The organism is Streptomyces sp. NPDC087787 (assembly GCF_044743035.1).
GTDB lineage: Bacteria > Actinomycetota > Actinomycetes > Streptomycetales > Streptomycetaceae > Streptomyces.
Map to the genome: position 1 here is coordinate 1 of NZ_JBIUVQ010000030.1, position 53,413 is coordinate 53,413.

Sequence of the window (53,413 nt, forward strand, 5' to 3'; positions counted from 1 at the left end):
GCCTGCTGCGGTTGCTCTTGCTTCCCACCTGGCACTACTTCCTCTGGAACCTCGCGTCCCAGTCTCCAGGTGTCCACGATCAAGGGGAAGGTTCACTGCCGCCTGAGGATGAGATCTACTTCGCGTGCACTGATCCCTCCGGTGCGGGTCCACGCCTGCTCTTCCAGCGAGTTCCCGAAGGCAAGGTCGTCAAGAACCGGGTGCATCTCTGTGTGCGGGCCGGCGCCGGGCTCGTGGGTGACGAGCGCCTGGCCACACTCGAGGCCGAATGCGCACGGCTGATGGCTCTCGGCGCGAAACACGTGCTGACGCAGCGCGCCGATGGCGTCAACGAGTCGTGCATCACGATGCAGGACATCGAGGGCAACGAGTTCTGCCTCGCCTGAATCTCCTCCAAGACTGCGAGGTGGGGAGCCGTCTCCCGTGGACCTCTCAGGTCCCGCATGCGGCAGGAGCCATCCCGTGAGAGCAAGGTTGTGCAGGCGGGCGATGCCGAGCATGGCGTGGTGAACGCCGTCGCCGCGCAGGCGGCAGTCGCGGAGGATCTTCCACCGCTTCATGCGGGCGAAGCAGTGCTCGACGCGGGCGCGGACTTGCTTGTGCGATTTGTTGTGGGCCTGCTTCCAGTCGGGCAGCTCCTCGCCCGGGCGGCGGCGGTGCGGCATCACCAGGCCGGTGCCCGGGTAGCCGCCGTCGGCGATCGTGGTGGTGTTGCCGACGGCGGCTTTGGTGCCGGACTCGGCCCCCATGGGGAGCCGTAGGCGCCGCCGGACTCGCTGTGGACCTCGCGGATCCTCGCCGCCAGGAGCCGGTCCTCGCGTAGTCGTGCCGCCCTCGCGTGTCTTCCGGCGAGCCACTTGTAGTAGCTGGACCGGTTCAGGTCCAGGACCTCGCAGAGCCGCTTCATCTCATAGGTGTCCCGGTGGTCGTCAACGAACTGGAAGCGGCTCGCTAGCCGAAGCCTCCTGCCCGGCCCCGGCCACCGCCTTTCCGGCGGCCGGCGGGGCGGCGGGGTCGACGCCGCGGCGCCGACGGTCGCGCAGCACCCAGTTGCGCAGGGTGTTCCTGTTGATGCCCAGGTCAGTGGCGATGCTCTTGCATGTCGCCCCGGGTGTGGACTCGTACAGGGCCACGGCATCGGCCTTGAACTCGTCCGAGTAGTCCTTCATCGCCATCGGCGGCGTTCTCGCTTCCTCCGGATCAAGCAGATCCAGTATCAGCGTGTTCACCACTCAGGGGGAAGGTCCGTGACCTCCGGCTACCCGACCGCACGCATTCACGTGAGAATCGTCTGGTGACTGTGTCTATCGACCGTGGTCGTTCCCTTGAGGAGCTTGAACGTGATCGCTGGCAGGCGCCGTCGCCCGACGCCACCTATCTCATTGCGACGGCGCATGCCCTGCGGAGTCGGCCGGTCGGGACTCTGACCGTTGAGGACCTGCGCCTGCTGATCGGGCAGGACATTGGGCTGCCGGTGCTTCTTCCGCTCGCGGTGGAGGTGCTTCGTGACAACCCGCTGGCCGAAGGCGACATGTACCAGGGCGACCTGCTGCGCGCGGTCCTGACCAGGGCCCCAGCTGTCTGGAGCACCTATCCGGAGCTTGCAAGGCAACTGACCTTCATCGTCGGCGGCCTCTCCGGCATCTCGTCGGATCTGCGGAGCAAGGTCGAGCGGTTCGTTGGCGCCGTCCAGAATTCCTGACGCGTTGCAGCTGCCTGTCATCTACCACGGGCCCGCCCACCGAAGGCGCCGTGGTCCTGGCCGTTTGGCCGGACAACTTCGGGTGAGCCGACGGACCATGATGGCGATCATCGCCCACCGGATCATGGTCTCGGACCGGGCGGGATCGGTCTCGTAGTCACGGGCAAGCCGCCGGTGCGCGGTCATCCAGGCGAACGTCCGCTCCTGGATGCTCGCGGCAGCAACGTGTACCGCCAGCAGGAGGCCTAGCGTGTCGTGACGATGAACCGCTTGCGGCCTTTGGCCTTCTACCCTGCGCCAAACCCTCTGGTGGAAACGGGGACGGTGTCGGCCGTGCGCACGGGCTGCGAGTCGATGAGCCCCGCGCTAGGAGCGTGTCTCAGTAACCGGCGTCCCGCGCAACGTTTCGAGAATTCGGTGCGTTGTCACACGTCATTCCCGGTGAGAGCCAGACGGACGCCGAGGCCGACCATCACCGCCCCGGACGCTGCGCCAATCGCGGACAGGCGGCGGGGCGACCCGCGGAGCCAGTCACGCGCGGTCCCGGCGAGGAGCCCCCAGGCCGAGTCGGAAACCAGAGCGACAGCGGCGCAGACGACGCCGAGGATCAGGAGCTGCAGAGTCACGTGGCCCGCCGAGCGGTCGACGAACTGGGGCAGCACCGCGGAGAAGATCAGGAAGCCCTTCGGATTGCTCACCCCGACAACGAAGCCCTGCCGGAGGACGCGTCGCACGTTCGCGGGCGGCCGCTGCCGCGCGTCCGTGACGGCCAGTTCCCCGCGATGCCGCCACGTCTGGATGCCGAGGTAGATCAGATACAGGGCCCCGGCGAACTTGAGCACCGAGAACACCACGATCGATCGCGAGACCAAGGCTCCCAACCCGAAAGCCACCAAAACGGCTTGGACCAGCACCCCGCCGTTGTTGCCCATCGCGGTCGCCAGCGCCGCCCGGCGCCCGAGAGCCACCCCCCGCCCGACCACGAACACCACGCTCGGCCCCGGAACGGCGATCAGCGCAGCGACCACGGCAAGAAAAGCCCAGAAGTGTCCGTTACCCAACACACCGTCAGACTAGGAGAATGGGTCAGTGACCGGCAATGTGCGCCGGGGCACGGGCCTCATTTCCGGCGGCCAGTTGGTGAGGCTGGCGGCATGCTGCTCTCCCCGGTGCTGATGGCCCTGTCCCCGCTCGCCCGCCTGGGACCGTCGCTTCCGGCCTCGCGCCGAACCCGAGCCGACCACGTAGGCTCTCGCGAACGGACCTTGAGCAGATTGCGAGCCGCGCAGTGATACGAGACCTCGGGATGACTTCCGAACCGGACGGCACCGCGTCGTCGGCGACCGGTGTCAGAACCCGTCGGGGACTCCGCAAGAGCAGTTGTCGCCTTGGTCGTCTTCGTCTTCGTCTTCGTCAGCGCGAGCGCTGAGTCAGCTGAAAAAGCGCGGCTCGGGGCAGATTTCCAGGGCATCGTCCGGCCGATCCGCCCATTTCCACCAGGCGTGCCCATCGGCACATCTCCACAGCGACCGGCACGCCCGTCCATCGCCGTCCCGCCCGACCAGGACCAACCCGCCCGACTTCAGTGGCTGAGTGCACCTGGGACAGGGCATCGTCCGTGGCCGCAGCGGTTGCTGTACCTCGCTGCTGGCCATGTTTAGCAAATCTCATCCAGGATCAACATCGAACGGCCGTCGTCCGACTCGAACTCGTACGCGTTGTACACCGGCTCGATCGGCCAATCCGGGCCTTTGATGGCCCCTCCCGGACCCTCGTAGCGCTGCTCTGCGCGCGCCCAGGTATCGGCGCGCTGGTCAACGGGGACGTCTTGGAGCCTCGTACTTGCCCCGGGCCTGACGACCATCGATGATGCTGAGGCGGCCAATCGCCGGGCTACCCGAACGTCCAGAGGACCACGCTTCAACTGCCACCGGGCTCCGGCGTGCTGGTCGATCACGCCAGGCTCGACCACGGGTATCCACTGTTCGTGCGGATCAGCTGGTTCCATCGCTGCGAGGAACTGCTGAAACGACTCGCTACGACGAGGCTTGCGGGGCATGGTCCCATTCTGATTGCTCAGCCGACGGCGAGCCAGCCTACCCCGCGTGCTGTCGGCTACCGGTGCCGGCTACCAGGAGAACCAGCCTGGGGTGGCGGTGTAGACGTCTGGTGTGTAGTCGCATTGGTCTGCGGGAACTGACGCGTAAGCCCGCACCGCTTCTGCCGCGACCCGTTCCCCATGGACATCCACCCTGTCGGCCGCTGTCAGAAGAGCACTGACGATCAGCAGACAGGCGACGGGGAGCACGCGGCGGGGACGCCTGGTCCGCGCCACCAGGACTGCCCCGAACGATGACGCCAAGCACGCGCCGCCGATCAGGAAGAGAGCGGTGCTCGTGAACGGATCCAGGGCCGGCACGGGATGGCACAGCCCGTACTGGCGGCCATGCCCGATCAGCGGCACTCGCTCAACGAGAGAGGCCAGCGCCAGCAGCCACCCGAGCCCGAAAACAAAGAGCGGATGCACGCTGAAGCCGGACTTCACCTCGTTGCTCTGGTCGATCATCGTGCTTCCCCCAAGATTGGCCGCAGTTGAGGCGCACCCTATCGAGCGGTCGATGCAGTGGCTGGGCAGGGGGAAGAGCCGTCGTCGACTGTCGTCATCTGTCATCGTTGAGCACCCCCGGACGGCCCAGAGACGGCCCGACCGGGGGTTGTCGCGGTGCGCCCCCGCCGCGCTGAGACCGCTCGGAGACGGGCCAGGAATCGAGCGCTGCCACCCTGCCGCAGGGCGATTGGGGCTCCGTCGCCGGCAGTGCTCGCATTCGTCTCCTGATGCGAACCTTCGGAATCGCCCAACAGGCTGTGCGATGATCGTCATGCGATCGGGGGGCCGCTAATTCTGCACGAAACCGTCTCTTCGAGCCGCACATCGCAGCCGATCGACGAAAGGCCATCCGTGCGCAGCCTCGTCTACTACATCGCCACCACGCTCGACGGTTTCATCGCCGGGCCGGACGGCGCCGATCCCACCGGCCCGAACGGCTTCTGGCCAATTCCTGACGACTACCTCCAGCACATCGTGACCGAGTACCCGGAGACGCTGCCCGCTCCCGCCCGGGCGGCACTGTCCGTCACGGCCGAGGGAACGCGCTTCGACACCGTCCTCGAAGGGCGACGCAGCTACGAGATCGGCCTCGCGGCCGGGATCACCGATGCCTATCCCCACCTGCGGCATCTCGTCTTCTCACGCACGCTGGCTGAGAGCCCGGACCCTGCGGTCGAGCTGGTAGCCGGTGATCCAGTGGCGAAGGTGCGAGAGCTGAAGCAGGAGGACGGCAAGGACATCTGGTTGATCGGTGGCGCGGAGCTGGCCAATGCCCTGTACGGCGAGATCGATCAGCTGATCCTCAAGGTGGGATCGCTGACCATCGGTGCCGGGATACCGCTCTTCTCTCATAAGTCCACCTTCGAACCGCGCCGCTGGGAGCTCACAGACCACGCCCTCCTGAAAAGCGGAGCGCTATTCCTCACCTATACGCGGGTCACCGACTAGGCCTGATCCTGCCCATGAGGTCGGCGGATTTCTAATGGCCTGGACTAGCAGTAGCCGTCCCCCATGGTGCTGGCTGGAGCGAGGTTGGGCCAGGGATGCCCTGCTCTGTCGGAGGCAGCGGACCGTAGGAGGTCAAGAAGAGTGCACCCCGGATAGCCCCGAAAACTTGCGTAGGCGCCCCGGTAGTAGCAGCTCCAGTAGCTCACGACCCGCCGTTGAGTGCGTGCGAAGAAGGCCGCGTTGTCAACGATGAACTGCCCGTAAGCAAGGTGGCCGCAGGTGCCGGGCGTGGCGAGATCACGGAGCTCGTCGCAGATGACGAGCAGGATCTCCAAGACGTACTCGCCAACCAGCTGCACGACGAACGGGACGACCCATGGGTCCGTGGAACCAACGATCTTCTCCAGGTGTCCACGATCAAGGGGAAGGTTCAGTCTGACCACCCCGTCGCAGTGCCTTGAGTACAGGCAGTGCAGAAGTTGCCGTTGGCGCGGCGAAAGCGACGCCACCGCGTCAGTTGGCGGCTCGTCGTTGTACAGGCGCTCGGGGATTGAAACCTGCTGGCCCTCTACGACGACCGAAAACGAGGCATGCGGCTGGAGCCGAGAACCAGGCATCACCGCCAGGACTGCCTCGGCATCGTTTGCAAGCTCGGCTGCGAACGCCGTGATCAACGGATTGCTGCTGTCGGAAAGCGGCTGCACGAGCCGAGCATAGGCGGATGCCTCGGCCACGTAGCTGGGATTGATGGCCCCACACCCGCTCAACCCGGCGAAGGTATGCGGTCAGAGCACTAGGTGGTCGCGCAGGAAACCACAGTGCGGCAGCACTCAGCCCTGATTCACGATCACCCTGCCTGCGTCCGTGAGAAGTTGTGGACCGCCAGCGTCGGCCCGTTGTGGAGGGGGCCAGTCCGTCCGAGCCGGGCCAGCTGGGCTGACATTCGCTTTGCGTGGCCAAGTGGTGGGGGAGCCAACCTGGTGTGGGACGAGGCGTTCTACCGCGTTCAACGTGACGGCTACGCAATCTGCTTCGTGCCCGATGCCGGGGTACCACTCGACGAGATCGACGACGTCGACATGTGGGTGATCTTCGACAGCGGGGAACGCTGGTCGGGGACGATCTAGACCCTGGACAATGTCCGCCGCACCATGGACCGTTGGCGACAGACCGGCGAGTGCCTTGGTGGGAGGTACTACTACGTCCGGGATGGGCTGATCGTCCGCGACCGAGGCATCCCCGGGATGGTTGACGTTGTCGACGACCTTGTTCAGAGCGGTGACTACAGAAGTGTTTTCCGCGACGTCGGTCCAGAAGACACGGATGACTGACCTCTTCATCCCGAAGCAACTTGAGCGCGGGCTCGACCCTGGCCGACTGTGCCTCTCACGTGCGGTGGTGGTCCGCAGGCGTCCGAGCTTGTCCGCCGATGCACGCCGGCGTTGTCACGCAGTCAGACACGCACTGCTCTCGCCCGCGCCCCCGCACCGGTGCGGTGACAGCCTGTCCAGTCTCTGACTTACGCGACTTATGAGTCGATGTCTTCTCGAGCAAGCGAGTCAATGATGAGCGTCCTTTCGGAAGGCGGCGTGAGTGGCGAAAGGTCTTGAGGACCGCGTCCAGTCCGTCCGTGCCTGGCGTGTGGGTGCGTGCCTTGTCGGGCTGGGGGCCTGCGTGGTCGTTCCGGTCGGGCCGGGGGTGCCGGTGCGGATGGCCCTCGTCGGCCTCGGAGTCGTGCTGCTGGTCGCCTGGGCCGGGGTTCTGCGGTCGGCGGCGGCGGTCCGGGCGGCGGTGTTCGTCGGGCCGCTCTCCGGCTGCCTCGCGGTGGGGATGCTCTCCGGCTGGCCGCCCGCGGTCACCACGGTCCTGGTGTGCGCCCTGCCTTTGGGATGCCTCGTGCTCGCCGGCCGTCGCGCTGCCCTCAGCCCGGCCGCGCCATGGCTGACGCCTGGTTCGCTGACGATCGGGACCCTCTGGCTGAGCCTTGTCACTGTCGTGCTCAGCGCCGTGGCGCTCACGGCTTGGGCGCTCACGGTGCGGCCCCAGCCGGCTGAGTATCTACGGGAGTTGCAACGGCTCCCACTCGGGCTCGCGATCCTGGGCATCGTCGCGTTCGCCCTGGTCAACGCGGTGTGGGAGGAAGCGCTTTTCCGGGGAGTGCTGCTGACCGAACTCGCCTCGGTCTGGGGCTCCAGGACCGCCGTGGTGATCCAGGCCCTGCTGTTCGGGGCCGCGCATTTCGGGGGCTTCCCGTCCGGCTTCACCGGCGTGGCCATGGCGGGGGCCTGGGGGTTCGCCCTGGGGGTCCTCCGCCTGCGCAGTGGTGGCATCCTGGTCCCCTACGGGGTGCACGTGGCCGCCGACGCCGTCATCGGGACACTCGCGGTGCTGATTCTGCGGTGAGGTGCGGAGGAGAGGGCGCGCCGGTGGAGTGCCGGCGCGCCCGGGGTGTGGGCGTCAGCTCGCGGTGCAGCTGATCGAGCCGACCGGATAGTTGTTGCCCGTGGATGTGGCGGTGAATCCGAAGAAGACACTGGCGTTTGGCGGTACGGTCCTGTTGTAGTCGGCGTTCTTGACCGTGATCGTGCCGTCCCCGGCCGTGGTCAGGTTGCCGTTCCAGGCACTGCTGATCTTGGTTCCGGTGCCGGGCTTCCAGGTCACCGTCCAGCCGTTCAGCGGCGCCGTGCCGTGGTTCATCACCTCCACGGAGCCCTGGAAGCCGCCGCCCCAGGCGTTCTCCACGTTGTACACGGCCATGCAGGAGCCGGTCTGCGGGCCGGACGGCGTCGAGGTCGGAGTCGAAGTGACCGTCGGCGTCGCGGACGGAGTCCCCGAGCCGGAGTTGCGGATGCCCGTCACCTCGCCGTGGCCGCCGTCGAAGGCGATGTCCGAGCAGGAGAAGAAGTTCTCCTGGCTGTCGGAGCGCACCCACTGGATGAAGAGCAGCGCGTTGCCCGAACGGCCGGACGGCAGCGGGAGGTTCCAGTAGTAGTGGCCGCCGTCGGTGCCCGGCGAACCCACCTGCGGCGGGTTGCTGACCGTCTGGATCAGGTCCAGGTCGGCCCAGCGCAGCTGGGACGAGGCCGACCAGCCAGGCTTGGTCAGGTAGACCCGGAAGTCACCCGGGTGCGCTGCCCAGTTGCTGTACTGGAGCTGCATCGTGGACCCGGAGGTCAGGTGGGTCCTGGGCCAGTCGGCGCGGGCGGCGTTGTAGGCGGAGAAGTCGTACGGCGAGCGGTCTCCCGCGCTGCACAGGGTGCCGTCCGGCACGTAACCCTGGTTTTTGCCACCGGCGTTGGAGTCGAGCACCGCGAACCAGTTGTACAGCGGCGTGGCACCGCTCTTGTTCAGGGCGTCCCGGCACGCGGGGTTCGTCGGGTCGAGGCTGCCGGTCGCCGTGCGGGCGTCCACGTAACACAGATAGGTGCGCGAACCGGGCATCATCGCCACACCGTGCGCCTCGGCGCGGCCCTGACCGAGAAGGGTCAGGCCCAGTGCCGCGAGGAGGGTGGCGAAGGCCGCCGCCACCGAAAGAAGTCTGCTGCGTCGAGCCACGTTCGGTCCTTCCTTCCTTGTGGGGGTGGTGGTGCGTCTCAGGCGGTGTTGCAGGCAGTGCCGTTGAGGGTGAAGGCGCCCGGTGCGGCGAACGTGCCGCTGTAGGTGCCCTGGAAGCCGAACGTCTGACTGCCGCCCGGCGCGAGCTGCGCGTTGTGCGACAGGGCGGTCGCGGTGACGGCGCCCGAGGACGGGTTCACCGTCGCGTTCCAGGCGCTGGTGACGCGCTGCCCGGAGGGCAGGGTGAAGCCGAGCTGCCAGCCGTTCACCGCCGTCGAACCGGTGTTGCGGACGGTCACGTCGGCGGTGAATCCGCCCGCCCAGACGTTCGTGGCGTACGTCACCGAACAGGCCGTCTGGCCACCGGGGTTGCCCCCGCCACCGTTGCCTCCGCCGCCGTTGCCACCCGTGCGGATCTCCGAGGAGAACGACGTCACGGCGAGCCCGGTACCGTTCTGCCAGGGCTCGAAGCCCGCCTGCACGCTCGTCAGGTACCAGTTGCTGGACGCGAGTTGGCGGGACACCGCCTGCTGGACGAAGTCCATCACGTCGAAGTTCCAGCTGCTGATCGCCGACGGGGCGACGAAGGACAGCACGTTGTTGGAGCCGTTGTTGCCGGACCACACCTGCCAGGAACGCCCGGCGACCGTGGCCGTGCCGGTCTGCGAGCCCACCGGCTGGACCGGGCCGACCTTGTTGAACCAGACCATGATCTCGGTCCGGTTCACGCCGTCCTTGCGGGCCGTCGGGTCCAGCCAGATGTCGTACGCGGCGTCGTAGACCGCGTCGCTGACATAGCTGTAGGAGATGCTGGTGGGCGCGCTGGAGATGGTGTCCAGCCGGGCCGGGAGCGCCGTGCCCGGCGAGCAGTTGGTGTAGTGGCAGCCGTTGTAGACGGACGGGTACGACTTCGGCGCGCCGTTGGTGGCCACCGAGCCGTCGGCCCGGTTGATCCGGAAGCCGGAGTCCGTCACGGTGATGCACTGGGCGGCGTTGGTGCCCCAGCGGTTGTTCTGGACCACGTAGCGGCCCTGGATCGTGGTCGTTCCGTAGGTGTCGCAGATCTGGGTGTCGGCGTGCGCCGTCGGAACGGCCGCCAGGAAGGCGGCGACCAGGGCGAGAGCGGTGAGCAGCGCGCACAGGACACCGCGCGCGGTGTCGAGCCGATGGGGCAGCAGTCGCATAGGGGGGCCTCTTCGAGGGGCGACGTCGTAGGGAGGAGGAGTGCTCCCGCTCGCGCTTCTGTGGGAGCGCTCCCATCGTTTAGAAACGGACTATAGAAGCGATGCCTGTCCCTGACAAGACTGTGCGCGGTAACCTCTTGGCCGACTACGGCCTGCGGGCGAACCCTATGAACTCCGACCAGGCGGTGGGGGAGAGGGCGAGCTGAGCGCCGGCGGTGTTCTTGGAGTCGCGGACGTGGACGGTGCCGGGGCAGGCGGCCACCTCGACGCAGTCGCCGGAGTCGTCACCGCTGTAGGTGGACTTGCGCCAGGCGAGTGCCACTTCGACGCAGTCGTCGCCGTCGGTCCCGCTGTAGCTGCTCTTGAACCAGGCCAGTTCGTCGGTGCTCATAGCGCTCCTCGCATCTGCTCCAACAGGCTCCGGGAATCCTCCGGAGTGAGGGCCTGCGAACGCAGTTTCGCATAGCGCATGTGGAGAACACTGATCGTTTTGGGATCGACGGCGAATCGGCCTCCCCGTTGGGCCTCGCAGTATGCGAACCACTCGTTCTCGGGACTTTCCGCGAGTCGGATGGGTCCGTCGAGGCAGGCGTGAGCGCCGTGGCTCATCGGCACCACTTGGAATTCCAGGTTGCGCGGTGCGGTGGCTTCCAGGATGTGGTCGATCTGCTGGCGCATCACCCTTCCTTCGCCGGCTGCCCGCCGAAGGACGTGCTCCTCCACGATGAAGCTGAACACCGTGTTGGGCCGCTCGGCGAACAGTGACTGTCGCTCCAGGCGGGCCGTGATCATCGCCTCGATCTCCGGGTCGGCGAGCACGGGCAGCCGTACGCTGAACAGCCCCCGCGCATAGGCCTCCGTCTGCAGAAGTCCTGGAACGACCCGGTTCTCGAAGGTGTACAGACTGATCGCCTGCTCCTCCAGCTCCGCCCACTGGCGGAACCAGGACGCCAGCCCCTTCTCCCGGCCGACGTGCTTGTACACGCCCTTCAACGCGCCGAAGGCGTCCTGGACCTCCTCCGCTCGCTCGACGAACACGCGGGGCGGGAAGCGTCGGCCCTGTTCGATCGATGCCACGGTGCCCGGCTGGTAGCCGACGAGCGGGGCGTAGTCCTCCTGGGTGTAGCCCGCCCGTTTGCGGAAGGCCTTGTGCGCCGCGCCGAACGCCTTCATGCTGTCCGACGGTTCGGGCTCGCCGGTGGTCGTGGTCGCCGTGTTGGTGCTGGTGGTTTCGGTCATGCAGGTACCCCCGAGTCCGCTGAAGTCTCCAACCCCGCGAGGGCACCCAGGGTCACGCCCCGTGACGCTCCTACAGTGTGCGGCGTACGAGCGCCGTGCCTGGTTCGGCTCGCGTGACCTGTGGAACCTTCGGGCCATGCACGTAGATCCCCGGCTCCAGGAGCCCGTCACCGTACGTATGTTCAGCCAGTTGTTCAGCTGCACCCCGCGAGGTGCCCGGCTCGCGCGGCGGCTCGTGGCGCATCGGATGGACGCCTGGGGTTTCCCGCATGGGAGCGAGGCGGGCGAGAACGTGACCCTGGTGGTCGCCGAGCTCGCCGCCAACGCTGTCCGGCACGGCCGCGTCGCCGGGCGGGACTTCCGCGTGCGGCTGCTGTGGGAGGGCGCGGTCGTCCGGGTGGAGGTGGCCGACGCGCGGACCGAACGGCTCCCGGTGGTGCGGGAGCCGGACGGCGAAGGCGGGCGCGGGCTCGTGCTGGTGGCCGCCGTGTCCGAGGGGTGGGGCGTGGAGCGACGGGCGGGCCGCGCCTACAAGGTGGTGTGGGCGGAGGTGCGGGTCACGGAGCCAGGAGGTCCGCGAGGAAGGCGTTCGTGAACTTTCCGGCGGGGTCCAACTCCCGGGCCAGCGTGCGGAAGTCGTCCAGGCGCGGGTACCGGCCGCGCAGGACGGCCGGCGGAGTGGCGAACACCTTGCCCCAGTGCGGGCGGGGGTCGAGGCCGGCCAGCGCCTCCTCAAGCCGGCGTACGACCGGCAGCACCGTGGCCGTGTCCTCGATCCAGGTGAAGTGCGCGGCGACGGTGTCCCGGCCGTAGGAGGGGCTCAGCCACTGCTCGTCGGCGGCGACGGTGCGGATCTCGCACGTCTGGAGCACCGGGGCGACCGTCTCCCGGATCGCGTCGAGCGCGTGCAGGAGGTCGAGGGCGTACCGGCGTGGCAGCAGGTACTCCGACTGCAGCTCGGCACCGCTGCTCGGGGTGAACTCGGCCCGGAAGTGCGGCAGTCGTTCGTGCCAGGGTCCGGGCACGCCGAACTGCTGCGTGCAGTTCTCCGCCGGCATGCCCGGCACCGGGTGCAGCGCGACCTTGGCGGGCACCGCCCAGGGGAAGGCGGGCAGCGGCTGGTCGGTGCGCCGCTTGAGCCACACCTGGCGGAAGCCCGGGTCGCGCCAGTCGGTGAACAGGCTGACGCTGTACGCGGCGGCCGCCACCGTCTCGTAGTCCAGCCCCTCCAGGGGGAGTTCGGTGAACAGGTGCTGTTCGACCTCGTAGGCGGGCTCCAGGTCGAGGGTGAGGGCGGTGACCACGCCGAGCGCGCCGAGGGAGGTGACGGCCCCGCCGAACCGCGGGTCGCCGCGGCCGACGACGGCCGTCGAGCCGTCCGCGGTGACGATCTCCACCTCCCGCACGGGGGCGGCCAGCGGTCCGTTGCCCACGCCGGAGCCGTGGGTGCCGGTCGCCACCGAGCCGGCCACCGAGATGTGCGGCAGGGAGGCCATGTTGGGCAGCGCGAGGCCGTGCGCGTGCACCCGGCGGGCGAGTTCCGCGTACCGCAGACCTCCGGCCACCCGGACCGTCCGGGCCGCCGTGTCGACGTCGGCCTCGGCGGGCGTCGCCTCCAGGGAGAGCAGGGTGCCTCCGGCGCCCGGGTCGGCGATCTCGTTGAAGGAGTGCCCGCTGCCCAGCACCCGCACCCGCGCACTGCGGGCGACCAGCTCCCGCACCGCGTCGAGCGAGCCCGGCCGGTCCACCTCCGCGGCGCTGTAGGTGATGTTCCCCGCCCAGTTGGTCACGGTTCCAGTCCCGGTCATCCCGCTCCGCCTCACCCTCACACCACTGCCCACAAGGTCACGGGGGAACGTACCCGACGGCCACCGGACAGAGGTTCACGGCCTCCGTGCGGGGGACCCGGCACGACCCGCGCGCGAGCGTAGGCATACCGTGAGAAGTCGTACACGCGAGTCGGGAGGAGTCAACGGGATGGGCAGCCGTACCGAGCTGGTCGAGGATCTGATGGAGCGCTTCCCGCATGTGCCGCGGGAGGCCGTCTTCAAGGAGGATCTGCTCCGGGGCGGCGTGGCCTTCGACCCGTCCGCGCTCAGTGACAACGAGGGCGGTGAGGTCAAGCCGAAGTCGTACTTCATCTTCTCCTTCGACCACGGCACGCTGCCCGAACTGGGGGAGGCCGCGCTGCGGCGGCCGCCGGAGGAGATCATCCTCACCGGCGGACCGTACGACCTGCGGCGGACCGTCGTCTCCGTACGGGTGAATCCCGCCTCGCCCTACCGCGTCGCCGCCGACGACGAGGGGCTGCTCGGGCTCTACCTGGACGGGAAGCGGATCGCCGACGTCGGTGTGCCGCCCATGCCCGAGTACTACCGGCACACGCTGTCCAACGGGAAGTCCGTGATGGAGGTCGCCCCGACCATCCAGTGGGGCTACCTGATCTACCTCACCGTCTTCCGGGTCTGCCAGTACTTCGGCGCCAAGGAGGAGTGCCAGTACTGCGACATCAACCACAACTGGCGCCAGCACAAGGCGGCCGGCCGGCCCTACACCGGCGTCAAGGACGTCGAGGAGGTCCTGGAGGCGCTGGAGATCATCGACCGGTACGACACCCAGAAGGCGTCCACCGCGTACACCCTCACCGGCGGCGCCGTCACGTCCAAGGTGGCGGGCCGCGACGAGGCCGACTTCTACGGCCACTACGCCAAGGCCATCGAGGAGCGCTTCCCCGGCCGCTGGATCGGCAAGGTCGTCGCGCAGGCGCTGCCGAAGCCGGACGTGCAGCGGTTCAAGGACTACGGCGTGCAGATCTACCACCCCAACTTCGAGGTCTGGGACCGCCGTCTGTTCGAGCTGTACTGCCCGGGCAAGGAGCGCTACGTCGGCCGCGACGAGTGGCACCGCCGCATCCTGGACTCCGCGGAGGTGTTCGGCGCGCGCAACGTGATCCCCAACTTCGTGGCGGGCGTGGAGATGGCCGAGCCGTTCGGCTTCACGACCGTCGACGAGGCCATCGCGTCCACCACCGAGGGCCTGCGCTTCTTCATGTCGCACGGCATCACGCCCCGCTTCACCACGTGGTGCCCGGAGCCCACCACCCCGCTCGGCAAGGCCAACCCGCAGGGCGCGCCGCTGGAGTACCACATCCGGCTCCTGGAGGCCTACCGTGCCACGATGGACGACTTCGGACTCTCCTCGCCCCCCGGCTACGGCCCGCCCGGCCCCGGCCACGCGGTGTTCTCCGTCAGCTCCTTCATGGACAGCCTGCCGGCGGCGGAGGAGACGCCCCAGGAGACCGAGGGGGCGGCGCGGTAGCCCTCAGCCGCGCGTTTTCGGGTCCCGTGGGTCGATTGGGGGCTTCGGTCCGTACTACGGAGCGGAGTTGAGGACCACGGGATCCGTCACGACAATTGCATACGTGGCTTGTCAGTCGTGTCAAAGGCGTGAAAAGCTCGTGCTCTACCCCGAGGTGCCCCCCAACTTCTCCCTGAGCGCAGAGAGTTGACCTCGCCCGTGGATGCAGGAGACCCATGCCCGACCTGCCGAGCCCCAAGGACGCGACCGAGGCCGCGCTGCTTGCCGAGTGCTGGGACGCCGTGCTCTCCTACGCCGACCTGTGCACGGCCGGCGCCGGCGAGGCCGGGCAACTCGCCGCGGAGGCCTTCGCGGCGGGCCTGCGCGAGGTCCGGGCCGCCGAGGCCGACGCGTCCCGGGGGCGCCGTACGCCCCGGCTGCCCGCGATCCCGCTGACGCTGGCCGCCGTGCGCACCACCGCCGCGTCCTGGGAGGCCGGCGGACTTGGCGACCGGCTCGTCCCGGACCTGCGCCTGTGGCTCAACTCCGACCAGGCCGCCCGCTGGACCGGCCCGCCGCCGCGTCGCCCGCTCGCCCTGCGCACCCTGCGGGACCTCCAGGAGCCGGACGCCAGGCTCCTGTGGCTGGCCGAGGTGGAGGCGCTGCCGTCGACCGTGGTGGCCCGCCGGCTGGGCCTGGACCCCGCGCGGGTGTCCGAGGAACTCGACCAGGTGCGGACCCTGTTCCGGGACCGCTGCCGCCGCAACCACCTCGACACCCCGATGGACGCGGAGTGCCGCGGCTACGCCGGGCTGCTGGACGCGGTCACCCGCCCCGCGGCCGCCGCCGAGACCCCCGAGGACCTCTCCCGGCACCTCGCCACCTGCGAGGGGTGCGCGCAGGCCGCCGCCTGCATGCGGCCGCACGGCGGCCAGTTGCCCGCCGCGCTGGCCGGCGGAGTCATCGGCTGGGGCGGTCTCGCCTACCTGGAGCGCCGCCGCCGGGCCGCCGAGGTGCGCCTCGGCGCCCGCCGCCCCGCGGCGGGCGCCGACGGCGGGGAGCCGCAGCAGGGCGCCGCGCGGGCGCGGATCGTGCGCGGCGGCCTGCTCGCCGCCGCGGTCGCCCTGTCCGGGCTGGCGCTGGCCGTGTCGATGATGCCGTTCGGCGGCTCGGCGAACGACGACGCGCACGACGACAACGCCCGCAGGCCGGTCACCGACGGCCGTCCGGCCCTCGACCCGGACGCCGGGCCGCCCGCCGCCGAGCCCCTGCCGTCCGCCTCCGTCGCGGCCTCTGCGTCCGCGGCCCACGAGTCGTCCGCGAGCGGCACGGCGACCCGGTCAGGACGTGAGAACCCCGACCCGGAACCGCAGGGCACCGCCTCTGCCACCGCCGACGGGGGCGACTCGCCCGACCCGGGCACCGACACCTCCGGGACAGGCGGTACCGGCGGTACTGGCGGTGCGGGCTCCGACGGTACCGGGTCCGGCGGCACGGGAACCGGCGGGCCGGACAGTGGCGGGACAGGGGTCTGCCGGGTCGACTACGAGCAGACGAACCAGTGGACCGACGGCTTCCAGGCCAAGGTCACCGTCACCACCGCACGCTCCCTGGACGCCTGGCGCGTCGCCTGGTCCTTCGCCGACGGGCAGCGGGTCGGCCAGATGTGGGACGCGACCGTCGCCCAGAACGGCTCCCGCGTCACCGCCACCGCCGCCGAGTACAACAAGTCCGTCCCCGCGAACGGCACCCTGTCCTTCGGCTTCCTCGGCACCTGGCACGGGCGCAACTCCGCGCCGTACGACTTCACGCTCAACGGGCACAGCTGCGCGACGGGCTGACCCGGGGCCCGCGAACGGCCCGGCGCCCGGCGGCCCGGCGGTTCGAGGAGTGACCCGAACGGCCCTGTCGGGCACCCGGGCGGGACAGGGAGGGTGGGACCGTGTGCCACCGGCACGCGGTATCCCCACCCCCACGCGGTACCCCGACCGCTGTCCCGACCCGGAAGGAAACCCGATGTCCGTCGAGACGCAGCAGGCAGCCGCCGGGCTCACGGACGAGGAGCTCGCGACGCTTGACGCCCACTGGCGTGCCGCGAACTACCTCTCCGTCGGCCAGATCTACCTCATGGGCAACCCGCTGCTGGCCGAACCGCTGCGCCCGGAACACATCAAGCCGCGCCTGCTCGGCCACTGGGGCACCTCGCCCGGCCTCAACCTGGTCCACACCCACCTCAACCGCGTCATCAAGGCCCGTGACCTGAACGCCCTGTGCGTCTGGGGCCCCGGCCACGGCGGGCCCGCCGTGCTGGCCAACTCCTGGCTGGAGGGCTCGTACACCGAGACCTACCCGGACATCACCCGGGACGCCTCCGGCATGGCGCGGCTGTTCAAGCAGTTCTCCTTCCCCGGCGGGGTGCCCAGCCACGTCGCCCCCGAGACACCGGGCTCCATCCACGAGGGCGGCGAACTCGGCTACTCCCTCTCCCACGCCTACGGCGCCGCGCTCGACAACCCGGACCTGGTCGTCGCCTGCGTCATCGGCGACGGCGAGGCGGAGACCGGCCCGCTGGCCGCGTCCTGGCACTCCAACAAGTTCCTCGACCCGGTCCACGACGGAGCGGTCCTGCCGGTCCTGCACCTCAACGGCTACAAGATCGCCAACCCGACCGTCCTGGCCCGCCTTCCCGAGGCGGAACTCGACGAACTGCTCCGCGGCTACGGCCACGACCCGGTCCACGTCACCGGCGACGACCCGGCCGCCGTGCACCGCGCCATGGCCGCGGCCCTGGACACCGCCCTCGACCGCATCGCCGCCCTCCAGCGCGCCGCCCGCACCGACGGCGCCACCGAGCGGCCCCGCTGGCCCATGATCGTGCTGCGCACCCCCAAGGGCTGGACCGGCCCCGCCGAGGTCGACGGGGTGCCCGTGGAGGGCACCTGGCGCGCCCACCAGGTCCCGCTGGCCGCCGTCCGGGACAACCCCGAGCACCTGCGGCAGCTGGAGCGGTGGCTGCGCTCGTACCGCCCCGAGGAGCTGTTCGACGAGCACGGCGCCCCGCGCCCCGACGTGCTGGCCTGCGTCCCGCACGGTGCCCGCCGGCTCGGCGCCACCCCGCACGCCAACGGCGGCCTCCTGCTGCGCGAACTGCCGCTGCCCCCGCTGGAGAAGTACGCCGTCGAGGTCGACAAGCCCGGGGCGACCCTGCACGAGCCCACCCGCGTCCTCGGCGACCTGCTCGAGGACGTCATGGCCGCCACCGCCGACCGGCGCGACTTCCGGCTCGTCGGCCCAGACGAGACCGCCTCCAACCGCCTCCAGGCCGTCTACGGCGCCAGCGGCAAGGCCTGGCAGGCCCTGACCCTGCCGGTGGACGAGCACCTCGACCCGCACGGCCGGGTGATGGAGATCCTGTCCGAACACACCTGCCAGGGCTGGCTGGAGGGCTACCTCCTCACCGGCCGGCACGGACTGTTCTCCTGCTACGAGGCCTTCGTGCACATCGTCGACTCGATGGTCAACCAGCACATCAAATGGCTGCGCACCACCCGCCGGCTGCCCTGGCGGGCCCCCATCGCCTCGTTCAACTACCTGCTGACCTCGCACGTGTGGCGCCAGGACCACAACGGCTTCTCCCACCAGGACCCCGGCTTCGTCGACCACATCCTGAACAAGAGCCCCGAAGCGGTCCGGGTCTACTTCCCGCCGGACGCCAACACCCTGCTCTCCGTGGCCGACCACACGCTGCGCAGCCGCGACTACGTCAACGTGATCGTCGCCGGCAAGCAGCCCTGCTTCGACTGGCTCTCCATGGAGCAGGCCACGGTGCACTGCGCGCGCGGAGCCGGCATCTGGGACTGGGCCGGCACCGAGGACGGCGTCCGCGAACCGGACGTCGTGCTGGCCTGCGCGGGCGACGTGCCGACCCAGGAGGTGCTGGCCGCCGCCCAGCTGCTGCGCCGGCACCTGCCCGACCTGGCGGTGCGCGTGGTCAACGTCGTCGACATCGCCCGGCTGCTGCCCAGCGAGGAGCACCCGCACGGGATGACCGACTTCGAGTACGACGGCCTGTTCACGCCGGACAAGCCGGTGATCTTCGCCTACCACGGCTACCCGTGGCTGATCCACCGCCTGGCCTACCGGCGCGCAGGCCACCCCCACCTGCACGTACGCGGCTACAAGGAGATCGGCACCACGACCACGCCGTTCGACATGGTGGTCAGCAACGACCTGGACCGCTACCGCCTGGTCATGGACGTCATCGACCGCGTCCCCGGCCTCGCGGTGCGCGCCGCCGCCGTCCGCCAACGCATGGAGGACACCCGGCTGCGCCACCACGCCTGGATCCGGGAGCACGGCGTGGACCTGCCCGAGGTGGCGGACTGGTCCTGGGACGGCTGACCGGGACGCTCCCTCTGCAGCGCGCGGGGCGGCGGACAGGATCCCATCACGGGCGTGCGCGGACCAGGGCCGACCGGCCCTGGTCCGCGCACGTGCTTCGGGGAAGGATCCTTGAGGAAAGCCGACACATCACAAGGAGCGACCGATGGCGGACCGTGAGCAGGCCGGACCGGACACCCCGATCCGGGTCTTCCTCCTCGACGACCACGAGGTGGTACGGCGCGGGGTGCACGACCTGCTGAACGACGAACCGGACATCACGGTGGTGGGCGAGGCCGCCACCGCCGACCAGGCCCTGGTGCGCGTACCCGCCCTGCGCCCGGACGTGGCGGTGCTCGACGTGCGCCTGCCGGACGGCGACGGCGTGACCGTCTGCCGCGAACTGCGCTCCCGCCTGCCGGAACTGGCCTGCCTGATGCTGACCTCGTTCGACGACGAGGAGGCACTGCTGGACTCGATCATGGCGGGCGCCTCCGGCTATGTGCTGAAGCAGATCCGGGGCTCGGACCTGGTCTCGGCGGTGCGCACCGTGGCGAGCGGCCAGTCGCTGCTCGACCCCAGTGCCACCACGAAGCTGATGGCCCGGCTGCGCGGCGGACAGCAGCCGCAGGAGGAGCCGGACACGCTGCCCGGACTGACCGACCGGGAACGGGAGATCCTGGCCCTGATCGGCGAGGGCCTGACCAACCGCCAGATCGGCCAGCGCCTCTACCTGGCCGAGAAGACGGTGAAGAACCACATCTCCCGCCTGCTCGCCAAGCTCGGCGTGGAGCGGCGCATCCAGGCCGCCGTCATCGCCACCCAGGCCAAGGACCGGCTGCGCGGAACCTCCTGACCCCGGCCCCGCACGGCCGGTGCCTCAGCCGCGGCCGGCGTGTCCGCCGGTGTCGTCGCTCCGGACCTGCGGGGACGGCGTCGTTCGTCCCTTTTGCGAGGGACCCCGGGTCCGTTGGTGCGGGCGCCGGGAGCGGGGGATCCTGGAGGGCGGAAGCCCTTTAGGGAGGCATCGCCATGCATGCTCAGCTGGGCGACCGACTGGTCGTCGAAAGCCCGGCCACCGGTGACGCTCGGCGCGACGGCGAGATCGTCGGCCTGCACCACGAGGACGGCACCCCGCCGTACGACGTGCGGTGGTCCGACACCGGCGAGATCACGCTGGTGTTCCCTGGCCCGGACGCCCATGTCCGGCACCCCGGGGAGGTAGCAGAGACCGCGGTCGGTGGACCGGCACCCGAGCAGTCCTCCGGCGCGGCGCCAGCCCGGCCGGGGGACTTCGGCCGACGTCTGGCGGCCGCCCGCCGAGAGCGGGGACTGAGCCTGGAGGAGACGGCGGGCCGGGCCCGGATGTCCCCGCAGTACCTCGCGTATCTGGAGCAGCGCCCCTCGGCGCCCGGGATCGGGACCGTCGTGAGGCTGGCCGACGCGCTGGACACCACAGCGATCACGCTGAGCGGCGGCGACCAGGACCTGCCGCCCGGGCAGGGACAGGCGCTGCTCCACCCCCGCCTGACCCACCTCGGCCCGGACGAGTGCCGGGAGCTGCTGTCCACGCACGGAGTGGGACGCGTCGCGCTGACCGGCCCGGACGGGCCCGCCGTCTTCCCGGTCAACTACGACGTGGTGGACGACGACCTCGTCTTCCGCACCACGCCCGGCGCGGTTGCCGCCTGCGCCGTCGGCCACGAGGTGGCCTTCGAGGTGGACCACGTCGACGAGACGACGAGCCGGGGCTGGAGCGTGCTGGCGGTCGGCCGCGCCGAAGCGGTCACGGAGGCCGACGCCGTACGCCGCCTGGGGGAGCGGGCCCACTCCGACCCCTGGGCGGGCGGGCCCCGGACCCTCTGGGTGCGCATCCGCCCCGTCCGCTTGACGGGACGCCGCATCACCCCCGCGGACCGGTGAACGGGCCGGGCCCGGGCTCCGGCCGGACATGAAGGGACGGCGCGACGGACACCGTGCCGGGACGGACACCGTGCGCTGCGTACGCGAATGGCCCGGGCGCGGCGGACAGGAGTGGACGGGAAGGACAATCCACTTCTCGCGGATCCTGATTGCGCGGTGCGCGGGTTTTCACCGCTTCCCCGCGTCTTCCGGTCCTTCCCGTCACTCCCATGACACCACACGGGCCGTCGCCGCACCAGGGCCGTCCGGCCCCGGCAGGGGCCCCGGCCCAGGTCGGGACCAGCGGGCCGTGCCGAGGGCCCGCTGAGCCCTTCCGGCCGGGCCGGCCGGCGACGGAGGGTGGGCGGGGAAGCGGCCAGGGAGCCCACGGGAGGAGCCGTCATGCGGACACCAGTAGTCGACGCGACCACCCTGGAGAGCCTGCTGTACTCGGCCGTGGCGGCTCCGTCGATCCACAACACCCAGCCCTGGCGGTTCGGCCTGGACGCCGGCACCCGGTCCATCCACGTCCGCGCGGACCCACGGTCCCTGCCACTGGCCGATCCGGTGCGGCGCGCCCAGCACCTCTCCGTGGGCGCGGCCGTCCTCAACCTGCGGGTCACCGCGGCCCACCTCGGCTGGGACCCCCTCGTGACGCTCCTGCCCGACCCGGGCGACCCCGGCCTGCTGGCCACCGTCCGGCTGTTCGTGGCCGCGCCGGACGCGCAGCCGTCGTACCCCGGCCTGTACGACGCGATCGCGCGCCGGCACACCAGCCGGATGCCGTTCACCGGGCGGCCGGTGCCGGAGCACATCGTGCTGGAGATGGTCAAGGCGGCCCGGATCGAGGGGGCCCACCTGGACGTGCCCGACTTCGCCGGCACCCGGCGCCTGCTGAGCCTGACCGCGCAGGCCGAGGCGCGCAACGCCGCCGACCCGGCCCGTACCGCCGAGACCAGGGCCTGGGTCAACGCCCCGGACACCCCCTTCCCGCACGGCATTCCACTCACCTCGCTGGGCCCGCGGGACACGGCCGGGCGGATGCCCGTGCGGGACTTCACCGGCCCGCTGCCGGGACTGTGTCCGCCCGCGCTGCGGTTCGAACGGCACGCGCAGGTTGCCCTCTTGTGGACACCGCACGACCGGCGGGAGGACTGGCTGCGCGCGGGCCAGGCGATGGAGCGGGCCCTGCTGGTGGCCACCCGGTACGGGGTGCGCACCTCCATGCTGCACCAGGCGATGGAGTGGCCCGACCTGCGGGCGGCGACGGCCGCCCCGAGGCTCCGCTGCCGCCCTCACCTGCTGATCCGCTTCGGCTACGGCCCGGACGGCGGCCGCACCCCGCGCGCGGCCGGCGCATGGGCCGAAGGGACAGGATGAACGCGCACGACGGGCGGGCCGGGCGGCGTGCGGAACGCCTGCCCCGGCCCGCCCGGGTCGTCGAACCGTCGTCGCGCGGCCGCTCAGCCCGGAACGCGCAGATCCGTGAGTTCCCGTCCGGTGACCATGGTGGCCTCGATGCGGATGAAGACGTCCTCCTCGATCGGCATCCAGGAGCGCGGCCCGGTGCTCAGGAGACGCTGGTGCTCGACCGGATCGGTGACCACGGTGGCCCGGCCGGTGACGACCACGCTCCAGCCCGACCGGCTCTCCACGTCGAAGGCGTCCGCCTCGAAGGCGACCACGACCCCGTCGACGGCGCGCACGAGGTCCGATCCGGCGGAGGTGCGCAGCAGCACGGACGCGTCCGCCGCAAGGGCGAAGTTGACGGGCAGCACCGCGGGCAGCGCCCGTTGGGTGTAGACGACACGGCCCACCGGTACCTCGGCCATCAGGCGCAGGCACTCCCGCCGGTCCATCGAGCGAAAGCCATCGTTGTCGGACACCCTCCCATGGTCGCCACGCACCCGGCCTGCCGTTAGGGCCTGTTGGCCCACATCTTCGGCGGGTTCCGCCGGACGCCTCAAGTGCCGCCGCCTCGGGGGGCGGGACGGCCGGGTCGGTGGAATCCTTTGGTGCGCGGGTGCCGGCCGTGCCGATCGTGTCGTGCGGACGGGGCGGACGCCACTCGCCGGCAGAGCGAGCGGCCAACGGGCGGGACCGGACCCGGAAGGGAGCGGCGCGGTGGCCAAGGAGACCGACCCGGCGTCCAAGCGCACACGCGGAACCCCACCGCCGGGCCTGGACGGCGAACTGACGCAGGCACTGGTGGGCTCGCGCCGGTTCTTCACCCGGGCGGAGGTCTCCCCGGACCTGCGCACCCTGCACAGGACCGGCGGCCGTCAGGCGGACGACTTCTACCGGGACCGCTGGTCGCACGACAAGGTGGTGCGCTCCACCCACGGCGTGAACTGCACCGGATCCTGCTCGTGGAAGGTGTACGTCAAGGACGGCATCATCACCTGGGAGGCCCAGCAGACCGACTATCCCTCGGTCGGCCCGGACCGCCCCGAGTACGAGCCGCGCGGCTGCCCGCGCGGCGCCGCGTTCTCCTGGTACACGTACTCGCCGACCCGAGTCCGCTACCCGTACGTGCGCGGTGTGCTGCTCCGGATGTACCGGGAGGCGAAAGCCCGGCTCGGCGATCCGGTCGCGGCCTGGGCGGACATCGTCTCCGACCCGGCGCGGGCCCGCCGGTACAAGGCCGCGCGCGGCAGGGGCGGCCTGGTGCGGACGAGCTGGGCGGAGGCGGTGGAGCTGGCCGCCGCGGCGCATGTGCACACCATCGAGGAGTACGGTCCCGACCGGCTGGCCGGGTTCTCGCCGATCCCGGCGATGTCGATGGTCTCGCACGCGGCGGGCGCCCGTTTCTACTCGCTGCTCGGCGGCGTGATGCTGTCCTTCTACGACTGGTACGCGGACCTGCCGGTCGCCTCACCGCAGGTCTTCGGCGACCAGACGGACGTGCCGGAGTCGGGGGACTGGTGGGACGCCGGCTACCTGATCATGTGGGGCTCCAACCTGCCGGTGACCCGTACCCCGGACGCGCACTGGATGACCGAGGCCCGCTACCGGGGCCAGAAGGTCGTCGCGGTCAGCCCGGACTACGCGGACAACGTGAAGTTCGCCGACGAGTGGCTGCCCGCGCGGCCGGGCACGGACGGGGCGCTGGCGATGGCCATGGGCCACGTGGTGCTCAAGGAGTTCTTCGCCGACCGCCGCACTCCGTACTTCGAGGAGTACGTGAGGCGGTACACGGACCTGCCGTTCCTGGTCGTCCTGGACGAGCGCGAGCCGGGCACGGACGTGGGGCCGGGGACGTACACGCCGGGCAAGTTCCTGACCGCGGCAGACCTCGGCGGGGAACCGGCCGCCGCCGAGCACGCGGAGTTCCGCACGGTCCTGCTGGACGGCGACGGCAGCCCGGTCGTCCCCGGCGGCACCCTCGGCGACCGGTTCGGCGAGAGCGGGGCCGGACGGTGGAACCTGGACCTGGGCGATACCGACCCGCTGCTGTCGGCCGAGGGCGGCGGCGAGTCCCCGGTGGCGGTCGAACTGCCCCGCTTCGACGCCCCCGACGGCGGCGCGGGCGTGCTGCGGCGCGGCGTCCCGGTGCGGCGGATCGCCGGACGGCTGGTCACCACGGTGTACGACCTGCTGCTCGCCCAGTACGGCGTGGTCCGCCCCGGACTGCCCGGCCGCTGGCCCGCGTCGTACGACGACGCCGACGAGCCGTACACGCCCGCCTGGCAGGCCGCGATCACCGGCGTGGACGCGGAGCGGGCCGCGCGCATCGCCCGGGAGTTCGCCGCCAACGCCGAGGAGTCACGCGGCCGTTCGATGATCGTGATGGGTGCGGGCACCAACCACTGGTTCCACTCCGACACCATCTACCGGGCGTTCCTCACCCTCACGACACTGACCGGCTGCCAGGGCGTCAACGGCGGTGGCTGGGCCCATTACGTGGGCCAGGAGAAGGTCCGGCCGCTCACCGGTTACAACGTGCTCGCGACCGCCTCCGACTGGAACCGCCCGGCACGGCAGATGATCCAGACGGCGTACTGGTACCTGCACAGCGACCAGTTCCGCTACGACCCGTTCTCCGCCGACACCCTCGCGGCGGCCGGCGCGGGCGGCCCCTTCGCCGGGAGGACCACCGCGGACCTGATCGCCGCCTCCGCGCGCATGGGCTGGATGCCCTCCTACCCGACCTTCGACCGCAATCCGCTGGACCTCGCCGACGAGGCCGAGGCCGCCGGACGCCCGGTCGCCGAACACGTGGTGGAGCAACTGACGTCAGGGCGGCTCGGGTTCGCGGGCGAGGACCCGGACGCACCCGCCAACTTCCCGCGCGTACTGACCGTCTGGCGGGCCAACCTGCTCGGCTCCTCCGCGAAGGGCAACGAGTATTTCCTCAAGCACCTGCTCGGCACCGACTCCTCCGTCAGCGCCGCCGAGGCGCCGCCCGGCGCGCGGCCCCGGGACGTGAGATGGCGCAAGGAGGCACCTGTCGGCAAGCTGGACCTGCTGCTGACACTGGACTTCCGCATGACCAGCACGACCGTCTTCTCGGACGTGGTGCTGCCCGCCGCCACCTGGTACGAGAAGCACGACCTGTCGAGCACCGACATGCACCCCTACGTCCACGCCTTCAGCCCGGCGATCGCCCCGCCCTGGCAGACCCGCACCGACTGGGACGCCTTCACCACCCTGGCCCGCGAGTTCAGCCGGCTCGCCGCCACCCGCCTCGGCGTGCGCAAGGACGTCGTCGCCGCCCCGCTGCTGCACGACACCCCGGACGAACTGGCCACCCCGCACGGCCGCGTACGGGACTGGAAGGCAGGCGAGTGCGCGCCCGAGCCCGGCCGCACCATGCCGAGACTGGTCACCGTCGAACGCGACTACGGCGCCGTAGCCGAGAAGATGACCGCGCTCGGCCCGCTCCTGGACTCCCTCGGCGCCTCCACCAAGGGCGTCACCTTCCGCCTGGAACGCGAACTGGACTACCTGCGGCACAAGAACGGCGCGGTGCGCGGGGGAGTGGCCGACGGGCGGCCCGCGCTCGCCCGGGACGTGCAGGCCTGCGAGACGATCCTCACCCTGTCCGGCACCACCAACGGCCGTCTGGCCACCCAGGGCTTCCACACCCTCGAAGCCCGCACCGGGGTCCGGCTCGCCGACCTGGCCGCGGAGCACGAGGGCAAGCAGGTCACCTTCGCCGACACCCAGGAAGCCCCCGTGCCGGTCATCACCAGCCCCGAGTGGTCCGGTTCGGAGGCGGGCGGCCGCCGCTACGCGCCGTTCACCGTCAACGTCGAACGCGGAAAGCCGTGGCACACCCTCACCGGCCGCCAGCACTTCTACCTCGACCACGACTGGATGGCCGCGCTCGGCGAGCAACTCCCCGTCTACCGGCCGCCGCTGGACATGCACGCCCTGTTCGGCGAACCACGGCTGGGAGAGACCGGCGAACTCGGCCTGACCGTGCGGTACCTGACCCCGCACAACAAGTGGTCCATCCACTCCGAGTACCAGGACAACCTGTTCATGCTGTCGCTGTCCCGCGGCGGACCCACCATCTGGATGAGCACCGAGGACGCGGCCAGGACCGGCGTGCGCGACAACGACTGGATCGAGGCGGTCAACCGCAACGGCGTCGTCGCCGCCCGCGCCGTCGTCTCGCACCGGATGCCGCGGGGGACCGTCTACATGCACCACGCCCAGGACCGCCTGATTGACGTGCCCCGCACCGAGACCACCGGCCGCCGCGGCGGCATCCACAACTCCCTCACCCGCCTGCTGATCAAACCCAGCCACCTCATCGGCGGCTACGCCCAGTTGTCGTACGCCTTCAACTACCTCGGCCCGACCGGCAACCAGCGCGACGAGGTGACCGTCATCCGCCGCCGCGCCGACCAGGAGGTGACGTACTGACATGCGCCCCATGGCCCAGATGGCGATGGTGATGAACCTCGACAAGTGCATCGGCTGCCACACCTGCTCGGTCACCTGCAAACAGGCGTGGACCAACCGGACCGGCGTCGAGTACGTGTGGTTCAACAACGTCGAGACCCGGCCCGGCCAGGGCTACCCGCGCCGCTACGAGGACCAGGACACCTGGCAGGGCGGCTGGACCCTGAACCGGCGCGGCAGGCTCACGCTGAAGGCCGGCGGCCGCTTCAAGAAGCTCATCAGCATTTTCTCCAACCCCAACCTGCCGAGCCTGGACGACTACTACCAGCCCTGGACGTACGACTACGAGACGCTGACCGACGCCCCGTTGCAGGAACACGTCCCGGTCGCCCGCCCCAAGTCCCTCATCACCGGCAAGGACATGAAGATCTCCTGGTCGGCGAACTGGGACGACGACCTCGGCGGATCCGCCCAGCACGGCGAGAAGGACGTCCTGCTCGGCGAGATCTCCGAGCGGATCCGGCTGGAGTTCGAGCAGACGTTCATGTTCTACCTGCCGCGCATCTGCGAGCACTGCCTCAACCCGTCCTGCGCCGCCTCCTGCCCCTCAGGGGCGATCTACAAGCGCACCGAGGACGGCATCGTCCTGGTCGACCAGGACCGCTGCCGGGGCTGGCGTATGTGCGTGACCGGATGCCCGTACAAGAAGGTCTACTTCAACCACCGCACCGGCAAGGCCGAGAAGTGCACCTTCTGCTTCCCCCGCGTCGAGGTCGGCCTGCCCACCGTCTGCTCCGAGACCTGCGTCGGCCGGCTGCGCTACATCGGCCTCGTCCTCTACGACGCGGACCGCGTCCTCGAGGCCGCCACCACCCCCGACGACACCGGCCTGTACGAGGCGCAGCGCCGCGTCCTCCTCGACCCGGACGACCCGCGGGTCGCCGACGCGTGCGAGCGGGCCGGCATCCCCCGGGACTGGATCGAGGCCGCCCGCCGCTCCCCGGTGCACGCCCTGATCAACACCTACCGGGTGGCGCTGCCGCTGCACCCGGAGTACCGCACCCTGCCCATGGTCTGGTACATCCCGCCGCTCTCCCCGGTCGTCGACGCCGTGCGCGAGACCGGGCACGACGCCGAGGACCACCGCAACCTGTTCGCCGCCGTCGACTCCCTGCGCATCCCCGTCGGCTACCTCGCCCGGCTCTTCACCGCCGGCGACCCCGCGCCCGTCGACGCCGTCCTGCGCAGACTGGCCGCCATGCGCTCCTACATGCGCGACATCAACCTCGGCCGCGAACCCGACCCCGCGATCCCACGGTCGGTCGGGATGGAGGAGGAGCAGATGTACGACATGTACCGGCTGCTGGCCCTGGCCAAGTACGACGAGCGGTACGTCATCCCGCCCGCGCACGCCGAAGAGGCCCACGACCTGGAGGAGTCGGTCACCGAGTGCAGCCTGGACTACGAGGGCGGCCCCGGTATGGGAGGCTCCGGACCCTTCGGCGAGACCTCCGGCGGCGCCGCGCCGGTCGCCGTGGAGAACTACCGGGCCCTGCGCGACCGGCAGACCTCCGACACCCCGGCCGCCCCCGTCGACAAGGACACCCGCGTCAACCTGCTCAACTGGGACGGCAAGGGCTCCCCGCCCGGCCTGTTCCCGCCCGCCGGCGGCGACGGTGAGGGTGAGCCGAAACCATGAGGAGGAAAACCGGGACCGCACCGGCCCGCACCGAGTCCTGGCACCCCCGCGCCTGGCAGGTCCAGTCCCTGCTGCTCGCCTACCCGGACGAGGAGTTCCCCGAGCGGCTGTCCCTGGCCCGCCACGCGGCCGCCGCCCTGCCCGACCGCGTCCGCGCCCCCCTGCTCCGCTTCACCGGGCACGCCGGGCACACACCGGCCGGAGAACTCGCCGCCGCCTACGTCGCCACCTTCGACCACCGCAAGCGCTGCTGCCCCTACCTGACCTACTACGCGCACGGCGACACCCGCAGGCGCGGAGTCGCGCTGCTCCGCCTGAAACAGACCTACGCCGCCGCCGGGCTGCGCCTCGCCGACGACGAACTGCCCGACCACCTCGCCGTCGTCCTGGAGTTCGCGGCCGCGGAACCGGCCACCGGACACCGGCTGCTCACCGAGCACCGCGCCGGTCTCGAACTGCTCCGCCTGGCCCTGCGCGCCGAGGACTCGCCCTGGACGGCCGTACTGGAGTCCGTCTCCGCCACGCTGCCGCCGCTGAAGGGCGACGAACAGCAGGCGGTCGCCCGGCTCGCCGCCGAGGGCCCGCCCGAGGAACAGGTCGGGCTCGCCCCCTACACGCCACCCCAGTTCATGCCCGGCCCGGCAGGAGGCCCGCGATGACGACCGCGCCCGCGCAGCCCCTCACCACGGCCGCCCAGACCGGCACCGGCAGCACCCTGCTGTGGGTGGTGGTGCCCTACCTCGCCCTCGCCGTCTTCGTCCTCGGGCACATCTGGCGCTACCGCTACGACAAGTTCGGCTGGACCACCCGCTCCTCGCAGCTCTACGAGAAAAGGCTGCTGCGGATCGGCAGCCCGCTGTTCCACTTCGGCATCCTCGTCGTGATCCTCGGCCACATCGGCGGGCTGGTCGTCCCCGAGAGCTGGACGCGGGCGGTCGGCATCGGCGAGACCACGTACCACTGGCTGGCCGTCGTCCTCGGCACCGTCGCCGGGGTGTGCACGGTCGGAGGTCTCGCCATCCTCGTCTACCGCCGCCGCACGGTGGGTTCGGTGTTCTCCGCCACCACGCGCAACGACAAGGCGATGTACGTCTCCCTCACCGTGACCATCGCGCTCGGCCTGTCCGCCACCGTCGCCGCGAACGTCGTCGGCGGGGGCTACGACTACCGGCAGACCATCTCCCCCTGGTTCCGGTCCGTCTTCGCCGTGCAACCGCGCCCGGACCTGATGAGCGGCGTGCCGCTGCTCTTCCAGTTCCACGCCCTCAGCGCCATGCTGCTCTTCGCCGCCTGGCCCTTCACCCGCCTGGTCCACATGCTCACCGCGCCGGTCGGCTACCTCACCCGCCCCTACATCGTCTACCGCAGCCGAGACCCCCGCCTCGGCACAAGACCACCGCGCCGCGGCTGGGAACGGATCGGATGACGGCGGGCGGCGCCACCGTAATTCGGTGGCGCCGCCTCACCGTGCTCCCCTACGGTGAGGCGCGCGACCAGCGGAGGGTTACGGCCGTCGCTGCCGGTCGGCTTCGGTGCGCTGAGCTCTCGTGAGCTCTCGTTGAGGAAGAGGAGGTGTGACCCATGGCTGTCTCGGTGATGGGCGCTGCCCGCAATCCCAGGATCATCCACTCCACCTCCGCGGCCACCGGCTGACACCACCTGCCACGCCCGCGCACACCCGCGCGGGCCGTCGGGGCCGCCCTCGTGAAGGGTTCCCCCTTGCGTTCCTCCGCTTCTTCCGTTCCGTCCGTCCCTTCCTTTCCTTCTTCCGTCTCGCCGCACCCTCTCGCCCCCTACGGCTGGGACGAGGGCTGGGAGACGGTCTTCACCCCGTACACCGCCGAAGGCCTGCTGCCGGGCCGGGTGATCCGCGTCGACCGGGGACAGTGCGACATCGTCACCACAGGCGGTGTGCTGCGCGCGGACACCGCGTTCGTCACCCCGCACGACCCGATGCGGGTGGTGTGCACCGGTGACTGGGTCGCCGTCGAGCCCGGCGGCAACCCGCGTTACGTCCGTACGACACTGCCGCGCCGCACCGCCTTCGTGCGCTCCACCTCCTCCAAGCGGTCCGAGGGGCAGATCCTCGCCGCCAACGTCGACCACGCGATCATCGCGGTGTCCCTCGCGGTCGAACTCGACCTCGGCCGTATCGAGCGCTACCTGGCGCTGGCCTGGGAATCGGGCGCGCAGCCGCTGATCGTGCTGACCAAGGCCGACCTCGTGCCCGACGCGACGGGGCTGGGGTACCTCGTCCAGGACGTGGAGACGAGCGCGCCCGGCGTGCCCGTGCTGCCCGTCAGCGCCCTCACCGGGGACGGGCTCGACGTCCTCCTCGCCGTCGTCTCCTCGGGCACGTCCGTGCTGCTCGGCTCGTCCGGAGCGGGCAAGTCCACGCTCGCGAACGTGCTGCTCGGCGACGACGTCATGGTCGTGCAGGCCGCGCGGGACGTCGACGGCAAGGGCCGGCACACGACCACCACCCGCAACCTCCTCGCGCTGCCCGGCGGCGGTGTGCTGATCGACACGCCGGGGCTGCGCGGGGTGGGCCTGTGGGACGCCGAGAGCGGGGTCGGACAGGTCTTCTCCGAGATCGAGGAGCTGGCCGGGCGGTGCCGGTTCCACGACTGCGCCCACGACAGCGAGCCCGGGTGCGCGGTGCTGGCCGCCGTCGACGCCGGCGAGCTGCCCCAGCGGCGGCTGGAGAGCTACCGCAAGCTCCTGCGCGAGAACCAGTGGATCGTCGCCAAGACCGACGCGCGGCTGCGCTCGGAGATCCGACGGGACTGGAAGCGCAAGGGCGCCGAGGGCCGGGCGGCGATGGAGGCCAAGCGGGGGCGGTGGCGCTAGGCAGCGTCTTTCCGATCGTCCGATCGTTGGTCCGGCCGTGCGGAATGGGGAGGTATCCGCTGCTGCGCGGGGTGGCAGCCGATCAGGCGACGGAGTGGGTGATGGTGCCGGTGTACTGGCCGACGGGAGCGTTGGCGGGCACGGTGATGACCACGGCCGGGTTCCAGCTGCAGCTCTCGTTGCCGCTCGACCCCGAGTAGGAGAACGCCGTGCGCGCCGCGTTCAGCGTGACCTGGCTGCCGGCACCGCTCTGTCCTGGATGGCACGTTCCGGGGGACGATTCGGCGGTGGCGGGCCCGGACCAGTACGCGATGTCGCCGGTGGGGATCGTGCCGCCCGCTGTGGTCAGCGCCGTGGCGGTCACGGTGACCGTCCACTCCGGCTCCTGCTGGCCGGTGACGGTGACGGTGCCCAGTCGGGCGCTGTGCGTGCTGCCGGCCGAGGCCACGCCCAGATTGGCGGTGGCCGGCACGCTGATCGTGAGGTCCGAGGCCGCCGGAGCACGGGTGGGGGGCGGCTCCGCGTCCGAGGGGGAGGGCTGGATGACCGCCGTGAGCAGGGCGGTGGTGAGCAGGATGCGAGTGTGCACGAATGTCCGTCGGTGCTGTGGTGTGTGGTCAGGAAGAGGTGTTCCGGCCGCGTCCGCGTACGGCGAGTACGGCCAGGCCGAGGGCCGCGAGGACGGCGCCGCCTGTCGCCCAGAGGCGGCGGTGGGAACCGACGGAGGCGATCATCGCCTGTACCGGCCGCCCGTCTCCGGCGTCGGGGAAGGAGAGGCGCCCGGTGGCGGTGTGCTCGACGAGTCCGCTGCGCAGGGTGACGTCAGCCGTCCAGGGCCCGTCGGGAATGCGGCTGCCGAGAACGAAGGCGATCTCGCCGGTGTCGCCGGGTGCGAGCGTGGGCCCCTGACTGCCGGCGAAGGGCCCTGCCGCCAGCCCGTCCGGGCCGCTCCTCAGCATCAGCCTGCCGGTGAGGTCCACGGCCCGCGCCCCGGTGTTGCGCACCCGGGCCCGGAGCCGGGTCAGGCCGCCGCGGTCGCGAGCGGGAACGAGGCCGGTGATCCGGAAGTCGGAGGCCGGTTCGCCGCCGGGACCGATGTCGAGATAGAAGTGCGTTCTCCCGAGGATCAGTTGGCCCACAGAGGTACCAGTGCCGCCGCCGCGGCGCCCGTAGGCGCCGACAGGACGCGTACACGGACACGCGCATGTACCAATCCCGCACAGGTGTCGCGCCGGGCGCGGTGTCCGATTTCCGCCAGCGGCACCCCCGCGCGCAGGCGGACACTGGACGGCGTGATGGACGAGGACAGCAGGTACGAGGCCGTACGCAGCCGGGACGGCCGGTTCGACGGGGAGTTCTTCTTCGCCGTCGAGACGACCGGCATCTACTGCCGTCCCAGCTGCCCGGCCGTCACCCCCAGACGGCACCACGTGCGGTTCTACGCCACGGCAGCCGCCGCGCAGGGCGAGGGCTTCCGCGCCTGCCGGCGCTGCCGGCCGGACGCGGTGCCCGGCTCCGCCGACTGGAACGTCCGGGCCGACGCCGTCGGGCGGGCCATGCGGCTGATCGGCGACGGCGTGATCGACCGGGAGGGCGTCGCCGGACTCGCCGCGCGGCTCGGCTACAGCGAGCGGCAGGTGCGCCGGCAGCTCACCGCCGAGCTGGGCGCCGGGCCCGTCGCGCTCGCCCGTACCCAGCGGGCGCACAGCGCGCGCGTCCTGCTCCAGACCACGGACCTGCCGGTCACCCGGATCGCGTTCGCGGCCGGATTCGCCAGCGTGCGGCAGTTCAACGACACGATGCGGTCCGTCTACGCCGCGACCCCCAGCGAGCTGCGCGACACCGCCCGCAGCGCCCGGGGCCGCCGTCCCGCGGCACCCACCGCGGGCATCCCGCTGCGGCTCGCCCACCGGGGCCCCTACCAGTCAGGGCCCGTCTTCGACCTGCTGGAGCACGAGGCCGTGCCCGGCGTCGAGGAGATCGGCGGCAGGCCCGGACGGCGGACCTACCGGCGCACCCTGCGCCTGCCGTACGGCACCGGGACCGTCGCCGTGGACGAGCGCTCCGGCGCGCCGCGGGCCGGGTCCGGTGCCCATCCCGGCGGCTGGCTGGAGGCCCGGCTCCACCTGACCGACCCGCGCGATCTGACCACGGCCGTGCAGCGGCTGCGCCGGCTGTTCGACCTGGACGCCGACCCGTACGCCGTCGACGAGCGGCTCGGCGCGGATGCGCGGCTGGCCCCGCTGGTCGCCGCCCGGCCAGGCCTGCGCTCGCCGGGTTCGGCGGACCCGCCGGAGACGGCGATCCGCGCGCTGGTGGGTCCGGCGGCCGCCGCGGAACTGGTACGGCGCTACGGCAAGGCTTTGGACGCGCCCAGCGGCACGCTGACCCACCTCTTCCCCGAGCCGGACGTCCTCGCCGGGGCCGAGCCGGACGGCCCCCTGGGCGCCCTGGCCGCCGCCCTCGCCGACGGCACGGTACGGCTCGACCCCGGCGCCGACCGCGACGACACGCACCGGGCGCTGCTCGCCCTGCCCGGCCTGGATCCGGCCACGGCCGCCGTCATCCGCACCCGCGCCCTCGGCGACCCCGACGTGGCCCCGCCCGGCGCGGACGCCCCCGAAAGCTGGCGCCCCTGGCGCTCGTACGCCCTGCGGCACCTGTGTGCCGCCGAAGAGCTGGAGACGACCCCATGACCACGCACACGACCCTAACCGGTACGACGTACTGGACCACCCTCGACAGCCCGCTGTGCCCGCTGCTGCTGACCGCCGACTCCACCGGCGCGCTGACCTCGCTGTCCGTGCCCGGCCAGAAGGGCGGTCGCGAGGTCCAGGCCGCCTGGCGGCATGACGCCGGGCCCTTCCGCGAGGCGGAGGAACAGCTGGAGGCCTACTTCGCCGGTGAACTCAAGGAGTTCCGGCTGCCGTTGCGCACCTCCGGCACCGCCTTCCGGGAGCGGGTGTGGGCCGCCCTCGACGACGTTCCGTACGGCTCGACGGCCACGTACGGCGAGATCGCCGCGCGGATCGGCGCTCCCCGCGCCGCTGTTCGGGCCGTCGGCGGAGCCATCGGCGCCAACCCGCTTCTGCTGCTGCGCCCCTGCCACCGCGTGATCGGCGCGGACGGTTCCCTGACCGGGTACGCGGGCGGTCTCGAACGGAAGGTGCGGCTGCTCGCCCTGGAGGGCGCGCTGCAATCGCGTCAGCCGTGGCGCTCGCGGGACACCCAGCCCCGTTCGTAGGCGTGCCAGCCCAGTTGGAGCCGGGTGCTCACCCCGGTCAGCTCCATCAGCCGCTTCACCCGGCGCTGCACGGTCCGCAGGCCCAGGTCGAGCTGCTTGGCGACGCTCGCGTCGGTCAGCCCGGCCAGCAGCAGCGACAGAACCTCCAGATCGATGGCGTCGGGGCCGTCCGGGCCCTCCTCTGTCACACCGGACTCCCCGAGCCGCAGCGGCAGCGCCTGCCGCCACACCGACTCGAACAGCCCGTACAGCAGCTCCAGCAGGCCGCTGGCGTGCACGACCAGAGCGGTGGGCTCCGGGGCGCGCGAGGTGAGGGGCACCATGGCGAGCGTGCCGTCGGCGATGACCAGTTTGGTCGGCACGGTCTCGACGACCCGCACCTGTTCGTCGCGGCTGAGCGCGGCGGTCAGCTCCGCGACGCCGTTCGGCCGGTCCAGTACGGAGCGCTCAAGGACCACCCGGTAGCGGACCCCGCGGGCGACCGCCTGCTCCTCGGCGTGGTTCTCCAGCGAGGAGACGGCGATCGGGTTGCCCGTGACCAGCGCGCACACCTCCTCGCTCGCCCCGAGCTGGAGCTGGAGGAAGCGCTGCGCGACCGCGGGGGCGCCGGTGACCACCTCGACCAGGTCGTGCACGGCGGGCTCGGAGGCCGCGGCGCGGAACTCCTCGGCGAGCAGCGCGGCGGCCAGTTCCGCCTTCTCCAGCTCGTGGCGCTGCTGGGTGAGCAGCGCGCCCAGTGCCACCCCGGGCGGCGCGGCCACCCAGCGGCCGGGCCGGGTGGGGGACTGGGCCGCGAGTCCGTGCCGCTCCAGGCGGCGCAGGGCGTGCTCGGTGTCCCGCTCGCCGAGCGTCAGCCGGCGCGCGAGATCGGGGACCTCGGCGGCGCCCACGGACACCAGGACCCGGTACGCCGCCTCGTGTGTCTCGTCCAGGCCTATCGCTGCCAGCATCAGCTGCTGTCCCTCCCCTTTCGGAGCCACGGCATCACGTTCCGCGGCGCGTCGGCGGTGGCGGGAAACAGCCACGGCGCAAACCCGCCGCGGCACATCATCGCCGTACCACCGGTCACTCTGACAAGGTGGCGCCACCGAAGCACCGACGGGTGCCCGGTGTCCGGCCACCGCCGTGGCCTGCGCGGATACGCGCCGGGTGCGGTGGTCGGGGCGTTCGGCGGCCCCTGCCCGCGGCGCCCGGTCCGGACACCGCGGGCCGCGTCGGGGGTGTTCCGGACGGCGGGATTTCGGCCGACCGGGCCATGATGTCGCCGGGCGGCTCATCCGTGGGGGGTGGAGCCGCCCGGCGACTTCGTCCGGATTTCCCGATGCCCCGTTCCCACCGGGCCCGTGCGGTGGACAATTGGCGGCATGAGCCAGCAGGGGGGAAGTCCCACCGGTCAAGAGGACGACTGGTGGGGCCAGTTGTACAACGACTCCGTCGGGGACACCGGCCCAGCGTCCGAGGGCGACACCCTGGACGACCGCTTCGCCTCAGCGACCGGAACACTGGGCGCCCCCTCCCGGGGCACACCACCACCCACTCCGGACAACGCCCCGGCCAACACCCGGGCCCCGGAACGGGACTGGTGGCGCGACACCCCCGACCCCACACCGCAGGCCCCGCCTTCGGGGACGGCCCGGTCCTCCGCCCCGGCTGAGGGCTCGGTGCCGGGAGCTGCCCGGGACTCCGATCCGGAGGAGTCCGAACGATCGCCCCGGCCGTCCGCCCCGGCCGACGCTCCGACAGCGGGGGCTGCTTGGGAGTCCGGGGCGATGGAGGCCCGACGGGCGCCGGGGGACGAGGCGGATTCGAGGGGGGCCGGGGACGACGGGCGACCGGCGTCGGGGTGGGCGGCTCAACCGCCCGCCTTCGCAGAGGGGCCGGGCGAGAGCCGGTCGTCGGGGCCCACCGAGTCGACGTCCTGGGGCGTCACCGGCTCCGGTTCGGGCGGCTCCTCGCCCGGGAACGCCGCCGACCCGGCCGGCCCCGCCGCGAGGCGGCCCCCGTCCTCGCCCCCTCCTCCGTCCGCGCCCCCGTGGCCGTCTTCGCTCCCTCCGTCGTCGCCTCCGCCTGCGCCTGCTTCTCCGTCCGCGCCTGCTTCTCCGCCTCCGTCCTCGCCTCCGCGGGGGTCCGTGCCCGCGCCTGCTTCTCCGCCTCCTTACTCGCTCTCCGTCTCGCCCGCTCGTTCGTCCTCGCCCCCGTCCTCGCCCCCTGCCTCACCTCCGTTGCCGTCCGCTTCTCCGTCCTCCGCCGTGCCCCCGCCGCCCTCCGCGCCTCCCTCGCCGCCGGAACCTCCGGCCGCCGGGGCCGTGGGCGGTTCCGGGCGTGAGGCGGCCCGTGGGGCGGCGTACGCCGCACCGGATGCCCGGGGCGCCGACCTCACCGTTCGTCACGTCGGAGCCCGGCCGCCCACCTACGCGGCCGAGCCCACCGCGTTGCCGATGGCGGAACCGGAGGGGCTGGACGACGTGGTGCCCGACACCGTGCTGGACGGGGCCGCGTACGGGAGCTGCACGTTGCGGGCCGTGTCGGTGCGGGGCGACTCCGCGAGGTACCGGGGCGAGTCGCGACGCGACGCGATGCTCACCGCGCGCTTCGGCGCGGGGGACCAGGCACTCGTGCTGGTCGCGATGGCCACCGGCGCCCGCGCCGCCCCGGGGGCGCACCGCGCGGCCGCCGAGGTGTGCCGGTGGATCGCCGAGGCCGTGGGCCGCAGCCACGCACGGCTGACCGAGGACATCCGCGCCGCCCGGCGCGGCGACCTGAAGTCCGGCCTGCACCGCCTCACCGACCGCAGCCTCGGCAGGCTCCGCGCGGATGCCGCCGGACAGGGCGTCGACCCGGGGCAGTACTCGGCCGGCCTGCGCTGCCTGCTCCTGCCCGCCGACCCCGAATGCCGCGTGCGCGTGTTCTTCGGCGTCGGTCCCGGCGGCCTGTTCCGGCTGCGCGAGGGCGAGTGGCAGGACATCGAACCCGGCGTCGCCGAGACGCCCGGCCACCCCGTGGTCGGCTTCGGCTCGCCGCCGTCCGAGACCCCGGACGGCGACCGGCTCACCATCGACCTCGGCATCACCACCCCGCCGAACCCGTACGACCCGGCCCCCGAACCGCCCCGCGAACCCTTCCGCTTCCGCGCCTCCGTGGCCCAACCGGGTGACACGCTGCTGATGTGCACCGCCGGTCTGGCCGACCCGCTCCGCGGCGAGCCCGAGCTGTGCGCCCACCTCGCCCGACGGTGGTCCGACCCCGCCCCGCCGGGCCTGGCCGCGTTCCTGGCGGACGCCCAGGCACGGGTCAAGGGATACGCGGACGACCGTACGGCCGCCGCCGTGTGGGAGGCGTGAGCGCCGGGGCTGTGCCTTCATGGAGGCGAAGGATCCGCGGCGGACCGAAGGGGTGCCGGAGAGCCATGGCCAAGCAGAGCGTCGCAGAGCAGTTCGTCGACATCCTCGTCCGCGCCGGAGTCAAACGCCTGTACGGCGTGGTCGGGGACAGCCTGAACCCGGTCGTCGACGCGGTCCGCCGCAACGCCGCCATCGACTGGATCCACGTCCGCCACGAGGAGACCGCCGCCTTCGCGGCCGGCGCCGAGGCGCAGGTCACGGGACATCTCACGGCCTGCGCCGGCTCCTGCGGGCCCGGCAACCTGCACCTGATCAACGGCCTTTACGACGCCCACCGCTCCATGGCCCCGGTCCTCGCCCTCGCCTCGCACATCCCCTCCGGCGAGATCGGCCTCGGCTACTTCCAGGAGACCCACCCCGACCGGCTGTTCGCCGGTTGCAGTCACTACAGCGAACTGATCTCCAACCCCAAGCAGATGCCCCGGCTGCTCCAGACGGCCATCCAGAACGCGGTGGGACGCCGCGGCGTCAGCGTGGTGGCCCTGCCCGGCGACATCGCCGCCGAGCCCGCGCCCGAGCGGGCCGCCGAGACCGCCATCGTCACCTCCCGGCCCACCGTCCGGCCCGGCGACGCCGAGATCGACCGGCTCGTCGAGATGATCGACGAGGCGGACCGGATCACCCTCTTCTGCGGCAGCGGCACGGCGGGCGCGCACGCCGAGGTGATGGAGTTCGCCGAGCGGATCAAGTCCCCGGTCGGGCACGCGCTGCGCGGCAAGGAGTTCATCCAGTACGACAACCCGTACGACGTCGGCATGAGCGGACTGCTCGGCTACGGTGCCGCCTACGAGGCCACCCACGAGTGCGACCTGCTGATCCTGCTCGGCACGGACTTCCCGTACAACGCCTTCCTGCCCACCGATGTGAAGATCGCCCAGGTCGACGTCCGGCCGGAGAACCTCGGCCGCCGCTCCCGCCTCGACCTCGCGGTGTGGGGCGACGTGAAGGAGACCCTGCGCTGCCTCGTGCCGAGGGTGCGGGTCAAGACCGACCGGCGTTTTCTGGACCGGATGCTGAAGAAGCACGCGGACGCGCTGGAGGGGGTCGTCAAGGCGTACACGAGGAAGGTGGACAAGCATGTCCCGATCCACCCCGAGTACGTGGCCGCCGTCCTGGACGAAGTGGCCGACGACGACACCGTGTTCACCATCGACACCGGCATGTGCAACGTCTGGGGCGCCCGTTACATCTCGCCCAACGGGCGCCGCCGCATCATCGGTTCCTTCTCGCACGGCTCGATGGCCAACGCCCTGCCGATGGCGATCGGCGCGCAGTTCACCGACCGCCGCCGCCAGGTCGTGTCCATGTCCGGGGACGGCGGGTTCGCCATGCTGATGGGCGACTTCCTGACCCTGGTGCAGTACGACCTGCCCGTGAAGGTCGTCCTGTTCAACAACTCCTCCCTGGGGATGGTGGAGTTGGAGATGATGGTGGCGGGCCTGCCCTCCTACGGGACGGCCATGAGGAACCCCGACTTCGCCGCCGTCGCCCGCGCCTGCGGCGCCCACGGCGTCCGGGTGGAGAAGCCGAAGCATCTCGCGGGCGCCCTGAAGGAGGCATTCAGCCACAAGGGCCCCGCCCTCGTGGACGTCGTCACCGACCCCAACGCCCTGTCGATCCCGCCGAAGATCAGGGCCGAGATGGTGACCGGGTTCGCGCTGTCGGCCTCGAAGATGGTCCTGGACGGAGGCGTAGGCCGCATGGTGCAGATGGCCCGCTCCAACCTGCGCAACGTGCCCCGGCCGTAGTGAGCTGCCGCGTCGCGCCGGCCACCGCACTGACCGAAACCGAGGCGCCGTGAGAAAGCGTCGTACTTCGGCCAAGTTCGACTGGAGTTGTCCGAACGCCCGGGCATCGGGCATCCGGCATGACTGACGTGTGCTCGATGGGGCATGGATCTCCGTGAACGTGTTCGAACCGGAGGGGAACCGACATCGGCACGCGGACGGGGGACATGGAGACGCAGGCGCGAGGGGGCGGTCCCACCATGGGCGGGGCCTTTTCGGCTCGGACGGCGGAGGAACAGACGGAAAGAGCGGCGGGCGGCTTACCCGGCCGGCCCGCGCCGCCCCAGCTCAGGTGCAGGCTGGGACGGGCCGATCTCAAGGCGGTGCCCGAGGCGCGACGGGCGCTGCGCGCACTGCTGCGCCACTGGGGCGGGCCGGGCACGTCGGACGTCGCGGAACTGCTCACCAGCGAACTGGTCACCAACGCGCTCGTCCACACCGACGCCGACGCGGTCCTGACGGCCACCGTGTCCACGCACGGACTGCGCGTGGAGGTACGGGACTTCGTCGCCCGACGGCCCCGGCCCAGGGCCCAGGGGACGGGCGAGAGTACCGGCGGGCGTGGCCTGGTCCTGGTGCAGTCCCTCGCGGACACCTGGGGCGTGTGCATGCACGGCGTCGGAAAGTCCGTCTGGTTCGAACTGGGCGCCCAGGCCGCGTGAAACGGGTGGGGCGCGGCCCGCACGGCCGCGCCCCACCCGTCACCGGTCGGATCGACCGGCTCCTAGCCGAACTGCTGCTCCAGGTCCTTGAGCTTGCGCTCCAGGGAGTCGAGACGCGGCAGCGCCATTGTGTCGTCCTCCGCGGTGAGGTCGACGGCGCCGCTCTCGGAACCCTTGCGGACGGGCTGCAGGGACGCGCGCGTGAGCACCGGAAGCTCCGCCGCCGCTATGGCAGGCTCCGTGGTGACCTGGCTGGAGCCGCGCTCCAGGGCCTGCTGCTCCGTCTGCCGGCCGCCGCGCCCGGCGAAGCCGCGGTGACCCCGGCTGAGCGCCTTCAGCTGCGCCCGCTCCATGCGCTCCTGCTCGCGCCGCAGCCGCCGGTTCTCCGTCTTCTGGCGCTCGTCCTCGCGCACTTCTTCGACCGCCTCGTCCAGGCTGCGCACGCCCTCCAGGAGCATCAGCGACCAGGCCTTGTAGGTCTCACGCGGCGCCCGCAGCCAGCGCACTATGCGGATCTGCGGCAGCGGGCGCGGCACCAGGCCCTGCTCGCGCAGGGCGGCCCGGCGGGTCTGCTTCAGCGCGCGGTCGAACAGGACCGCGGCCGAGAGAGACATGCCCGCGAAGAAGTGCGGCGCCCCCGCGTGGTCGATGCCCCTGGGCGCGTGCACCCAGTTGAACCAGGCCGCGGCGGCGGCGAACATCCACACGAGTATCCGGGAGCCGAGCGCCGCGTCACCGTGGCTGGCCTCGCGCACCGCGAGCACGGAACAGAACATCGCCGCGCCGTCCAGGCCGAACGGCACGAGGTACTGCCAGCCGTCGCTCAGGCCGAGGTTCTGCTCGCCGAAGCCGACCAGGCCGTGGAAGGAGAGCGCGGCGGCCACCGCCGCACAGCAGAACAGCAGTACGTAGGAGGCCGTGCCGTAGACGGCCTCCTTGCGCCTGCGGCGCTCCTCGCTGCGCTCCCACGAGTCGTCCGCGCTCGCGTTCTCCCCGGAGGAGCGCTTGCCGCGCACGAGCACCGCAACCGCCGTCAGCACGCCCAGGAGCAGCACGGCGCCCGGAAGCAGCCAGTTCAGCGATATGTCGGTCAGTCTCATCTGGGGTCCCTTGCATTGGGATAGGGCGTAACGCCCGCCATAGTGACCCAATCCCATCGGCCCTCAGGGGTTTTCGGGGCAAGAGGCCGCCAAGGAGGTGCAAGGGGATGCCCGGGGCGGCGTTCTGCTCGAACTGCCGCTTGAGGGGCGGGAGTTGAGTTCGAATAAGACTACCCATACGGATGGTTCCGCGGATAGTTCCCGCGGCAGGTGAGGATTTTGTGAATCACCTGTGACCTTGTGGGTGTCCCAGTCGCAGGTGATCTTACGCGATCGCGGGGCGTCCTTCGGACCACAGGGGCGGGTTCGTCCCGGTGTGACGGCGGTTCAACCCGCGGCGGCGGCCGTCAGTTTGGCGATCCGGTCCGCGTCGCGGGTACGCGGGCAGGTGACGCAGAGGTCCTCGGGGCGCACGGTGTAGAACATGCAGCAGCTCGCCCGGTCGCGGGTGGGCAGGGACTCGCCGTCCGGCCCGGTCAGCTCCCGGAAGGCGGCGGAGCCGACGTACGGCCGGGTCGCTCCCGGCAGCAGCAGTTCCAGTTCGCGCATCGCCCGCCGCTGCTCGCCGAGCAGATGGGCGACGTACCAGAGCCCCTCGACGATCTCGTCGGTCGCCATGCCCCACAGGGCGCGCCCGCGCCGGCGCATACGGGGGCCGAACCCGGTCAGTACGGGCTCCAGGTGCTCGGCGACGGCCGCGCGCAGTTCGGCTCGCAGCGCCTCCTCGTCGGGCGCGACGCGCGCGCCGGGCAGTGCGGCGGCCGGGTCGCCCGGCAGGCAGGCGAAGGCGGTGGGACGTACGGCCATGCGGCCGGCGGCCCGGTCGTAGGAGACGTGGGTCACGGGGAGGCGGGGCACCCGGCGGTGCAGGAACCACGGCACGGTGAACAGCAGGCAGGCGGGCCAGGCGTAGCGGTGCAGTCCGAAGCTCGCCACGACGTCCGGGCGGGCGGGTGTGCCGTAGTCGCGCAGCACCTGGGCGTCGTCCCAGGCCAGGAAGGCGTCCAGGGCGGTCCCGCCCGCCGCGAGGGAGGCGGCCGGGGTCCAGCCGCCGCCGTCCGGGACGGGCTCGCCGGGGCCGGGCTCCGTCACCGTGAGGCCGGGGAAGACCTCGGTGAGGCGGGCGTAGGCCTCCGCCACGGCCGAAGAGGGCACAGGCATGCCGGATCCACCGTTTTCGCATCGACTGTAGGCAAGGCTTACCTTACTTCAGTCGATCGAATTGTGAAGCCTTGGCCTACAGTGCCTAAGGTGCTTGACGGCTGGGCGACAACCCGCCGTAATGACCACAAGCACCTCAAGCATCTCAAGCACCCCAAGCCCGGAGGAGAACCGTGAAGCAGGGCGCGCAGGACTCCACCGGCATCCGGACCCCCGGCGCCGGCGGGAGCGCCGTGCCCCGTGTGCCGCGCCAGCCGGAGGCCGGGGACCTGCGGCGCGAGCCGGAAGCCGCTGATCCGTGGCGAAAGCAGGAGGCCGCGGCCGCCGCGGACCGCCCGGCGGAGGGCGTCCGCGGCGAGCACACGCACGGCGAACCGCCCGTGCCGGGCCCCCGGCCCCTGGTGCGGCGCTCCTCCGTGCGCGGTCAGATCCTGCAGGCCCTGCGCACCGCCCTGGTGGCGGGGGAACTGACACCCGGCGAGGTCTACTCGGCGCCCGCGCTCGGCGAGCGGTTCGGGGTGTCCGCGACCCCCGTGCGCGAGGCGATGCAGCAACTCACGCTGGAGGGCGCCGTGGAGGTCGTGCCCAACCGCGGCTTCCGGGTGGTCGAGCGAGGCGGCCGCGAGCTCGCCGAACTGGCCGAGGTGCGGGCCCTGCTGGAGGTGCCGGTGATGCTGCGGCTGGCCCGCCGCGTGCCCGTCGAGCGCTGGGCCGAGCTGCGGCCGCTCGCCGAGGCCACCGTGCGGGCCGCGTCCTCCGGCTGCCGGGCGACCTACGCCGAGGCCGACCGAGCCTTCCACCGCGCGGTGCTGTCCCTCTCCGGGAACGAGCAGCTCGTCCAGATCGCCGAGGACCTGCACCGCCGCGCGCAGTGGCCGCTCGTCGGCGGCGCCGTCCGCCCGGCCCGCGCCGACCTGCTCGCCGACGCGGCCGAACACACCGCCCTCCTCGACGCCCTCGTCGCCCGCGACGTGGAAGTGGTCCGCGCCCTGGCCACCGAGCACTTCGCAGGAGCGGGCTGAGCGGACTGAGCGGCCGAGCGGGCGGTCGGGCGGTGCGGGCCGGGTCGGGCGCGCGGTGGCAAGGTGGCGGCAGCGCGACGTCAGTCGTCGCCGCCCGGCTGCGTGGCCGTCTTCGAGTAGGCGTCGTGCCAGGCCGCCTTCGCGCCCGAGTCGCCGATCCGGTACACGTCGACCACCGCACCCGCGGCCACCACCACGGACAGGACGGCCGCGGCGATCCGGAGCACCGAGCCCGCGCGCGCCCCGGTGTGCGGCGCGGGCGTCCGGCGGGACATCCACCAGACGCCGGCCGCCAGCACGAACAGGCCGAGAGCCCACGGGAGCAGTCCGTCACCCAGCTCCGCGTGCCGGCGCACCAGCGCGTCCCCGTTCACATGGCGTTCCAGCCACTCCCCGGCCTGAGTGGTCAGCGGCACGCTCACCAGCGTGACCAGGGCGAGCAGCGGCAGCACGGGACCGAGGCGCCGGGCGGCCTGCGGCCACAGGGCGCAGAGCACGAGTGCCAGGGCGCTGAGGGGAACCAGGACGACGACTGCGTGGACCAGCAGCACATGAGCGGGAAGTCCGTTGACCAGGCCCATCGGGCGATCCTCCAGAGCGAGCGTGGGGGGTGCGCGAACACCGTCGACCGGCCGTCCGCGCGTCGGGGCCGGTCAGCCTGGCACAGCAACCTCTCAGCTTCCTCTGAGAACACTCGCCCCATGGGTCTCTCAGGCCGTCGCCGCACCCGGCGCCGGCGGCGCCGGCGCGAGCTGGTGGGCCAGCCAGGTCGGTACGCCGCCGAGGAGGCGGAACAGGCGGCGGGCCTCCTCGCGGAGGCGGGACGCCTCCGGTTCGGTTTCCGTGTCGGCCAGGGAGACCAGAGCCGGCGCGGTGCCGACGAGGTAGCCCAGTTCCTCGCTGATGCGGAGCGACTCGGCGAAGCCGTTCCGGGCCTCGGTCAACTCGCCGTCCCGCAGCGCCAGTCCGGCCAGATGGCGCCAGGTGAAGGAGAGCAGCAGCGGATCGCCGTGGGCGAGCGCGCCCGCGTGCGCGCGCCGGAACGCGGCGTGCGCGGCCTGCGGTGACCGGGTGAGGTTCTCCGCGATCAGACCGCGCCGGAAGTCCAGCAGGGCCCGCCCCGGCGCTCCGGGCGGCACCAGGGCCGCGGCCCGGCCGAGCGCCGACCGGGCCTCGTCCGCCCGGTCCCGTACGCCGTGCAGCGTGGCCGCGTAGGCAAGGTACCCGCGTTCACAAGCGGCGGCGCCCCGCTCCTCGTCGGTGTCCGCCAGCGCCTCCGCGGTGCGCAGCGCGTCCTCGGCCTCCTCCCAGCCCGCCTCGGTGTACAGGCAGCGTTCGACCAGCAGCGCCGTTCTCTGGAGCGCGGCGGCCGCGGTGGCCGACTGGAGCAGCGCCGCCGCGTCGGCCCAGCACGCGCGTGAGCGCAGCCGCCATACCGCGGTCTGGAGTGGATCGTCACCAGGGGTCGTTCCGTTACCAGACATGGCGGTATGCGCCACGTTGCCCTCCCCGAGCACGCCATCGAGCCTTGAGTGGTGGCGGCATCTCAGCACGAAATCCGTGGCCCGGCCAAGAGGATGGGTGAAAAATTTCACAAAGTCGTGGGACGGAGGGGGCGCAGGTGGCGTGCCCCCCTCGTCCGCCGCGGCCTCAACTCATGCGCAGCGCCAGGAAGAAGTCCAGCTTGTCCTCCAGGCGGGACAGGTCACGACCCGTCAACTGCTCGATACGCCCGACCCGGTAGCGCAGCGTGTTGACGTGCAGGTGGAGCCGGGTGGCGCAGCGGGTCCAGGAGCCGTCGCAGTCGAGGAAGGCCTCCAGGGTGGGGATCAGTTCGGCGCGGTGCCGGCGGTCGTACTCCCGCAGCGGGTCAAGGAGCCGCGCGGTGAAGGCGCGGCGCACGTCGTCCGGGACGAAGGGAAGCAGCAGCACGTGGGAGGCCAGCTCCTGGTGCCCGGCCGCGCAGACACGCCCCGGGCGCGCCGCCGCGACCCGCCGGGCGTGCCGGGCCTCCTCCAGTGCCCCGCGCAGCCCCTCGGCGGAGTGCACGGTCGCGCTGACGCCCAGGGTGAGCCGCCCGTCGCCGTCGAGACCGGCCGACAGCGGGTCGCGTACGGACTCCAGCAGCGCGTCGGCGAGGATCCCGGTCTCGGAGCCGTCGTGCTCGGTCGAGACGGCGGGGAGCGGTACGAGCGCGATCGCCTCGTCGTCCGTGTGGGCGACGGCTGTCCGGGCGGAGGGCTCGGGACCGCTCCCGTGCGTCCCCCTGCCCGAAGAGCCGGAGGGAGCGTCGACGAGGATCTCCTCAAGGAGCGCCTGAGCGATCCGCCCGCCCTCGCCCCGCTCGTCGTCCCACTCGACGCTCGCCACGACCACCTGCCAGTGCGGCGCCGCCCCGAGACCGGGCAGCAGCACCGGCGCGGCCACCCTCAGCCGCGCGGCGACCTCAGCGGGCGGCGCGCCGGTCTGCACCAGTTCCAGCACCTCCTGGGCCAGGCGCCTGCGCACCGTGCGGGCCGCGTCGCGGCGGTCCCGTTCGACCGCGATGAGCTGGGTGACGCCCTGGAGCAGGTCCAGCCGCTCGTCGGGCCACTCGCCCGCGTCCGCCTCCACGGCCAGCAGCCAGTCCGACAGCACCGTCTCGCGCACGTCCAAAGCGGATTGCGCGGATTGCGCGGCCTGCGGCGAGCGGCCGCCGCCGCGGATGGGGAACAGGGAGTACGTCGTCGGGCCCAGCGCCACGCGGTGCGGGCCGCGCCGGCCGGTGCGGGCGGCCGACAGGTGCTCGGCGGCGAGCCGGGCGCACACGTCGGGGGCCAGCGCCGGACCCGGCACCCTGGGCCCGGCGATGAGCCGGCCGGTGGGGGAGAGCAGCCAGGCCCGCAGGTCCAGGTCGGAGCCCAGCAGGTCGAGCACCACGTCCGGGCCGCCGCCCGCCGGGCCGGCCGTCATCATCCTGCGGTGCCGCTCCACCACGGCCGCGAGGTCACCGGCGCGCTCGCCGGACACCTGCCGCACGACGTGCTCGGTGATCGTCGCGAACGCCACCGACTCGTTCACCGCGAACAGCGGCAGACCGTGCCGGGCGCAGGCCGCCACGAGGTCCTCGGGCACGGGCCCCAGCTCCGCCTCGCCCGCCGCCAGGGCGGCCACCCCGGCCCGTACCAGGATCCGCACGAACGGCTCGGAGTCGGCGGCGTCCCGGCGCCAGGCGAGTCCCGACAGCACCAGCTCACCGCCGGAGAGGTAGCGGCTGGGATCGCGCAGGTCGGTGGTCATGACACCCCGGACGGTGCGGTCCAGCTCCTCCTCCCCGCCGAGCAGCTTCAGGCCCAGCGCATCGGTGTCCAGCAGTGCGCGCAGCCGCATTCTCGTCGCCGCCGTTCTGTGTCTCGAAAAGTACGATGGATCATGTGGCGGGGGCCCGTCCGCGTGGCCGGGCGACAGCTCCGCCAGGAGGTGAGACCGCGTCCCCTCGGCCACCGCTGTTTCCAGGGGAACGGAAGAGGTTTCTGAAGGCCTCGTTTCATACGAATCTACAAGATGCCCGCGCTGGCCAGCCAAACCCTTCATGGTTTCCGTGACTCACGGGCCGGAGCGGTGAACTGTGTACTGGTCCCACTCCGCGTAAATAGGGACAGGAACGAGCCGGGCCCGCCGCACACGGATTGGCTCAATCCGTACTCACGACGACGTGCGACGACTCAAGAGACGAAGAAGAGAGCCGGTCATGGACTTCCTTCGCCCCGCCAGCTGGGAGGAGGCGCTCGCCGCGAAGGCCGAGCACCCCGCCGCCGTGCCGATCGCGGGCGGCACCGACGTGATGGTCGAGATCAACTTCGACCACCGGCGGCCCGAGTACCTCCTCGACCTGAACCGGGTCGCCGACCTCCAGGAGTGGGAGGTCGGAGAGGACGCCGTGCGGCTCGGCGCCTCCGTTCCGTACACGAAGATCATGGAGAACCTGCGGGCCGAGCTGCCGGGCCTGGCCCTCGCCTCGCACACGGTCGCCTCCCCGCAGATCCGCAACCGCGGCGGGGTCGGCGGCAACCTCGGCACCGCCTCCCCGGCGGGCGACGCCCACCCCGCCCTGCTGGCGGCCGGCGCCGAGGTCGAGGTGGAGTCGGTCCGCGGCTCCCGCCGCATCCCGATCGACGACTTCTACACCGGGGTCAAGCGCAACGCCCTGGAGCCCGACGAGCTGATCCGCGCCGTCCACGTCCGGAGGGCCGACGGACCGCAGCAGTTCTCCAAGGTCGGCACCCGCAACGCCATGGTCATCGCCGTGTGCGCCTTCGGTCTCGCCCTGCACCCGGAGACCCGCACGGTGCGCACCGGCATCGGCTCCGCCGCGCCCACTCCCGTCCGGGCGAAGACCGCGGAGGAGTTCCTGAACGCGGCGCTCGACGAGGGCGGCTTCTGGGACAGCGGGGAGATCATCACCCCGTCGGTCGCCCGGCAGTTCGCGCAGCTCTGCTCCGCCGCCTGCAACCCGATCGACGACGTCCGGGGCACCGCGAGCTACCGCCGCCACGCGGTGGGCGTCATGGCCCGCCGGACGCTCACCTGGACCTGGGAGTCGTACCGCGGCGCACGAGGCACCGCCTGTCAGAAGGGGGGCGCTGCGTGATGCGCGTCAACTTCATCGTCAACGGACGGCCGCAGCAGGCCGACGACGTCTGGGAGGGCGAGTCCCTGCTGTACGTCCTGCGCGAGCGACTGGGGCTGCCCGGCTCCAAGAACGCCTGCGAGCAGGGCGAGTGCGGCTCCTGCACGGTGCGCCTGGACGGTGTGCCGGTGTGCTCCTGCCTGGTCGCCGCCGGGCAGGCCGAGGGCCGCGAGGTCGTGACCGTCGAGGGCCTGGCGGACTTCGCGGAGCAGCGGTCCGGCGGCACGCGGGCGCGCGGTACGACGCTGGAGGACGCCCAGCGGTGGCAGGCGCGGGGCGCGCAGAGCGGCGTGGGCGGCGAACTCTCGCCGATCCAGCAGGCGTTCATCGACGCGGGCGCCGTCCAGTGCGGGTTCTGCACGCCGGGACTGCTGGTCGCCGCCGACGAGATGCTGGAACGCAACCCCGACCCGACCGACGCGGACATCCGCGAGGCGTTGTCGGGCAACCTGTGCCGCTGCACGGGCTACGAGAAGATCATGGACGCGGTCCGCCTGGCGGCCGCCCGGCAGTCCGAGGGGGTCTGAGATGGCCTCCTCCGAGACCTCCACCACGTCCGGCCGGGGCGGTGGCCCCACCGGCGTGCCCACCAAGGTCACCCAGGGCTCCCGGACCAGGGGCGGCATCGGTGAGTCCACGCTCCGCCCGGACGGCATCCTCAAGGTCACCGGCGAGTTCGCGTACTCCTCCGACATGTGGCACGAGGACATGCTCTGGGGCCAGATCCTGCGCTCCACGGTCGCCCACGCCGAGATCGTCTCGATCGACACCGCCGAGGCCCTCGCCATGCCGGGCGTGTACGCCGTGATGACGTACGACGACCTGCCCACCGAGGTGAGGAACTACGGCCTGGAGATCCAGGACACCCCCGTTCTGGCCCACGGCAAGGTCCGCCACCACGGTGAGCCCGTGGCCGTCGTCGCCGCCGACCACCCGGAGACCGCCCGCCGCGCCGCCGCCAGGATCAAGGTGGAGTACCGGGAGCTGCCGGTGATCACCGACGAGGCCTCCGCGACCGCGCCGGACGCCGTCCTCGTCCACGAGAACCGCACCGACCACCACATGGCCCACGTCTCCCACCCCAACATCGTCCACCGCCAGCCGATCGTCCGCGGCGACGCCGAACGGGCCGCGAGGAGAGCCGACTTCGTCGTCAAGGGGGAGTATCACTTCGGCATGCAGGACCAGGCCTTCCTCGGCCCCGAGTCCGGGCTCGCCGTGCCCGAGGAGGACGGCGGCGTCCACCTCTACATCGCCACCCAGTGGCTGCACAGCGACCTGCGCCAGATCGCCCCGGTGCTCGGACTGCCGCCGGAGAAGGTCCGCATGACGCTGGCCGGCGTCGGCGGCGCCTTCGGCGGGCGCGAGGACCTGTCGATGCAGATCCACGCCTGCCTGCTCGCACTGCGCACCGGCAAGCCCGTCAAGATCGTCTACAACCGGTTCGAGTCCTTCTTCGGGCACGTCCACCGCCACCCGGCCAAGCTGTACTACGAGCACGGCGCCACCAAGGACGGCAGGCTCACCCACGTCAAGTGCCGGATCGTGCTGGACGGCGGCGCGTACGCCTCCGCCTCCCCGGCGGTCGTCGGCAACGCCTCCTCGCTCGGCATCGGCCCCTACGAGGTCGACGACGTCGACATCGAGGCCATCGCCCTCTACACCAACAACCCGCCCTGCGGCGCGATGCGCGGCTTCGGCGCGGTCCAGGCGTGCTTCGCCTACGAGGCGCAGATGGACAGGCTCGCCGACGCCGTCGGCATGGACCGGGTGGAGTTCCGGCAGCTCAACGCCATGAGCCAGGGCACGATCATGCCGACCGGGCAGCCGGTCGACTCCCCGGCCCCCGTCGCCGAACTCCTGCGCCGGGTCAAGGCGATGCCGATGCCGCCGGAGCGCCAGTGGGAGAGCTCCGAGGGCGCCGACGTCCGGCAGCTCCCCGGTGGCCTGTCCAACACCACGCACGGCGAAGGCGTCGTCCGCGGGGTGGGCTACGCGGTCGGCATCAAGAACGTCGGCTTCTCCGAGGGCTTCGACGACTACTCCACCGCCAAGGTCCGCATGGAGGTCGTCGGCGGTCAGCCGGTCGCCACCGTGCACACCGCGATGGCGGAGGTCGGCCAGGGCGGCGTCACCGTCCACGCGCAGATCGCCCGCACCGAACTGGGCGTCACCCAGGTGACCATCCACCCGGCCGACACCCGGGTCGGCAGCGCCGGTTCGACGTCCGCTTCCCGGCAGACGTATGTCACCGGCGGCGCCGTCAAGAACGCCTGCGAGCTGGTGCGCGAGAAGGTCCTGGAGATCGGGCGCCGCAAGTTCGGCTCCTTCCACCCCGCCTGGGCCACCGCCGAGCTCCTGCTGGAGGGCGGCAAGGTGGTCACCGACGGCGGCGAGACACTCGCCGACCTGGCGGACGTCCTGGAGGACGAGGCCGTCGAGGTGGAGGAGGAGTGGCGGCACCGGCCGACCGAACCCTTCGACCTGCGCACCGGTCAGGGCAACGGCCACGTGCAGTACTCCTTCGCCGCGCACCGCGCCGTCGTCGAGGTCGACACCGAACTCGGCCTGGTGAAGGTGATCGAGCTGGCCTGCGCCCAGGACGTCGGCAAGGCACTCAACCCGCTGTCCGTCGTCGGGCAGATCCAGGGCGGCACCACCCAGGGCCTGGGCGTGGCGGTCATGGAGGAGATCGTCGTCGACCCGAAGACGGCGAAGGTGCGCAACCCGTCCTTCACGGACTACCTCATCCCCACCATCCTCGACACACCGACCATCCCCGTCGACGTGCTCGAACTCGCCGACGACCACGCGCCGTACGGGCTGCGCGGCATCGGCGAGGCCCCGACCCTGTCGTCGACACCCGCCGTCCTGGCGGCGATCCGCGACGCGACGGGACTGGAGCTGAACCGCACGCCGGTCCGGCCGGAACACCTCACCGGCATGTGAGCCCACGGCGTCCGAACCGCCGAACCGCCGGGGGGACTTCGCCTCCCCGGGGACCCCAACTGTTCGGGCGAGGGCCCCCTTGGCCCGGCCGTCAGTGGGCCCGAGGGCCGCTCGCCGCAGGTGCGCTCTCCGCACGACCGCCGCAAGGAGACCGACAGAGATGCTGGACATCGCCGAGGAACTGGATCGGTGGGTCGCGCAGGGACGCGACTTCGCCGTGGCCACCGTGGTGGCCGTCGGCGGCAGCGCACCGCGCCGGCCGGGTGCCGCCCTCGCGGTGGACGCCGAGGGCACGGCCATCGGCTCCGTCTCCGGCGGCTGTGTGGAGGGCGCCGTGTACGAGCTGTGCCGGCAGGCGCTGGAGGACGGCGAGACCGTCCTCGAGCGCTTCGGCTACAGCGACGAGGACGCCTTCGCCGTCGGCCTGACCTGCGGTGGCGTCATCGACATCCTCGTCACACCGCTCCGGGCCGCCGATCTTGCCCGTACGGTGGCCGCGTCCGCGCTGGCCGCCGCCGCGCGCGGGGAGGCGGCGGCCCTGGCGCGGATCGTGTCCGGTCCGGCGGGGATGCCGGGCCGGGCCCTGCTGGTCCGCCCGGACGGCTCCTGGGAAGGCGGCCTCGGCGGCCATCCGGAACTGGACCGCACGGTCGTCGGCGAGGCGTCCGCCTTCCTGGACGCCGGGCGCACCGGCACTCTGGAGATCGGCGAGCAGGGCTCGCGCTGCGGCGCCCCGCTCACGGTCCTGGTCGAGTCCGCCGTGCCGCCGCCCCGGATGATCGTCTTCGGGGCGATCGACTTCGCCTCGGCGCTGGTGCGCATCGGCCGGTTCCTCGGCTTCCACGTCACCGTGTGCGACGCCCGGCCCGTCTTCGCCACCCGGGCGCGCTTCCCGGAGGCCGACGAGATCGTCGTCGAGTGGCCGCACGAGTACCTCGCCCGCACCGGCGTCGACGCCCGTACGGTGCTGTGCGTCCTGACCCACGACGCCAAGTTCGACATCCCGCTGCTCGAGCTGGCGCTGCGCCTCCCGGTGGCCTACGTCGGCGCCATGGGCTCCCGCCGCACCCACCTCGACCGCGACCGCCGCCTGCGCGAAGCCGGCGTGACGGAACTGGAGCTGGCGCGGCTGCGGTCCCCGATCGGCCTCGACCTCGGCGCCCGTACGCCCGAGGAGACGGCCCTGTCGATCGCCTCAGAGATCGTCGCGGCCCGGCGCGGCGGCAGCGGGGTGTCCCTCACCGGAGCGCACACCCCGATCCACCACGACGGCGTGCGGACGGCCAACGGACGGATCAGCTCAGTCGCCTGACGCTGTGTCAGCTCTGTGAGGGGAGCCTGAGCAGCCGGTTCAGCGCCCGCCCGAACACCGCGCGGGCCGCGCCGCGCAGGGGCTCGTCGAACAGACCCGGCAGGAACCGGACCCGCAGCTCCTCCCGCCACACCACCCTCGCGCGGCCCCCGGGACCGGGCCGGACCTCGAACTCGGCCCAGCCCAGCACCACCCGGCCCCGCTTCTCCACCCGGCACAGCCCCGGCTCACCGTCGGCCGGCGGACGCCAGACGGTGACCTCCATCGGATCGTCGAAGCCGAGCGGGCCGACCCCCGAACGGGCCACGAACACCGTGCCCTCGCGGGTCGGCGCGGGCGTGACCACGTGGATACGGGTCAGCGGCACCGTGTCGGCATGCCGCGACCACCGCGTGATCCGCCGCCACGCCTCGTCGAGGGGGAGCGGCGCGGTGCGTTCGAGCGAGAAGTTCACCACGGCACGATCGTAGGCAATCGGGGACGCCTCACCGCACGTTCGCCACCCGCTCACACGGTTGGCCGAGCGCCCGCGCGCACCGCGGACCGGCCGCCGTGCGAAAGGTGAGGGACCGTGGTTACCGGGACTTTTGCAGAAGGCCCCGGTGTTCACGCCGGGGATGAATGCGTCTCGGGACTGCTCTGACCCGCGCCTTGGAGCGGGCGTTTTTGCTGTTCGATGTACTGGCGGACGATCGCCAAGGGTGCTCCGCCGCAGGACGCGGAGAAGTACGAGGGCGACCACAGGTGCCCGTGCATGAGGGCGCGGTTGATCTGGCCGGTGAACTCCTGGCGTGTCCGGCGGGCGGAAACGCCCTTGAGGCTGTTGACCAGCTTGGAGACGGCGACCTTGGGCGGATAGTGCACCAGGAGGTGGACGTGATCGCGTTCG

Annotated in this window: 47 protein-coding genes and 2 pseudogenes; 27 read left to right on the forward strand and 22 right to left on the reverse strand. The window is 71.9% G+C overall.

What is annotated here, in order from left to right; all coding sequences use genetic code 11:
* Positions 1-17 precede the first annotated feature (17 nt).
* A complete protein-coding gene (locus ACIOWN_RS32160; RefSeq protein WP_401984184.1) occupies positions 18-386 on the forward strand; it encodes a VOC family protein in 369 nt (122 codons plus the stop codon).
* A gap of 72 nt (positions 387-458) precedes the next feature.
* Here the strand turns inward: ACIOWN_RS32160 and ACIOWN_RS32165 are convergent.
* Positions 459-740, reverse strand: a pseudogene (locus ACIOWN_RS32165) (transposase family protein); the annotation flags it as partial.
* A gap of 189 nt (positions 741-929) precedes the next feature.
* A complete protein-coding gene (locus tag ACIOWN_RS32170; protein ID WP_362354861.1) occupies positions 930-1,232 on the reverse strand; it encodes a transposase in 303 nt (100 codons plus the stop codon).
* A 62-nt stretch (positions 1,233-1,294) separates the two neighbouring features.
* Between ACIOWN_RS32170 and ACIOWN_RS32175 the strand changes: the two genes are divergently transcribed.
* A complete protein-coding gene (locus ACIOWN_RS32175; protein ID WP_362354864.1) occupies positions 1,295-1,702 on the forward strand; it encodes a contact-dependent growth inhibition system immunity protein in 408 nt (135 codons plus the stop codon).
* A gap of 21 nt (positions 1,703-1,723) precedes the next feature.
* Here the strand turns inward: ACIOWN_RS32175 and ACIOWN_RS32180 are convergent.
* From ACIOWN_RS32180 to ACIOWN_RS32190, 3 genes and pseudogenes are all read right to left on the reverse strand, one after another.
* A pseudogene (locus tag ACIOWN_RS32180) lies at positions 1,724-2,073 on the reverse strand (transposase); the annotation flags it as partial.
* A 54-nt stretch (positions 2,074-2,127) separates the two neighbouring features.
* A complete protein-coding gene (locus ACIOWN_RS32185) occupies positions 2,128-2,766 on the reverse strand; it encodes a LysE family translocator (RefSeq protein WP_362354867.1) in 639 nt (212 codons plus the stop codon).
* 1,064 nt (positions 2,767-3,830) lie between these two features.
* A complete protein-coding gene (locus tag ACIOWN_RS32190; RefSeq protein ID WP_362354873.1) occupies positions 3,831-4,268 on the reverse strand; it encodes a hypothetical protein in 438 nt (145 codons plus the stop codon).
* A gap of 393 nt (positions 4,269-4,661) precedes the next feature.
* Between ACIOWN_RS32190 and ACIOWN_RS32195 the strand changes: the two genes are divergently transcribed.
* Positions 4,662-5,258 (forward strand): dihydrofolate reductase family protein, encoded by a 597-nt coding sequence (locus ACIOWN_RS32195; protein WP_401984159.1) that lies wholly within the window; start codon positions 4,662-4,664, stop codon positions 5,256-5,258.
* Positions 5,259-5,302: 44 nt separating this feature from the next.
* Here the strand turns inward: ACIOWN_RS32195 and ACIOWN_RS32200 are convergent, their stop codons facing one another.
* Positions 5,303-5,962 carry a hypothetical protein gene (locus ACIOWN_RS32200; RefSeq protein WP_401984186.1) on the reverse strand — a complete coding sequence of 220 codons (660 nt, stop codon included), beginning with the start codon at positions 5,960-5,962 and terminating at the stop codon, positions 5,303-5,305.
* Between the two features lie 1,006 nt (positions 5,963-6,968).
* Between ACIOWN_RS32200 and ACIOWN_RS32205 the strand changes: the two genes are divergently transcribed.
* Complete coding sequence (locus tag ACIOWN_RS32205) at positions 6,969-7,661, forward strand: lysostaphin resistance A-like protein (protein WP_401984160.1); 693 nt, start codon at positions 6,969-6,971, stop codon at positions 7,659-7,661.
* Positions 7,662-7,715: 54 nt separating this feature from the next.
* On the opposite strand, the gene ACIOWN_RS32210 is transcribed toward ACIOWN_RS32205, so the two are convergent.
* The 4 genes from ACIOWN_RS32210 to ACIOWN_RS32225 all read right to left on the reverse strand — a co-directional run bounded on the left by ACIOWN_RS32210 (position 7,716) and on the right by ACIOWN_RS32225 (position 11,236).
* Positions 7,716-8,813 carry a lytic polysaccharide monooxygenase gene (locus ACIOWN_RS32210; RefSeq protein WP_362357284.1) on the reverse strand — a complete coding sequence of 366 codons (1,098 nt, stop codon included), beginning with the start codon at positions 8,811-8,813 and terminating at the stop codon, positions 7,716-7,718.
* Positions 8,814-8,851: 38 nt separating this feature from the next.
* On the reverse strand, positions 8,852-9,997 hold the full coding sequence (locus ACIOWN_RS32215) for a GH12 family glycosyl hydrolase domain-containing protein (protein WP_362357282.1): 1,146 nt from the start codon (positions 9,995-9,997) through the stop codon (positions 8,852-8,854).
* A gap of 145 nt (positions 9,998-10,142) precedes the next feature.
* Positions 10,143-10,388, reverse strand: a complete 246-nt coding sequence (locus ACIOWN_RS32220; RefSeq protein ID WP_401984162.1) for a DUF397 domain-containing protein — start codon at positions 10,386-10,388, stop codon at positions 10,143-10,145.
* On the reverse strand, positions 10,385-11,236 hold the full coding sequence (locus ACIOWN_RS32225; protein WP_401984163.1) for a Scr1 family TA system antitoxin-like transcriptional regulator: 852 nt from the start codon (positions 11,234-11,236) through the stop codon (positions 10,385-10,387). The genes ACIOWN_RS32220 and ACIOWN_RS32225 overlap by 4 nt, the downstream gene beginning before the upstream one ends.
* Before the next feature lie 136 nt (positions 11,237-11,372).
* On the opposite strand from ACIOWN_RS32225, the gene ACIOWN_RS32230 reads away from it, so the two are divergent.
* Positions 11,373-11,831, forward strand: a complete 459-nt coding sequence (locus ACIOWN_RS32230; protein WP_401984165.1) for an ATP-binding protein — start codon at positions 11,373-11,375, stop codon at positions 11,829-11,831.
* On the opposite strand, the gene ACIOWN_RS32235 is transcribed toward ACIOWN_RS32230, so the two are convergent.
* Positions 11,794-13,044 (reverse strand): D-arabinono-1,4-lactone oxidase, encoded by a 1,251-nt coding sequence (locus tag ACIOWN_RS32235; protein WP_401984167.1) that lies wholly within the window; start codon positions 13,042-13,044, stop codon positions 11,794-11,796. The genes ACIOWN_RS32230 and ACIOWN_RS32235 overlap by 38 nt on opposite strands.
* Positions 13,045-13,213: 169 nt before the next feature.
* On the opposite strand from ACIOWN_RS32235, the gene ACIOWN_RS32240 reads away from it, so the two are divergent.
* The 6 genes from ACIOWN_RS32240 (at position 13,214) to ACIOWN_RS32265 (ending at position 22,195) form a co-directional block, all read left to right on the forward strand.
* The gene (locus tag ACIOWN_RS32240; protein WP_362357273.1) at positions 13,214-14,554 is read left to right on the forward strand and encodes a radical SAM protein; all 1,341 of its coding nucleotides are present in this window, start codon (positions 13,214-13,216) and stop codon (positions 14,552-14,554) included.
* 215 nt (positions 14,555-14,769) lie between these two features.
* On the forward strand, positions 14,770-16,374 hold the full coding sequence (locus ACIOWN_RS32245; protein WP_362357271.1) for a cellulose-binding domain-containing protein: 1,605 nt from the start codon (positions 14,770-14,772) through the stop codon (positions 16,372-16,374).
* 175 nt (positions 16,375-16,549) lie between these two features.
* Complete coding sequence (locus ACIOWN_RS32250; RefSeq protein ID WP_401984169.1) at positions 16,550-18,934, forward strand: phosphoketolase; 2,385 nt, start codon at positions 16,550-16,552, stop codon at positions 18,932-18,934.
* Positions 18,935-19,079: 145 nt separating this feature from the next.
* Positions 19,080-19,769, forward strand: a complete 690-nt coding sequence (locus ACIOWN_RS32255) for a response regulator transcription factor (RefSeq protein WP_326804724.1) — start codon at positions 19,080-19,082, stop codon at positions 19,767-19,769.
* Between the two features lie 176 nt (positions 19,770-19,945).
* Positions 19,946-20,836, forward strand: a complete 891-nt coding sequence (locus ACIOWN_RS32260) for a DUF1918 domain-containing protein (protein ID WP_362357267.1) — start codon at positions 19,946-19,948, stop codon at positions 20,834-20,836.
* Between the two features lie 381 nt (positions 20,837-21,217).
* Complete coding sequence (locus ACIOWN_RS32265) at positions 21,218-22,195, forward strand: Acg family FMN-binding oxidoreductase (RefSeq protein ID WP_362357265.1); 978 nt, start codon at positions 21,218-21,220, stop codon at positions 22,193-22,195.
* Positions 22,196-22,278: 83 nt separating this feature from the next.
* Here ACIOWN_RS32265 and ACIOWN_RS32270 read toward each other — a convergent pair whose 3' ends face one another.
* Complete coding sequence (locus ACIOWN_RS32270; protein WP_362357263.1) at positions 22,279-22,701, reverse strand: pyridoxamine 5'-phosphate oxidase family protein; 423 nt, start codon at positions 22,699-22,701, stop codon at positions 22,279-22,281.
* 238 nt (positions 22,702-22,939) lie between these two features.
* Here ACIOWN_RS32270 and ACIOWN_RS32275 point away from each other — a divergent pair, with 238 nt between their 5' ends.
* From ACIOWN_RS32275 to rsgA, 5 genes are all read left to right on the forward strand, one after another.
* Positions 22,940-26,689, forward strand: a complete 3,750-nt coding sequence (locus tag ACIOWN_RS32275) for a nitrate reductase subunit alpha (RefSeq protein WP_401984171.1) — start codon at positions 22,940-22,942, stop codon at positions 26,687-26,689.
* A 1-nt stretch (position 26,690) separates the two neighbouring features.
* Entirely contained in the window at positions 26,691-28,367 is a 1,677-nt protein-coding gene (gene narH, locus ACIOWN_RS32280) for a nitrate reductase subunit beta (protein WP_362357261.1), read from the forward strand.
* Complete coding sequence (gene narJ, locus ACIOWN_RS32285; protein WP_401984172.1) at positions 28,364-29,026, forward strand: nitrate reductase molybdenum cofactor assembly chaperone; 663 nt, start codon at positions 28,364-28,366, stop codon at positions 29,024-29,026. The genes narH and narJ overlap by 4 nt, the downstream gene beginning before the upstream one ends.
* Positions 29,023-29,793 (forward strand): respiratory nitrate reductase subunit gamma, encoded by a 771-nt coding sequence (narI, locus tag ACIOWN_RS32290; RefSeq protein ID WP_362357257.1) that lies wholly within the window; start codon positions 29,023-29,025, stop codon positions 29,791-29,793. Before narJ ends, narI begins: the two co-directional genes overlap by 4 nt.
* A 293-nt stretch (positions 29,794-30,086) precedes the next feature.
* Positions 30,087-31,217 (forward strand): ribosome small subunit-dependent GTPase A, encoded by a 1,131-nt coding sequence (gene rsgA / locus ACIOWN_RS32295; RefSeq protein WP_362357255.1) that lies wholly within the window; start codon positions 30,087-30,089, stop codon positions 31,215-31,217.
* A gap of 82 nt (positions 31,218-31,299) precedes the next feature.
* On the opposite strand, the gene ACIOWN_RS32300 is transcribed toward rsgA, so the two are convergent.
* Together ACIOWN_RS32300 and ACIOWN_RS32305 are read right to left on the reverse strand one after the other, a co-directional pair.
* Positions 31,300-31,806, reverse strand: coding sequence for a hypothetical protein (locus ACIOWN_RS32300; RefSeq protein ID WP_362357253.1), 507 nt, complete (start codon positions 31,804-31,806; stop codon positions 31,300-31,302).
* A 28-nt stretch (positions 31,807-31,834) separates the two neighbouring features.
* Entirely contained in the window at positions 31,835-32,356 is a 522-nt protein-coding gene (locus ACIOWN_RS32305; RefSeq protein WP_362357251.1) for a hypothetical protein, read from the reverse strand.
* 156 nt (positions 32,357-32,512) lie between these two features.
* Here ACIOWN_RS32305 and ACIOWN_RS32310 point away from each other — a divergent pair, with 156 nt between their 5' ends.
* Together ACIOWN_RS32310 and ACIOWN_RS32315 are read left to right on the forward strand one after the other, a co-directional pair.
* Complete coding sequence (locus ACIOWN_RS32310) at positions 32,513-33,913, forward strand: DNA-3-methyladenine glycosylase 2 family protein (RefSeq protein ID WP_401984187.1); 1,401 nt, start codon at positions 32,513-32,515, stop codon at positions 33,911-33,913.
* Positions 33,910-34,461, forward strand: coding sequence for a methylated-DNA--[protein]-cysteine S-methyltransferase (locus tag ACIOWN_RS32315; RefSeq protein WP_362357249.1), 552 nt, complete (start codon positions 33,910-33,912; stop codon positions 34,459-34,461). Before ACIOWN_RS32310 ends, ACIOWN_RS32315 begins: the two co-directional genes overlap by 4 nt.
* On the opposite strand, the gene ACIOWN_RS32320 is transcribed toward ACIOWN_RS32315, so the two are convergent.
* Positions 34,422-35,411 carry a helix-turn-helix transcriptional regulator gene (locus ACIOWN_RS32320; RefSeq protein WP_362357247.1) on the reverse strand — a complete coding sequence of 330 codons (990 nt, stop codon included), beginning with the start codon at positions 35,409-35,411 and terminating at the stop codon, positions 34,422-34,424. The two genes, ACIOWN_RS32315 and ACIOWN_RS32320, sit on opposite strands and share 40 nt — an antisense overlap.
* A gap of 1,082 nt (positions 35,412-36,493) precedes the next feature.
* Here ACIOWN_RS32320 and ACIOWN_RS32325 point away from each other — a divergent pair.
* The 4 genes from ACIOWN_RS32325 (at position 36,494) to ACIOWN_RS32340 (ending at position 40,311) form a co-directional block, all read left to right on the forward strand.
* The gene (locus ACIOWN_RS32325) at positions 36,494-36,787 is read left to right on the forward strand and encodes a hypothetical protein (protein ID WP_401984175.1); all 294 of its coding nucleotides are present in this window, start codon (positions 36,494-36,496) and stop codon (positions 36,785-36,787) included.
* A gap of 112 nt (positions 36,788-36,899) precedes the next feature.
* A complete protein-coding gene (locus ACIOWN_RS32330; protein ID WP_401984177.1) occupies positions 36,900-37,802 on the forward strand; it encodes a protein phosphatase 2C domain-containing protein in 903 nt (300 codons plus the stop codon).
* Between the two features lie 65 nt (positions 37,803-37,867).
* The gene (locus ACIOWN_RS32335; RefSeq protein WP_362357243.1) at positions 37,868-39,610 is read left to right on the forward strand and encodes a pyruvate dehydrogenase; all 1,743 of its coding nucleotides are present in this window, start codon (positions 37,868-37,870) and stop codon (positions 39,608-39,610) included.
* A gap of 206 nt (positions 39,611-39,816) precedes the next feature.
* On the forward strand, positions 39,817-40,311 hold the full coding sequence (locus ACIOWN_RS32340) for an ATP-binding protein (RefSeq protein WP_362357241.1): 495 nt from the start codon (positions 39,817-39,819) through the stop codon (positions 40,309-40,311).
* Positions 40,312-40,373: 62 nt separating this feature from the next.
* On the opposite strand, the gene ACIOWN_RS32345 is transcribed toward ACIOWN_RS32340, so the two are convergent.
* Both ACIOWN_RS32345 and ACIOWN_RS32350 read right to left on the reverse strand, forming a co-directional pair.
* Complete coding sequence (locus tag ACIOWN_RS32345) at positions 40,374-41,411, reverse strand: DUF2637 domain-containing protein (protein WP_362357240.1); 1,038 nt, start codon at positions 41,409-41,411, stop codon at positions 40,374-40,376.
* A 327-nt stretch (positions 41,412-41,738) separates the two neighbouring features.
* On the reverse strand, positions 41,739-42,572 hold the full coding sequence (locus tag ACIOWN_RS32350) for a (2Fe-2S)-binding protein (RefSeq protein WP_401984179.1): 834 nt from the start codon (positions 42,570-42,572) through the stop codon (positions 41,739-41,741).
* Between the two features lie 173 nt (positions 42,573-42,745).
* Here ACIOWN_RS32350 and ACIOWN_RS32355 point away from each other — a divergent pair, with 173 nt between their 5' ends.
* On the forward strand, positions 42,746-43,594 hold the full coding sequence (locus ACIOWN_RS32355; protein ID WP_362357236.1) for a GntR family transcriptional regulator: 849 nt from the start codon (positions 42,746-42,748) through the stop codon (positions 43,592-43,594).
* Between the two features lie 80 nt (positions 43,595-43,674).
* On the opposite strand, the gene ACIOWN_RS32360 is transcribed toward ACIOWN_RS32355, so the two are convergent.
* The 3 genes from ACIOWN_RS32360 to ACIOWN_RS32370 form a co-directional block, all read right to left on the reverse strand.
* On the reverse strand, positions 43,675-44,175 hold the full coding sequence (locus ACIOWN_RS32360; protein WP_362357234.1) for a DUF2231 domain-containing protein: 501 nt from the start codon (positions 44,173-44,175) through the stop codon (positions 43,675-43,677).
* Positions 44,176-44,304: 129 nt separating this feature from the next.
* The gene (locus ACIOWN_RS32365) at positions 44,305-45,078 is read right to left on the reverse strand and encodes a hypothetical protein (protein ID WP_398144520.1); all 774 of its coding nucleotides are present in this window, start codon (positions 45,076-45,078) and stop codon (positions 44,305-44,307) included.
* Positions 45,079-45,244: 166 nt separating this feature from the next.
* Complete coding sequence (locus ACIOWN_RS32370) at positions 45,245-46,963, reverse strand: PucR family transcriptional regulator ligand-binding domain-containing protein (protein WP_362357230.1); 1,719 nt, start codon at positions 46,961-46,963, stop codon at positions 45,245-45,247.
* Between the two features lie 361 nt (positions 46,964-47,324).
* On the opposite strand from ACIOWN_RS32370, the gene ACIOWN_RS32375 reads away from it, so the two are divergent.
* The 4 genes from ACIOWN_RS32375 to ACIOWN_RS32390 all read left to right on the forward strand — a co-directional run bounded on the left by ACIOWN_RS32375 (position 47,325) and on the right by ACIOWN_RS32390 (position 52,524).
* Positions 47,325-48,224, forward strand: a complete 900-nt coding sequence (locus ACIOWN_RS32375) for a xanthine dehydrogenase family protein subunit M (protein ID WP_362357229.1) — start codon at positions 47,325-47,327, stop codon at positions 48,222-48,224.
* A complete protein-coding gene (locus tag ACIOWN_RS32380) occupies positions 48,224-48,790 on the forward strand; it encodes a (2Fe-2S)-binding protein (RefSeq protein ID WP_362357228.1) in 567 nt (188 codons plus the stop codon). The genes ACIOWN_RS32375 and ACIOWN_RS32380 overlap by 1 nt, the downstream gene beginning before the upstream one ends.
* A 1-nt stretch (position 48,791) precedes the next feature.
* Positions 48,792-51,212, forward strand: coding sequence for a xanthine dehydrogenase family protein molybdopterin-binding subunit (locus tag ACIOWN_RS32385; protein WP_401984181.1), 2,421 nt, complete (start codon positions 48,792-48,794; stop codon positions 51,210-51,212).
* 160 nt (positions 51,213-51,372) lie between these two features.
* Positions 51,373-52,524: an XdhC/CoxI family protein gene (locus ACIOWN_RS32390; RefSeq protein WP_362357225.1), complete on the forward strand. Its 1,152-nt coding sequence runs from the start codon at positions 51,373-51,375 to the stop codon at positions 52,522-52,524.
* Between the two features lie 7 nt (positions 52,525-52,531).
* Here the strand turns inward: ACIOWN_RS32390 and ACIOWN_RS32395 are convergent, their stop codons facing one another.
* Together ACIOWN_RS32395 and tnpA are read right to left on the reverse strand one after the other, a co-directional pair.
* Positions 52,532-52,981 (reverse strand): SRPBCC family protein, encoded by a 450-nt coding sequence (locus ACIOWN_RS32395; protein ID WP_362357223.1) that lies wholly within the window; start codon positions 52,979-52,981, stop codon positions 52,532-52,534.
* 149 nt (positions 52,982-53,130) lie between these two features.
* Positions 53,131-53,413 (reverse strand): IS200/IS605 family transposase (tnpA, locus tag ACIOWN_RS32400; RefSeq protein WP_401984183.1); only part of this gene is annotated, 283 nt, incomplete at its 5' end.

Bases quoted from the DNA above. Each gene is read 5' to 3' on its own strand.
- ACIOWN_RS32190 (WP_362354873.1), bottom strand. From the start codon at position 4,268: ATGATCGACCAGAGCAACGAGGTGAAGTCCGGCTTCAGCGTGCATCCG.
- ACIOWN_RS32205 (WP_401984160.1), top strand. From the start codon at position 6,969: ATGGCCCTCGTCGGCCTCGGAGTCGTGCTGCTGGTCGCCTGGGCCGGG.
- ACIOWN_RS32215 (WP_362357282.1), bottom strand. From the start codon at position 9,997: ATGCGACTGCTGCCCCATCGGCTCGACACCGCGCGCGGTGTCCTGTGC.
- ACIOWN_RS32220 (WP_401984162.1), bottom strand. From the start codon at position 10,388: ATGAGCACCGACGAACTGGCCTGGTTCAAGAGCAGCTACAGCGGGACC.
- ACIOWN_RS32225 (WP_401984163.1), bottom strand. From the start codon at position 11,236: ATGACCGAAACCACCAGCACCAACACGGCGACCACGACCACCGGCGAG.
- ACIOWN_RS32230 (WP_401984165.1), top strand. From the start codon at position 11,373: ATGCACGTAGATCCCCGGCTCCAGGAGCCCGTCACCGTACGTATGTTC.
- ACIOWN_RS32235 (WP_401984167.1), bottom strand. From the start codon at position 13,044: ATGACCGGGACTGGAACCGTGACCAACTGGGCGGGGAACATCACCTAC.
- ACIOWN_RS32240 (WP_362357273.1), top strand. From the start codon at position 13,214: ATGGGCAGCCGTACCGAGCTGGTCGAGGATCTGATGGAGCGCTTCCCG.
- ACIOWN_RS32245 (WP_362357271.1), top strand. From the start codon at position 14,770: ATGCCCGACCTGCCGAGCCCCAAGGACGCGACCGAGGCCGCGCTGCTT.
- ACIOWN_RS32250 (WP_401984169.1), top strand. From the start codon at position 16,550: ATGTCCGTCGAGACGCAGCAGGCAGCCGCCGGGCTCACGGACGAGGAG.
- ACIOWN_RS32255 (WP_326804724.1), top strand. From the start codon at position 19,080: ATGGCGGACCGTGAGCAGGCCGGACCGGACACCCCGATCCGGGTCTTC.
- ACIOWN_RS32260 (WP_362357267.1), top strand. From the start codon at position 19,946: ATGCATGCTCAGCTGGGCGACCGACTGGTCGTCGAAAGCCCGGCCACC.
- ACIOWN_RS32265 (WP_362357265.1), top strand. From the start codon at position 21,218: ATGCGGACACCAGTAGTCGACGCGACCACCCTGGAGAGCCTGCTGTAC.
- narH (WP_362357261.1), top strand. From the start codon at position 26,691: ATGCGCCCCATGGCCCAGATGGCGATGGTGATGAACCTCGACAAGTGC.
- narJ (WP_401984172.1), top strand. From the start codon at position 28,364: ATGAGGAGGAAAACCGGGACCGCACCGGCCCGCACCGAGTCCTGGCAC.
- narI (WP_362357257.1), top strand. From the start codon at position 29,023: ATGACGACCGCGCCCGCGCAGCCCCTCACCACGGCCGCCCAGACCGGC.
- ACIOWN_RS32310 (WP_401984187.1), top strand. From the start codon at position 32,513: ATGGACGAGGACAGCAGGTACGAGGCCGTACGCAGCCGGGACGGCCGG.
- ACIOWN_RS32315 (WP_362357249.1), top strand. From the start codon at position 33,910: ATGACCACGCACACGACCCTAACCGGTACGACGTACTGGACCACCCTC.
- ACIOWN_RS32320 (WP_362357247.1), bottom strand. From the start codon at position 35,411: ATGCTGGCAGCGATAGGCCTGGACGAGACACACGAGGCGGCGTACCGG.
- ACIOWN_RS32330 (WP_401984177.1), top strand. From the start codon at position 36,900: ATGGCGGAACCGGAGGGGCTGGACGACGTGGTGCCCGACACCGTGCTG.
- ACIOWN_RS32335 (WP_362357243.1), top strand. From the start codon at position 37,868: ATGGCCAAGCAGAGCGTCGCAGAGCAGTTCGTCGACATCCTCGTCCGC.
- ACIOWN_RS32340 (WP_362357241.1), top strand. From the start codon at position 39,817: ATGGAGACGCAGGCGCGAGGGGGCGGTCCCACCATGGGCGGGGCCTTT.
- ACIOWN_RS32345 (WP_362357240.1), bottom strand. From the start codon at position 41,411: ATGAGACTGACCGACATATCGCTGAACTGGCTGCTTCCGGGCGCCGTG.
- ACIOWN_RS32350 (WP_401984179.1), bottom strand. From the start codon at position 42,572: ATGCCTGTGCCCTCTTCGGCCGTGGCGGAGGCCTACGCCCGCCTCACC.
- ACIOWN_RS32360 (WP_362357234.1), bottom strand. From the start codon at position 44,175: ATGGGCCTGGTCAACGGACTTCCCGCTCATGTGCTGCTGGTCCACGCA.
- ACIOWN_RS32365 (WP_398144520.1), bottom strand. From the start codon at position 45,078: ATGTCTGGTAACGGAACGACCCCTGGTGACGATCCACTCCAGACCGCG.
- ACIOWN_RS32370 (WP_362357230.1), bottom strand. From the start codon at position 46,963: ATGCGGCTGCGCGCACTGCTGGACACCGATGCGCTGGGCCTGAAGCTG.
- ACIOWN_RS32375 (WP_362357229.1), top strand. From the start codon at position 47,325: ATGGACTTCCTTCGCCCCGCCAGCTGGGAGGAGGCGCTCGCCGCGAAG.
- ACIOWN_RS32380 (WP_362357228.1), top strand. From the start codon at position 48,224: ATGCGCGTCAACTTCATCGTCAACGGACGGCCGCAGCAGGCCGACGAC.
- ACIOWN_RS32385 (WP_401984181.1), top strand. From the start codon at position 48,792: ATGGCCTCCTCCGAGACCTCCACCACGTCCGGCCGGGGCGGTGGCCCC.
- ACIOWN_RS32390 (WP_362357225.1), top strand. From the start codon at position 51,373: ATGCTGGACATCGCCGAGGAACTGGATCGGTGGGTCGCGCAGGGACGC.